At 54.7% G+C, this 57671-nt stretch carries 46 protein-coding genes and 2 pseudogenes (2 of these 48 running past the window's edge); 16 read left to right on the top strand and 32 right to left on the bottom strand.

The annotated features are described in order from the left end of the window. Together LH86_RS15815 and LH86_RS15810 are read right to left on the bottom strand one after the other, a co-directional pair. Positions 1-518, bottom strand: partial view of a carbohydrate porin gene (locus LH86_RS15815; RefSeq protein ID WP_039303215.1) — the beginning only. The gene continues 1000 nt to the left of window position 1, outside the view; 518 of the gene's 1518 nt are visible here — the first part of the coding sequence; its start codon is at positions 516-518; the stop codon falls past the left edge of the window. Between the two features lie 155 nt (positions 519-673). Further along, positions 674-1597 carry an aminoimidazole riboside kinase gene (locus tag LH86_RS15810; RefSeq protein ID WP_039303212.1) on the bottom strand — a complete coding sequence of 308 codons (924 nt, stop codon included), beginning with the start codon at positions 1595-1597 and terminating at the stop codon, positions 674-676. 221 nt (positions 1598-1818) lie between these two features. Here LH86_RS15810 and LH86_RS15805 point away from each other — a divergent pair, with 221 nt between their 5' ends. After that, the gene (locus LH86_RS15805; protein ID WP_039303209.1) at positions 1819-3516 is read left to right on the top strand and encodes an NAD-dependent malic enzyme; all 1698 of its coding nucleotides are present in this window, start codon (positions 1819-1821) and stop codon (positions 3514-3516) included. Between the two features lie 52 nt (positions 3517-3568). Here the strand turns inward: LH86_RS15805 and LH86_RS15800 are convergent. Beyond that, positions 3569-4457: pseudogene (locus tag LH86_RS15800) on the bottom strand (LysR family transcriptional regulator). 109 nt (positions 4458-4566) lie between these two features. On the opposite strand from LH86_RS15800, the gene LH86_RS15795 reads away from it, so the two are divergent. Then, the gene (locus LH86_RS15795) at positions 4567-5544 is read left to right on the top strand and encodes a saccharopine dehydrogenase NADP-binding domain-containing protein (RefSeq protein ID WP_039303206.1); all 978 of its coding nucleotides are present in this window, start codon (positions 4567-4569) and stop codon (positions 5542-5544) included. 51 nt (positions 5545-5595) lie between these two features. Here LH86_RS15795 and LH86_RS15790 read toward each other — a convergent pair whose 3' ends face one another. Then, the gene (locus tag LH86_RS15790) at positions 5596-6705 is read right to left on the bottom strand and encodes an ABC transporter substrate-binding protein (protein ID WP_039303203.1); all 1110 of its coding nucleotides are present in this window, start codon (positions 6703-6705) and stop codon (positions 5596-5598) included. Positions 6706-6951: 246 nt separating this feature from the next. Between LH86_RS15790 and tyrP the strand changes: the two genes are divergently transcribed. The 4 genes from tyrP (at position 6952) to LH86_RS21725 (ending at position 14878) form a co-directional block, all read left to right on the top strand. Then, positions 6952-8163, top strand: coding sequence for a tyrosine transporter TyrP (gene tyrP / locus LH86_RS15785; RefSeq protein ID WP_039303200.1), 1212 nt, complete (start codon positions 6952-6954; stop codon positions 8161-8163). A gap of 191 nt (positions 8164-8354) precedes the next feature. Next, positions 8355-10496, top strand: a complete 2142-nt coding sequence (locus LH86_RS15780) for a TonB-dependent siderophore receptor (RefSeq protein WP_039306255.1) — start codon at positions 8355-8357, stop codon at positions 10494-10496. A gap of 1 nt (position 10497) precedes the next feature. Then, positions 10498-11595, top strand: coding sequence for an ABC transporter substrate-binding protein (locus tag LH86_RS15775; protein WP_039303197.1), 1098 nt, complete (start codon positions 10498-10500; stop codon positions 11593-11595). A gap of 634 nt (positions 11596-12229) precedes the next feature. Further along, entirely contained in the window at positions 12230-14878 is a 2649-nt protein-coding gene (locus LH86_RS21725) for an inverse autotransporter beta domain-containing protein (protein WP_081943018.1), read from the top strand. A 49-nt stretch (positions 14879-14927) separates the two neighbouring features. On the opposite strand, the gene pptA is transcribed toward LH86_RS21725, so the two are convergent. From pptA to betI, 4 genes are all read right to left on the bottom strand, one after another. Beyond that, complete coding sequence (pptA, locus tag LH86_RS15765) at positions 14928-15158, bottom strand: tautomerase PptA (RefSeq protein WP_039293536.1); 231 nt, start codon at positions 15156-15158, stop codon at positions 14928-14930. Positions 15159-15259: 101 nt separating this feature from the next. After that, entirely contained in the window at positions 15260-16945 is a 1686-nt protein-coding gene (gene betA, locus LH86_RS15760) for a choline dehydrogenase (protein WP_039303195.1), read from the bottom strand. 19 nt (positions 16946-16964) lie between these two features. Continuing rightward, on the bottom strand, positions 16965-18437 hold the full coding sequence (gene betB, locus LH86_RS15755) for a betaine-aldehyde dehydrogenase (protein ID WP_039303192.1): 1473 nt from the start codon (positions 18435-18437) through the stop codon (positions 16965-16967). 17 nt (positions 18438-18454) lie between these two features. Continuing rightward, on the bottom strand, positions 18455-19051 hold the full coding sequence (betI, locus tag LH86_RS15750; RefSeq protein WP_039303189.1) for a transcriptional regulator BetI: 597 nt from the start codon (positions 19049-19051) through the stop codon (positions 18455-18457). 291 nt (positions 19052-19342) lie between these two features. Here betI and LH86_RS15745 point away from each other — a divergent pair, with 291 nt between their 5' ends. Beyond that, positions 19343-21385 (top strand): choline transporter, encoded by a 2043-nt coding sequence (locus LH86_RS15745; RefSeq protein WP_039303186.1) that lies wholly within the window; start codon positions 19343-19345, stop codon positions 21383-21385. Positions 21386-21387: 2 nt separating this feature from the next. Here the strand turns inward: LH86_RS15745 and LH86_RS15740 are convergent, their stop codons facing one another. After that, positions 21388-22341, bottom strand: a complete 954-nt coding sequence (locus tag LH86_RS15740) for a GlxA family transcriptional regulator (RefSeq protein WP_039303183.1) — start codon at positions 22339-22341, stop codon at positions 21388-21390. 113 nt (positions 22342-22454) lie between these two features. Between LH86_RS15740 and LH86_RS15735 the strand changes: the two genes are divergently transcribed. Then, on the top strand, positions 22455-23096 hold the full coding sequence (locus LH86_RS15735; RefSeq protein ID WP_039303180.1) for an HD domain-containing protein: 642 nt from the start codon (positions 22455-22457) through the stop codon (positions 23094-23096). Between the two features lie 415 nt (positions 23097-23511). Here the strand turns inward: LH86_RS15735 and LH86_RS15730 are convergent, their stop codons facing one another. Together LH86_RS15730 and LH86_RS15725 are read right to left on the bottom strand one after the other, a co-directional pair. Then, positions 23512-24324 (bottom strand): arylamine N-acetyltransferase family protein, encoded by an 813-nt coding sequence (locus LH86_RS15730; protein WP_039303177.1) that lies wholly within the window; start codon positions 24322-24324, stop codon positions 23512-23514. Positions 24325-24399: 75 nt separating this feature from the next. Next, entirely contained in the window at positions 24400-25017 is a 618-nt protein-coding gene (locus LH86_RS15725) for a glutathione S-transferase family protein (protein WP_039303175.1), read from the bottom strand. 70 nt (positions 25018-25087) lie between these two features. Between LH86_RS15725 and LH86_RS15720 the strand changes: the two genes are divergently transcribed. Both LH86_RS15720 and LH86_RS15715 read left to right on the top strand, forming a co-directional pair. After that, complete coding sequence (locus LH86_RS15720) at positions 25088-26167, top strand: LacI family DNA-binding transcriptional regulator (RefSeq protein ID WP_039303172.1); 1080 nt, start codon at positions 25088-25090, stop codon at positions 26165-26167. A 110-nt stretch (positions 26168-26277) separates the two neighbouring features. After that, entirely contained in the window at positions 26278-29349 is a 3072-nt protein-coding gene (locus LH86_RS15715) for a beta-galactosidase (protein ID WP_039303169.1), read from the top strand. Positions 29350-29384: 35 nt separating this feature from the next. Here LH86_RS15715 and kduD read toward each other — a convergent pair whose 3' ends face one another. The 4 genes from kduD to LH86_RS15695 all read right to left on the bottom strand — a co-directional run bounded on the left by kduD (position 29385) and on the right by LH86_RS15695 (position 33026). Then, positions 29385-30146, bottom strand: a complete 762-nt coding sequence (kduD, locus tag LH86_RS15710; protein ID WP_039303166.1) for a 2-dehydro-3-deoxy-D-gluconate 5-dehydrogenase KduD — start codon at positions 30144-30146, stop codon at positions 29385-29387. Between the two features lie 27 nt (positions 30147-30173). Next, a complete protein-coding gene (gene kduI, locus LH86_RS15705; RefSeq protein WP_039303163.1) occupies positions 30174-31010 on the bottom strand; it encodes a 5-dehydro-4-deoxy-D-glucuronate isomerase in 837 nt (278 codons plus the stop codon). A 113-nt stretch (positions 31011-31123) separates the two neighbouring features. Then, positions 31124-32116: a 2-keto-3-deoxygluconate transporter gene (gene kdgT / locus LH86_RS15700; RefSeq protein ID WP_039303160.1), complete on the bottom strand. Its 993-nt coding sequence runs from the start codon at positions 32114-32116 to the stop codon at positions 31124-31126. Positions 32117-32228: 112 nt separating this feature from the next. Beyond that, positions 32229-33026: an IclR family transcriptional regulator gene (locus tag LH86_RS15695; RefSeq protein ID WP_039303157.1), complete on the bottom strand. Its 798-nt coding sequence runs from the start codon at positions 33024-33026 to the stop codon at positions 32229-32231. Between the two features lie 308 nt (positions 33027-33334). Between LH86_RS15695 and LH86_RS15690 the strand changes: the two genes are divergently transcribed. Continuing rightward, the gene (locus LH86_RS15690) at positions 33335-33805 is read left to right on the top strand and encodes a YhcH/YjgK/YiaL family protein (RefSeq protein WP_039303154.1); all 471 of its coding nucleotides are present in this window, start codon (positions 33335-33337) and stop codon (positions 33803-33805) included. A 46-nt stretch (positions 33806-33851) separates the two neighbouring features. On the opposite strand, the gene LH86_RS15685 is transcribed toward LH86_RS15690, so the two are convergent. The 9 genes and pseudogenes from LH86_RS15685 to LH86_RS15645 all read right to left on the bottom strand — a co-directional run bounded on the left by LH86_RS15685 (position 33852) and on the right by LH86_RS15645 (position 46283). Next, positions 33852-34202, bottom strand: coding sequence for an MmcQ/YjbR family DNA-binding protein (locus LH86_RS15685; RefSeq protein ID WP_039303151.1), 351 nt, complete (start codon positions 34200-34202; stop codon positions 33852-33854). Between the two features lie 83 nt (positions 34203-34285). Further along, positions 34286-35187, bottom strand: a pseudogene (locus tag LH86_RS15680) (DMT family transporter). Between the two features lie 135 nt (positions 35188-35322). After that, positions 35323-36693 carry an efflux transporter outer membrane subunit gene (locus LH86_RS15675; RefSeq protein WP_039303149.1) on the bottom strand — a complete coding sequence of 457 codons (1371 nt, stop codon included), beginning with the start codon at positions 36691-36693 and terminating at the stop codon, positions 35323-35325. A gap of 3 nt (positions 36694-36696) precedes the next feature. After that, positions 36697-38637, bottom strand: coding sequence for a MacB family efflux pump subunit (locus tag LH86_RS15670; protein WP_039303148.1), 1941 nt, complete (start codon positions 38635-38637; stop codon positions 36697-36699). Next, the gene (locus LH86_RS15665; RefSeq protein WP_039303146.1) at positions 38634-39821 is read right to left on the bottom strand and encodes an efflux RND transporter periplasmic adaptor subunit; all 1188 of its coding nucleotides are present in this window, start codon (positions 39819-39821) and stop codon (positions 38634-38636) included. Before LH86_RS15665 ends, LH86_RS15670 begins: the two co-directional genes overlap by 4 nt. 192 nt (positions 39822-40013) lie before the next feature. Continuing rightward, positions 40014-41417 (bottom strand): heavy metal sensor histidine kinase, encoded by a 1404-nt coding sequence (locus tag LH86_RS15660; RefSeq protein WP_039303143.1) that lies wholly within the window; start codon positions 41415-41417, stop codon positions 40014-40016. Then, a complete protein-coding gene (locus LH86_RS15655) occupies positions 41414-42100 on the bottom strand; it encodes a heavy metal response regulator transcription factor (protein WP_008458831.1) in 687 nt (228 codons plus the stop codon). The genes LH86_RS15660 and LH86_RS15655 overlap by 4 nt, the downstream gene beginning before the upstream one ends. 2 nt (positions 42101-42102) lie before the next feature. Further along, positions 42103-45159 carry an efflux RND transporter permease subunit gene (locus tag LH86_RS15650; protein ID WP_039303140.1) on the bottom strand — a complete coding sequence of 1019 codons (3057 nt, stop codon included), beginning with the start codon at positions 45157-45159 and terminating at the stop codon, positions 42103-42105. Next, the gene (locus LH86_RS15645; protein WP_039303137.1) at positions 45156-46283 is read right to left on the bottom strand and encodes an efflux RND transporter periplasmic adaptor subunit; all 1128 of its coding nucleotides are present in this window, start codon (positions 46281-46283) and stop codon (positions 45156-45158) included. Before LH86_RS15645 ends, LH86_RS15650 begins: the two co-directional genes overlap by 4 nt. 210 nt (positions 46284-46493) lie before the next feature. On the opposite strand from LH86_RS15645, the gene ansP reads away from it, so the two are divergent. Further along, positions 46494-47942, top strand: a complete 1449-nt coding sequence (ansP, locus tag LH86_RS15640; RefSeq protein WP_039303133.1) for an L-asparagine permease — start codon at positions 46494-46496, stop codon at positions 47940-47942. Positions 47943-48645: 703 nt separating this feature from the next. On the opposite strand, the gene LH86_RS15635 is transcribed toward ansP, so the two are convergent. Genes LH86_RS15635 through LH86_RS15625 form a run of 3 tightly spaced genes read right to left on the bottom strand, consistent with a single transcriptional unit; the run spans position 48646 to position 50460 of the window. Then, positions 48646-49305, bottom strand: coding sequence for an anti-sigma factor (locus LH86_RS15635; protein ID WP_039303131.1), 660 nt, complete (start codon positions 49303-49305; stop codon positions 48646-48648). After that, positions 49302-49856: an RNA polymerase sigma factor gene (locus LH86_RS15630; protein ID WP_039303128.1), complete on the bottom strand. Its 555-nt coding sequence runs from the start codon at positions 49854-49856 to the stop codon at positions 49302-49304. Before LH86_RS15630 ends, LH86_RS15635 begins: the two co-directional genes overlap by 4 nt. 43 nt (positions 49857-49899) lie before the next feature. Next, complete coding sequence (locus LH86_RS15625; RefSeq protein ID WP_039303126.1) at positions 49900-50460, bottom strand: fasciclin domain-containing protein; 561 nt, start codon at positions 50458-50460, stop codon at positions 49900-49902. 226 nt (positions 50461-50686) lie between these two features. Here LH86_RS15625 and pqqU point away from each other — a divergent pair, with 226 nt between their 5' ends. Beyond that, positions 50687-52834: a TonB-dependent receptor PqqU gene (gene pqqU / locus LH86_RS15620; protein ID WP_039303124.1), complete on the top strand. Its 2148-nt coding sequence runs from the start codon at positions 50687-50689 to the stop codon at positions 52832-52834. A gap of 48 nt (positions 52835-52882) precedes the next feature. Further along, positions 52883-53338, top strand: a complete 456-nt coding sequence (locus tag LH86_RS15615) for a GNAT family N-acetyltransferase (RefSeq protein ID WP_039303120.1) — start codon at positions 52883-52885, stop codon at positions 53336-53338. Here LH86_RS15615 and LH86_RS15610 read toward each other — a convergent pair. Continuing rightward, entirely contained in the window at positions 53315-54214 is a 900-nt protein-coding gene (locus LH86_RS15610; protein WP_039303117.1) for a LysR family transcriptional regulator, read from the bottom strand. The genes LH86_RS15615 and LH86_RS15610 overlap by 24 nt on opposite strands. 114 nt (positions 54215-54328) lie before the next feature. Between LH86_RS15610 and LH86_RS15605 the strand changes: the two genes are divergently transcribed. After that, on the top strand, positions 54329-54841 hold the full coding sequence (locus tag LH86_RS15605; RefSeq protein ID WP_039303110.1) for a polyketide cyclase: 513 nt from the start codon (positions 54329-54331) through the stop codon (positions 54839-54841). A 3-nt stretch (positions 54842-54844) separates the two neighbouring features. On the opposite strand, the gene LH86_RS15600 is transcribed toward LH86_RS15605, so the two are convergent. The 3 genes from LH86_RS15600 to LH86_RS15590 all read right to left on the bottom strand — a co-directional run bounded on the left by LH86_RS15600 (position 54845) and on the right by LH86_RS15590 (position 56657). Further along, a complete protein-coding gene (locus LH86_RS15600; RefSeq protein WP_039303107.1) occupies positions 54845-55210 on the bottom strand; it encodes a DUF4186 domain-containing protein in 366 nt (121 codons plus the stop codon). A gap of 95 nt (positions 55211-55305) precedes the next feature. After that, positions 55306-55881, bottom strand: a complete 576-nt coding sequence (locus tag LH86_RS15595; protein WP_039303103.1) for a PadR family transcriptional regulator — start codon at positions 55879-55881, stop codon at positions 55306-55308. An 11-nt stretch (positions 55882-55892) separates the two neighbouring features. Beyond that, positions 55893-56657 carry a siderophore-interacting protein gene (locus LH86_RS15590; protein ID WP_039303100.1) on the bottom strand — a complete coding sequence of 255 codons (765 nt, stop codon included), beginning with the start codon at positions 56655-56657 and terminating at the stop codon, positions 55893-55895. Between the two features lie 261 nt (positions 56658-56918). Here LH86_RS15590 and LH86_RS15585 point away from each other — a divergent pair, with 261 nt between their 5' ends. Beyond that, complete coding sequence (locus LH86_RS15585) at positions 56919-57140, top strand: YdcH family protein (protein WP_008458803.1); 222 nt, start codon at positions 56919-56921, stop codon at positions 57138-57140. Positions 57141-57189: 49 nt separating this feature from the next. Here LH86_RS15585 and LH86_RS15580 read toward each other — a convergent pair whose 3' ends face one another. Beyond that, on the bottom strand, positions 57190-57671 hold the final stretch of the coding sequence (locus LH86_RS15580) for a hypothetical protein (RefSeq protein WP_039303097.1). It continues 907 nt past the right edge of the window; only the last 482 of its 1389 coding nucleotides appear in the window; its start codon lies beyond the right edge, outside the window; the stop codon is at positions 57190-57192.

Here is a 57671-nt window from a genome sequence, read left to right as displayed (position 1 = left end):
CAGTCGTTGTAGGTCTTTTGCCCGTCCGCGAGCATGGCTTTGAAGCGAGTCGTGGTGCCGTTATCCAGCGTCTGGCGGTGTTCCAGATTCAGCTCAACGTAGGTGTCTGCTTCGTTACCCAGTCGGCCTACTGCGCCCCCTGTTTCCCCGGCAGGCGTTAAATAAGGGCCGCTTTTACTGCTGGAGGCGGAATCATTCATTAACAGGCCGGATCGCGCGTAGCCGTGGAACTCAAAGCCAGTTTGCTTATCTGCTTTTGATTCCAGTCGGGTAGTCCGGTCTGCAACCGCCTGCGCAGTTGCCTGAGTTTGCTGTTGTTGAGTGGCGAGCAATTGCGCTTTGCTTTCGGCGGCGCTGGCGCGTTGTTCTGCGGCCTTCGCTCTGCTTTCTGCATCCTGCAAGCGCAGCTCCATCGCGGCAAGGCGTGATTCTATGCTGCTCAAATCCGTAGCGGCGTGCGCGGACGCCGAGCCGATCAGCAAGGCTATCATCACCGCCAGTTTGTTTTTCTTATACATGTTCGTCGTGTCCCTGAGAGGCTAATGTCATTTGTTTAGCTAAACCGGTTTAGTTGAAAAAGGGTAACCAGGGTGAAATGCCCATGGCAACGAATTTGGCTAAACCGATTTAGTAAATGTGACAGGCACGACAATCAGAATATATTTTTACCGTTCTACAGCGATTGCTCGACCTCTTCCCGGTGAGGTAGCGCGGTCATCGCGCCTTTAGCCGTCGTGGCCAGTGCCCCGCAAAGCTGTGCCTGCGCAACAATCCCGGCCAGTTCTTCTTCGCTGTCGGGTAAACCCTGGGTAGCAAGGCCACTGAGCAGTCCGGCAACAAAAGCATCGCCTGCCCCGGTGGTATCCACGCAGACCACCGGCCTGGCATCAAAGTGGTAGATCTGGCCGTGGTAATACACCAGTACCCCTTCCTTGCCCTGAGTGACCAGCAAAAGTCGCATATCAAAGCGGCTGACCAGCTTTTTAATGCCCTCGTGGAGATGGGTTTTTCCGCTGATAAAAATCAGCTCTTCGACGGAAAGTTTGACGACATCAGCCAGCAGAAGCGCCCTCGTCAGGCAAGCCTGCAGCTCTGCGACGTCATGCCAAAGGTCGTGGCGGATATTAGGGTCAAAGCTGACCTGGCCGCCGGCTTTTTTTATCTGCTCCATGGCGGAAAACGTGGTGCTCCGGCTGGGCTCCGCGCTTAAGGCTATCGAGCAGACATGCAGCCACTGATTGTGGTTGAAGGAGGGAATATCATCGTATTGCAGAAATAAATCTGCACTGGGGCGAACCATAAAGGTGAATGTGCGTTCGCCGTGTTCGTCCAGGTCTACCACCACTGTCGAAGTTCTCTGGTCGGCATCCAGACGCATAAAATCAATGTTCACCTTTTCTTGATGCAGCGTTTGTCGCATAAAGCGCCCAAACGGGTCGTCCCCCACGCGGCCAATGAATCCGCTGCTGCCGCCAAGACGGGCAATCCCGACGGCAACATTGGCCGGTGCCCCGCCAGGGCATTGCAGTAACCGACCATTGCCGTCCGGAAGCAGATCGACGACGGCATCGCCCAGGACCCAAACTTGTACGTTCATGGTGTCTCCATTCTTAAGCTAAATATTGCTAAACTGATTTAGCTATTTAAACACACTCACGGAACGCGCTGAAACAAAATTCCTGCTGATTTGAGGACTTGTGTAACCAAAGTTCTTGGCCTGGCTGTGTCAGATGCCAAATCGCTGTGCCATAATATCGCGCGAAAACTTACCGAATGAGCCTTACTGGCAAGACGTTACGTCGAAAAAAGAGTATGCACATGGACATCAAACCAAAAAAACATCGCTCGCTTTACATCCCTTACGCCGGACCCGTTTTACTTGAATTCCCCCTGTTAAATAAAGGCAGCGCTTTCAGCATCGAAGAGCGCCGCAATTTCAACCTGCTCGGCCTGCTGCCGGAAGTGGTTGAAACCATCGAAGAGCAGGCGGAACGCGCCTGGATTCAGTACCAGGGCTTTAAAACCGAAATCGATAAGCACATCTACCTGCGCAACATCCAGGATACCAACGAAACGCTGTTCTACCGCCTGGTTGAAAATCATCTGGAAGAGATGATGCCGGTGATTTACACCCCAACCGTGGGGGCCGCCTGTGAACGCTTCTCAGAAATCTATCGCCGCTCTCGCGGGGTGTTCATCAACTACGAAAATCGTCACCACATGGACGATATTCTGCAGAACGTGCCGAACCACAACATCAAAGTGATCGTGGTGACCGACGGCGAACGTATTCTCGGCCTGGGCGACCAGGGCATCGGCGGGATGGGCATTCCTATCGGTAAGCTGTCGCTGTACACCGCCTGTGGCGGCATCAGCCCGGCTTACACCCTGCCGGTGGTGCTGGACGTCGGCACCAACAACCAGCAGCTGCTGAACGACCCGCTGTATATGGGCTCTCGCCATCCGCGTATTACCGGTGACGACTACTACGAGTTCGTGGATGAGTTCATTCAGGCTGTTCGCCACCGCTGGCCGGACGTACTGCTGCAGTTCGAAGACTTTGCGCAGAAAAACGCCATGCCGCTGCTGACCCGTTACCGCGACGAGATCTGCTCGTTTAACGATGACATTCAGGGTACCGCCGCCGTGACCGTTGGGACGCTGATCGCCGCCAGCCGCGCGGCAGGCAGCCAGCTCAACCAGCAGAAAATCGTCTTCCTGGGCGCTGGATCCGCGGGCTGCGGCATCGCCGAGCAAATCATTGCCCAGATGCAGCGCGAAGGGCTGAGTGAAGAAGCCGCCCGTGGCAACGTGTTCATGGTTGACCGTTTTGGCCTGCTCACCGACAACATGCCTAACCTGCTCTCCTTCCAGACCAAACTGGTGCAAAGCCGCGAAAGCCTGTCTGAGTGGGATCTGGAAAACGAAGCGATTTCCCTGCTGGATGTGGTACGCAACGCGAAGCCAAATATTCTTATCGGCGTGTCTGGTCAGACTGGCCTGTTCACCGAAGAGATCATTCGTGAAATGCACAAGCACTGTGCGCGTCCGATCGTGATGCCGCTGTCTAACCCGACTTCCCGCGTGGAAGCGACGCCGCAGGACATCATCACCTGGACCGATGGTGCCGCGCTGGTAGCCACCGGCAGCCCGTTCGATCCGGTGACCTGGAAAGATAAAACGTACCCTATCGCTCAGTGCAACAACGCCTATATCTTCCCAGGCATTGGCCTCGGGGTGATTGCCTCCGGCGCGTCGCGCATTACCGATGAGATGCTGATGGCGGCGAGCGAGTCGCTGGCACAGCACTCGCCGTTGCTGAACGACGGTGAAGGCATGGTGCTGCCAGAACTGAAGGACATTCAGAAAGTGTCCCGCGCTATCGCCTTTGCCGTAGCGAAAATCGCCCAACAGCAAGGCGTGGCGGTGGTCACCTCCGCTGAAGCCCTGAAGCAGGCCATCGACGACAACTTCTGGCTGCCGGAATACCGCGACTACCGCCGGACTTCCATCTAACGAAGCCCTCGTTATACGTGTTCAAACCCGCCTTTCGGCGGGTTTTTTATTTTCAGTTTCGCGCCTTAAGAAAGTCCAGAAAAGCGCGGAAAGCCGCGGATGGATGCTTACGATTCGGGAAATAGAGGTGAAAACCTGGCAGCTCCGGCAGCCAGTCTTCCAGGACGGAAATCAACTTCCTGCTTTTAAGATACGGCTCGGCCATCTCCTGCAGCACGTAGGCCAGCCCCACGTCGTTAAGCGCCATGTCGAGAGCAATATCCAGGTCGTCCACCACCACCGGTCCATTGACGATAACTTCTTCACGCTGCTCAGCCCGTTCAAAATACCAGCCAAAAGCTTTCCCGCTGGGGTAACGGAACTGAACGCATTGGTGTTCAGTTAACGCTTGTGGCTCAGTCGGGCTCCCATGACGAGCAAAATACGCTGGCGTGGCGACAACCGCATAGCGTACCGGCGGGCCTAAAGGGATCGCCTTCATGTCTTTCTCAATGACCCGGTTTAGCCTCACGCCAGCATCAAGCTGCGCCTTAACGATATCGACCAACCGGTCATCCATTTGTACCTCAACCTGAATGTCGGGGTACTGACGGGTAAAGTCGGCAATCAGCGGCGCAAGCTGAAGCCTGCCGCCCTGGCGCACAACATTGAGCCGAATAATACCCATCGGCGTATCGCGATAAAGGTTGAGTTTCGTCGAGCGTGAGGCTGATGTCGTCAAAAGCCGGAGCAACCTTCTCATACAGTTTTCTTCCCGCCTCGGTGAGCGACACGCTGCGCGTCGTCCGGTTGAACAGCCTGACTTTAAGCCGCTCCTCCAGTTGGCGAATGGAATGGCTAACGGCCGAGGGCGTTAACCCGACCTCTTCCGCCGCCTTACGAAAACTGCGGTACTTCGCCACGATCACGAAATAGCTGAAATCCACCAGCTTGATGCTCATTAGTGAATATTCCTCACTTCCCCAAGAAAATTCATGATATTTATTACACACCAGACGCGAGATAAAGTCTCGCCATCGCATTATTTATCCCCGATGACGAGGTTTTAAGATGAAAAACATTAAGTTAGAAAAAGTCTTTATCGCCGGTGGCTACGGCATGATTGGGTCAGCTATCGCCGGCCAGATTCGTGAGCATTTTCCTGCCGTTGAACTGGTGATTGCCGGGCGCAATCCGGCCAAAGGCGCGAAGCTTATCGAGCAACAGGGATTAGCGAGCCTGGCGTGTATTGATCTTACTGGAACGGAGGTACCTGAGCAGGCCGCTACCGCGCAGCTGATTATTGCCGCCGTGCCAGATCCTAAGAACCTGCTGGCGGAGTTTGCTATCAAAAATAATATCGCTTTCATCAATATTACCCAGGCAACGGGTGACGCTATTTTGCCGCTGCTGAATTTAACTCAGCGCTATCAGCCAACTCAGCCCGTTGTGCCGCTGGGCTATTACGAGGCGGGCCTGTTTTTACCGTTGGTGAGCCTGCTTGCCGCTGATTTTAGCGTGATTGATAGCGTGCAGCTTTCCGCCCTTCATGACCCAGCCGATCCCCTGGGAGAACTTTCCAGCAGTGAATTAGGCAACGAGCTAGCTCCCGCGCTGATTCGGGATTCAGGCAGCTGGACATATTCATCCATTCCCCGGGATATCACTCTCCAGAATGGCGAAGTGATTCAGGGTGTGCCGTTCAGCATTCTGGATGTTACTGCGGTGGCGGCCATGACTCACGCGAGTTCTGTCAGGCTGGATATCGCGGCGGGCACTTCAATGGGTATGCACCAGTGCGGCAAGCCGTCTATTGATCTGTACGTTGATATTATCGGCACGGATTGCGCTGGTGAGCATGTCAGTAAGCGCGTGATTGCCTCTGACCCACGCGGACAGGCGCATATGACCGCCTTTGGCGTACTGACGGTGATTAAAGCGATGCTGAAAAGTGAAAAAGATGGCCTGCTTGCCGCCGAGACGCTGCTGGACATGGCCGAGGCGCTACTGCAAATGAAAGGCGCGGGCATCGGCGTTTTCCGAGACTGATAAAGTAAAACCCGCCATTTGGCGGGTTTAGTTATTGCAGTGTTCTTTAAATCACGGCTTTTTGTAGGCGTAGCTCAGCAGAATAGGATCGTCAGGGATCTGCGTGAACTGCGTGATTATCTGGTGATAGTCCGCCGTTGGGTCAAGATCCTGCAGTTTTTGCGGGTACAGGTCTTTGGCTAAAATTTCCATCCCGATGATGTTGTACGGGTGATTATAGAAGTGGTGATACACGCCATACACCTTGCCTTCTTTTACCGGCTCGATGTTCTGGAACGTGTTGCGAGCCAGCAGTTTACTGAAGGTCGCGTTCACTTCCTGCGGCGTGCCACCATAGCCAAACGGCAATACGCTCGGGTTCGGGCGCTTAGAGCCGGACATGATATAGACGTCTGGTTTCATGGCAATGATCTGCTCCATAGACACAAACCCGGCACTGCCAGGCAACAGCTTAGAACCGATGTTCTTGCCGCCTACCGCTTCCACCAGTGCGCCCCAGCCGTTATGCCCGTGAGTAAAGCAGCAGTTCTCGGTGTTACCGGCGATCGGCTCAATAAACACCGTAGGCTTGTTTTTCACCCCGTCAGCAACTTGCTTAATGCGGGCCAGGTGCTGTTGGTAATAGTCAGTGTATTCTTTGGCGCGTTGTTCCTGATTAAGCACGGTGCCCAGCAGCTTCACGCTGTTGGCAGTGTTCTCTACCGGGTGCAGTTCATAGTCAACAAATACGACCGGGATATTGAGCTTTTTAAGTGACTTAATAACGCCGGTTTGCTCCAGCGCAGGCTTGGCACGCAGTTGCGCAATCATGATATCCGGCTGCTGCGCCAGCACGCTCTCAAGGTTTACCTCGCCCTGATCGCTAAAGCCCATATCAATAATTTTGGTGGCCTCAGGCCATTTGCGCTTCAGCACATCCCAGGTTTGGGTGTCCTGTTTTTTCGGCAGGTTATTCCAGGCCACAACGCGTTTGAACGGATCTTCACGGTCAAGCAGGGCCAGAGACAAAATGTCGCGCCCGTCCTGCAGGATCACATGCTGAGGTTCTTTCTGGATGGTAATACGCTGGTTATCCATATCGGTAACCGTGATGGGATAAGTGGTGGCGCCGCAGCCCGCCGAAGCGAGCAGTAACCCTGTCAGGACCAAATTTGCTTTCATTGATTGATGCTCTCCATGAGAAAGAGATTAGTTATTATTACTATTTATATTAATAAAGCCTTAATTTCCCACGACATGGCAAGCACTGATTGGTTTAATTTTATTACGTGACAACGTCACACAAACTTAAACAAAATCGTAAACATATCAATACACCACCCGTAACCCTCATTTGACGCACCCACGCTTTTCCCTTACCCTGCGCGGCATAATGACATACAGCTCTTCGTAAAATCAGAGGAAAGCGTGAAGAACAGGACTCTTGGCAGTGTTTTTATCGTGGCGGGAACCACAATTGGCGCAGGAATGCTGGCGATGCCGCTGGCGTCTGCTGGCGTAGGGTTTAGCGTCACGTTGTTGATGTTGATCGGCCTTTGGGCATTAATGTGCTACACCGCGCTGCTGCTGGTTGAGGTGTATCAGCACGTTTCGGCGGACACCGGCCTTGGCACCCTCGCCCGGCGCTACCTTGGCCGCCCCGGCCAGTGGCTAACGGGGTTCAGTATGCTGTTTCTGATGTATGCCCTGACGGCGGCCTACATCAGCGGCGCGGGAGAACTGCTGGCGGCAAGCCTCAGCCAGTGGCTGTCCACCTCGATCTCTGCCACCTCCGGCGTACTGCTCTTTACCGTAGTAGCGGGCGGGATTGTCTGTATCGGCACCCATATGGTCGATATGTTTAACCGCGTACTGTTCAGCGCCAAAATCATCCTGCTGGTGGTGATGCTCGCTCTGATGATGCCGCATATCCACCACACCAACCTGCTTACGCTGCCGATTGAGAAAGGCCTGGCGCTTTCCGCCATCCCGGTCATCTTTACCTCGTTTGGTTTCCACGGCAGCGTGCCGAGCATTGTCAGCTACATGAACGGCAATATTCGCAAGCTGCGCTGGGTATTTATCGTCGGCAGCGCCATTCCACTGGTGGCCTATATCTTCTGGCAGCTCGCCACCCTGGGCGCCATTGACTCACCTACTTTCACTGGGCTGATGGCGGAACATTCCGGTCTGAACGGCTTCCTGCAGGTTGTTCGTCAGGTGGTGGCCACCCCTCACGTTGAGCTGGCGATTCATCTGTTCGCCGACTTCGCGCTGGCAACCTCGTTCCTCGGGGTTTCCCTCGGCTTATTCGACTACCTGAGCGATCTCTTTGCCCGCAACCGGAAAGCTTCTGGTCGCCTGCAAACCGGGCTGATGACCTTCCTGCCGCCGCTGGTTTTTGCGCTGTTCTACCCGCAGGGATTCGTGATGGCGCTGGGCTATGCAGGCGTTGCGCTGGCGGTACTTGCCCTGCTGGTGCCGTCGATGCTGGTGTGGCAAAGCCGTAAACAGCATACGGAGGCGACATGGCGCGTGGCGGGCGGTAAACCGCTGCTGGCATTGGTCTTTGCCTGCGGGATCGCCGTGATTGTGATTCAGTTCTTGATTACCGTCGGCCTGCTGCCGGAAGTCGGTTAACGTTCTTCATCTTCATGCGGGGTATTCGCCCCGCATTCTTCATTTTTTCTGCTAATTCCCCGCTAAATTCTCAGGATTTTGGATATAAAACCAGTAATTATGTAAGCAGAGTTAATATTGTAAATGCTAATTATTGTTATTATCATCTCAATTCCCATTATAAAATCGTTTCAGTTCAGATAAACAACATCATGAATCGCATTCCTTTTGGTTCCACTTTTGTTCGCCAGGCTCTTGTTAATTCAAAATTATTAATCATTTCAACCTTCATCGTTGGTGCTCCGGCTTTCGCCGCCGACAAACCGAAGGAAGACACCTTAACCGTGGTCGCTACCGCTAATCCGGACGGCTCACCAACCAGCTATACCCAGGATGACTCCTCCATCGCCTCCCGCAGCAAAACGCCGCGTAGCGAAATCCCACAGTCCGTTAGCGTGGTGACGCCGCAGGTGATTGACGACTACGCGGTGACCTCGGTCAATGACGCGATGAAGTTCGTCAGCGGCGTCACGCAGAGTAATACTCTCGGCGGCATCGAGGACGGGTTTGTCAAACGCGGGTTCGGCTCGAACAGCGACGGCTCCGTGTTTATTGACGGGGTGCGCAGCAACCAGGGCCTGGCGATGGATTCCAGCATCGACCATGTTGAGGTGCTGAAAGGCTCGGCCTCCCTGCTCTACGGCATCCTGAACCCCGGCGGCGTGATTAACCTCGTCAGCAAGAAACCGCAGTATACCTGGAACACCCACGTTAGCGGCACCAGCAGCAGCAACGGCGGTGGCTCCGGCATGGTTGACGTCACCGGCCCGCTCGGCAACGGCTTCGCCTTCCGCCTGGTCGCCGAGCGCCAGCATGAAGATTACTGGCGTAATTTCGGCACCGACGAACACACGCTGATTGCCCCGTCGCTCAGCTGGTACGGCGACAAAGCCTCTTTCAATATCAGCTACGTGGAATATAAGTTCGACATTCCGTATGACCGCGGCACGGCGTTTATCAACGGCAAACCGCTGGATATCCCTTACAACCGCCGCATTGACGATTACGCCAACCACGCCTGGGGTAAAAACAAACGCCTGACGACCAACTACTCGTACAAGCTGGATGACACCTGGGAAACGAACCTGAACTACGCCTGGATGCAGCGCCGCTACGACAGTAACGAAGTGCGCGCCACGGCGGTCGATCCTAACAGCGGCCTGGTTTCACGTCGTGCAGATGCTAACCGTGGCTTCAACCACCAGACGGATTATGCGTCCTGGGACATCAGCGGCAGCCCTGAACTGCTGGGCATGACCCACGACATCACGCTGGGCGCGGATTACGAGCAAAACGAAACCTACAAGAAGTATTCGTACCGTGGGAAGGTGACGAAAACCTTCAATATGTATAACCCGGTGTACGGCGTCTCGCCGGTCACCAACAGCAGCACCTATAGCGATTCCAACAGCAACCTGCGCACTAATCTCTACAGCCGCTCCGTGTTTGCGAAAGACAGCATTCATCTGACTGACCAGTGGATTGCCGTGCTGGGTGGCCGCCTGCAGCGCTATACGCAGACCTCCAGCGCCGGTTGGGTAAATCCGCAAACCACGCTGGAAGACAGAGGCAACGCCTTCCTGCCGCAGCTGGGCCTGGTGTACAAAATCGTGCCTGACGTTTCCCTGTACGGCAGCTATAGCAAGTCGTTCACTCCTTCCACGCAAACGGACGACAACGGCAACGTCGCGTCCACGGAAAAAGGCACCACCTGGGAAGTGGGCGCGAAATGGCAGATGGCCCCTCGCCTGACCAGCAGCCTGGCGCTCTACCGCATTGATGAAAAAGACATGTCGGTCTTTATCAACGGCGTGACCCGCAATATACCGAAAGCGCGCTCTACCGGCGCAGAACTGGAGCTTAACGGCGACATTGCCCAGGACTGGAACCTGACGGCGAACTACAGCTATGACAAAACTGAGATCGTGGAAGATAACGTCAATCCGGTGAACGTCGGCAACCGCCTGGTGAACGCCCCGACGACGATGGGCGGGCTTTACCTCAGCCACACCCTGCGTTTCTCCTGGCTGCCGGGTGAATTACGCCTGGGCGGCGGCGGACGCTATGTCGGCAGCCGCGCGGGTGACCCGGAAAACAGTTTCACCATGCCGGCTTACACCGTGGCGGATGCGTTTGTGGCCTGGGACAGCAAGTTGCTGGGCAAAAATACCGAGCTGAAGCTGAACGTCAAAAACCTGTTTGACCGCGAGTACTATGAATCCAGCGCCGGTAACCTGCGCGTGATCGAAGGCGAACCGCGCACCGCTTATCTCTCCGCCAGCGTGGACTTCTGAGATGAAAAAGTCGCTGTTACTCGCGGCTCTGCTGGCGCTAAGCGCCGGCAGTCAGGCCAAAACGATTACCGATATTCTGCAGCGGAAAGTTGAGGTGCCGGATAACCCACAGCGGGTGATCGTCGGCGAAAGCCGGATGATTTATACCCTCGCTCTGGTGGAAGACGGCAATCCTGCGAAGCGCGTTGTCGGCTGGCCTGCGGATCTGCAACGCCTGGATCCGCAGACCTGGAACCGCTACACCGCGGCGTTCCCGGCTATCAAAGACATCCCGATTATCGGCAACAATAACTTCTCGCAGATAAGCGTGGAGAAGGTCATTGCCCTGCATCCGGACCTGGTGATTCTGCCGATCTACGCCAAAAAAGAGAGCAATCACGACAGCTTTCTTACCCAGCTCACGCAGGCGCATATTCCGGTGATTTACGTTGATTTTCGCGTCGATCAGCTGAATAACACCGTCCCCAGCCTGCGTATTCTTGGCGAAGCGCTAAACGACCAGCCGAAAACGGAAAAATTTATCGCCTTCTATCAGCAGCACATGGCGAAAATTGCCCAACGCCTGGCTGAGGCTAAACCCGCGAAGCCTACGGTAATGCTTCAACTGCATTTAGGGGATAAAAGCGACTGCTGCACCACCGTCGGGCGAGGCAACCTGGCGGATCTGCTGGCCTTTGCCGGTGGGGATAACATTGCCGTGAGCCGCTTCCCCGGCGTGTACGGCAAGATTTCCCCGGAAGCGCTGCTGACGGTGAACCCGGATATTTACATTGCCACCGGCAGCGCCGGGCCGGAACAAACAGGCCGCTTGAAATTGGGGTCGGAAGTCACAGCCGCTCAGGCGCAGCAAAGCTTTACGCAGGTGCTTAGCCAGCAGAAAGTGATTTCGAACCTGAACGCTATCCAGAATGGCAAAGCCTGGGCAGTCTGGCATAACTTCTACCTCTCGCCGTGGCATTTGCTTGACGTTGAATTCTTTGCCAAAACCTTCCATCCACAGCTGTTCGCGGATATGGACCCGCAGCAAACGCTGGATGAGATGAACCAGCAGTTCCTGGCCGTGAAGGAAACTGGCACTTACTGGACGAAACTGAAGTAGCCTGTGTGCGGGTCAGGCGCTCTGACCCGCCAATTTTACTAGTTGTATCTTTAATCAGATGATAGCGCGGCTGCCGAGCCAGGAAGTTGTATATCTCTATTTCTTCTTAGATATACCTATTTTCTGAATGAATAAAGATATGTCTCCACCTTCTTATAAAAATATATTTTTCACATAATTAAAACTTCTGAATAACAAAAAACAATTCACACCAACAAACTCGAAGAAAAATTAAAATAAAAAAAGACATGACATAGTTTTATTTCTCATAAATGACATATTAAATGCATGTTTTTGTTCTAAGCTGAATTACTTCTACTGTTACACTCCACAGAACCCGGCGTTATGGATTTTTCATCCCTGGCTCCAACTTATTAAATTTATAGGATTTTTCTTACCATTGTTGCATTGATAATCGTCAATGACTATTGGTGTCACAGATTTAATAGCCAACACCTCACTTTATTTAACACCACTCAGTTTTATCGAACAATCAGAACAATATATCCGAATCAAAAAAACAGAGATTAGATGGTTAAGTACTCTGCGCTGTACGTTGGGCAACTAACAGGCAGTATAAAAATATAAAAGCGAAAAAATTTAAAATAAAACTTTAATTAGAGAGAGTCATGGAATGAAATCGCTCGCTTCCCTTTGCACAGCTAAAGCTATTGCAACGCTTATAATTATTCATTTTCTCGCCCCGGCAACAGCTATATTTACATCAACTTCGGTATATGCAAGTAATGATAGCCGCCTGTTGATACCCCCTGCAACCAACCCAATGATACAAGCCCAGGTCCATACGCCAAACTCTGATGACATAAGAAAGCCACCTACAGGTGATGAAATTGATGTGCCCACGTCATCGCTGTGGGATAGCTCTAAAAATCAATCAGAGTCGTTATATAAAGCGGAGTCTGAAGAAAAGCAGGCCCAAAAGATAGCCAATATAGCCTCAGTTTCTGGAGCGGCGCTTGGTAATCTAAAGAGTGGTACTTTGGTGCCCCTCACTAAAGGGATGGCGGCAAATGCCGCCGGAAGTGAAATTCAAAGCTGGCTCAATCAATTTGGTACAAGCCGTGTAAAACTGGATGCTGATAAGAATCTTTCTTTGAAAAATTCTCAGGTAGACTTACTTGTTTCTCTATACGAACAAGCGAGCGGCATTCTTTTTTCACAGGGAAGCATTCATCGTTCAGATGACCGTAGCCAGGCTAATCTGGGCGTAGGCTATCGCAGGTTTAAAGATGGCTTTATGTTGGGCGGAAATACATTCTTTGATTATGATTTATCCCGTAATCATGCTCGCATGGGCGTTGGCCTGGAGTACTGGAAGGATTATCTTAAGTTTGGCATAAATAGCTATCATCGATTAACAAACTGGAAACACTCTCCGGATATTATAAATTATGAAGAACGCCCTGCGAATGGATGGGATATTCGGGCGCAGGCCTGGTTTCCTAAATTACCTCAATTAGGTGGGACACTCACCTACGAGCAGTATTACGGGGATGAAGTAAGCCTGTTTGGAAAAGGTCGACGTCAAAACAACCCCTTTGTCATTAAAGCAGGAATAAATTACACACCTGTGCCTTTGCTAACGTTTAATGTTGAACAACGGCAAGGGAAATCTGGCGACAATGATACCCGGATTGGGGTTGATTTTAGATATCAACTGGGCGCTCCGTGGCATTGGCAAGTAAACCCTAATGAAGTCAATGCATTACGCAGCATTCCGGGAAGCCGATATGATTTAGTTGAACGTAATAACAACATCGTTCTGGAATACAGAAAGAAAGAAACTATTTTTCTCAAGGTTGTTGAGTCAGTGTCTGGCTATGCCGGTGAACAGAAACCCCTGGGCGTATCCGTGACAAGTCAGTATGGATTAGTTGGTATCGACTGGGTAGCACCTTCCCTCATTTCTGCAGGTGGCAGTATAGTGAAGAATGGCGCTGATTACGTAGTCGAACTGCCCGCGTGGATTGCCGGTAACGAAACAAACAATACTTATCTTGTTTATGGTGTAGCCGTTGATAAAAAAGGGAATATATCAAACCAAACAGAAACCAAGGTTACGGTACAAGCCCCTGATGTCAGCATGGAACAGAGTACTTTTAATCCGGTCGAAACGGAACTTCCAGCCGATGGTAAAAGCACACAAACGCTGGTACTGTCGATCAGAGACAGCCTCAACCAGGCTATTGATGTGCCTGAATCAGAGATCGCCATTACCACACAGAAAACAAAAAGTGCTGTCATTTCAGATTTAATTAAAAAAAACGCAGGCGTTTATGAAATCAACGTCACTGCCGGCACTGACGTTGAAACTATTTCAATAACACCCAATGTTAAAGGTAAAAGATTATCCACAGCAACGGTTAACATTATAAAAACGTCCCCATCACAGACCACGTCCGAAATAAAAACGGACAAGCAGAGTTATTTTGTTGGCGATAATATTGCAGTCACCGTAACATTGAAGGATGCTGTCAACAATCCTGTTGCTGGTCTCGCTGCTGCGCTTTCGGATAAAACAGTTCAGGTTCCCAACGCCAGATTACAGACAGGCGGCAACTGGAGGGACAATGGCGACGGTACCTACTCTGCTTTTTATACGGCCATGACTACGGGAATAAACTTGACAGCAAAGGTAATGCTAACAGGATGGGATTCAAATATTGAGTCCGCAACCTATTCTATAAATGAAGATATAAAAATAATCAGGCTCTTTTCTAACGGATTCGTTTCTCATGCTGTGGATGCAGGCTTTCCTTCCATAGGTTTCAAAGGCGCAAAATTCCGAATTTTCCTGAGTGTGAGTGGTAAGGCACCTGATTTTAACTGGACATCCGATGCGCCATCATGGGTAGCGGTGAACAATGATGGCGAAGTCACCTTCACTGGCGCAGGCACCAAAGACAAAGTCACTATCACGGCCAAACCTAAAGACGGTAACGGTTCGACTATCACTTACAGCTTTGCACTTAAAAGCTGGATCACCGATGGCGGATCCGGGAACTGGTTTGTTGCAAACAGCTCTTGCAATAAAATAGGTTCTGGTCTGCCAACGATAGAACAGCTTAATGGAAAGCCTAGTCTCTTGAGTGAATGGGGAAATATATTCCAATATTCTGGTGCAATTTCCAGAGGTACAGTCTGGACATCAGAAGAATTTGATAGAGATAATCACTATATCGTAAGCCTGTCCGCTTACGGGTCAGTGGGGCATTACGAGAACCTATTCGGAACAGGCTACATTTGTATTAAATCATTATAAAACTTTAACGCCCTCTGTATTCGAGGGCGTTCTAACCCACTAAAATTATTTAAAGGCTGTAACCCGGCTTTTTCAGCAGCGAATCCATCTCGGGCGCAATCTGCGTATCCCACACTTCGGCTTTCCAGTTCGCCTGATCGATCATTTTCAGCGCCACGGACAGCGATTCGTCCTTCGAGCCGAAGTGCTTTTTCAGCACATCACACATTTCGCTGGCAACAGCTTGTTTTTGCTCTTCAGTCAGCTCACGAGGGAAACATTTGATTTCGATATGCGGCACGGTGATTCTCCTTTTTTTGTTGAACAGTAGTTTTACTGCTTCACAGGGGGATCGGGCAAGCGGCGGGGAGAAGAAAGGCCAGTTTTGCTGGCCTTTAAGAGTTACTGGATTTTTCGCACCGGCGCTTTCCTGACCGGCGACAGTTCCGCTTTGTAATAGCTGGCAGTACTGCGCGGCAGCGGCGCTTTGCCGCGAATCGCATCGGCAATTTTTTCGCCGATCATAATGGTAGTGGCGTTCAGGTTGCCGGTAATAATCTGCGGCATGATGGAAGCATCCACCACGCGTAGCCCCTGCAGGCCGTGAACCCGGCCCTGCTCATCCACCACGGCCATTTCATCGTGCCCCATTTTACAGCTGCCGCACGGGTGAAAAGCGGTTTCCGCATGATTACGCACAAACTCATCCAGCTGTTCGTCCGTCTGGCAGTCAACGCCTGGGCTGATTTCACGGCCACGGTATTTATCCAGGGCGGGCTGCTGCATGATCTCACGAGTAATACGAATCGCGTCGCGGAACTCCTGCCAGTCCTGTTCGTGGGACATATAGTTGAACAGAATACTCGGGTGTACGTTCGGGTCGCGTGATTTCAGCTTCACGCGGCCCCGGCTTGGGGAACGCATAGAGCCGACGTGGCACTGGAAACCGTGCTCTTTCACCGCGTTTGAGCCGTTGTAGTTAATCGCCACCGGCAGGAAGTGATACTGAATGTTCGGCCAGCTAAATTCTTCGCGGCTGCGGATAAAGCCCCCCGCTTCAAACTGGTTGCTCGCGCCCACGCCGGTGCCGTTGAACAGCCACTCTGCACCGATTTTTGGCTGGTTGTACCATTGCAGCGCCGGGTAAAGCGATACCGGCTCTTTGCATTCGTACTGCAGGTACATTTCAAGGTGATCCTGCAGGTTCTCGCCCACGCCCGGCAGGTCGTGAACAACAGGGATTTCAAGGCTCGCCAGTAATTCTGCATCGCCCACCCCAGAGCGCTGCAGAATTTGCGGCGAAGCAATCGCCCCAGCGCTCAGCAGAACTTCTTTGCGCGCTTTGGCCACGGAATGCACCGTGCTGTCGTTCACCAGGTATTCCACACCGACGGCACGCAAATTATCAAAGATAATGCGGTCAGTGGTTGCATGGGTCACTATAGTCAGGTTTTCACGCCGCTTTGCTTCATCGAGATAACCGCGAGCGGTGCTGGCACGACGGCCTTTTGGCGTCACGGTGCGGTCCATCGGCCCAAAACCTTCCTGCTGATAGCCGTTCAGATCGTCGGTACGCGGATACCCTGCTTCTACGCCCGCTTCGATCATCGCGTGAAACAGCGGATTATTGCCCTGCTTCGGCGTGGTGACGGACACCGGGCCTTCGCCGCCGTGGTAATCATTCGGGCCGATATCGCGGGTTTCCGCTTTGCGGTAGTACGGCAGGCAATCCAGATAGCTCCAGCTCTCCAGGCCCGGCATCGACGCCCAGTTGTCGAGATCCATCGCGTTCCCACGGATGTAGCACATGCCGTTAATCAGGGATGAGCCGCCCAGCCCTTTGCCTCGCCCGCACTCCATACGGCGGTGATTCATAAACGGCTCGGGGTCGGTTTCATAGGCCCAGTTGTAGCGCTTGCCCTGCAGCGGGAATGCCAGCGCCGCGGGCATTTGGGTGCGAAAATCAAAGCGGTAGTCCGGGCCGCCCGCTTCAAGCAGCAAGACGGTTGTATCGGGATCTTCCGTTAAACGTGCAGCTAAAACATTACCTGCGGAACCTGCTCCAATAATGATGTAATCAAATTCCATTCATCCTCCTCAGGTGGGATTAAAAGATTGAGTGATAAGTGCCCATCTCCAGTTGGATTGACTTAACTTGCGTATAGCTTTGCAGCGTCATCAGGCCGTTTTCGCGGCCAATGCCGGAATGCTTGTAGCCGCCGACCGGCATTTCTGCCGCAGATTCGCCCCACGAATTGATCCAGCAAATACCTGCTTCAAGCTGATGGATAACGCGGTGCGCACGAGTGAGGTCGTTGGTGACCACGCCAGCCGCCAGGCCGTAATCCGTGTCGTTGGCGCGGCGAATCACTTCCTCTTCTGATTCGTAGCTCAGGATCGACATCACCGGCCCGAAGATCTCTTCGCGAACGATTTTCATCTCATCGCGGCAGTCGGTGAATACCGTAGGCGCAACCCAGGCGCCGTGATCAAACCCTTCTCCACGCAGTTTGTCGCCACCGCACAGCAGCGTTGCGCCCTCTTCTCGGCCGGACTCGATATAGCGCAGAACGTTTTCACGGTGCGGGAAGCTGACCAGCGGGCCAAAGTTGGTTTGCGGATCCATCACGTTGCCTGCGCGAATGCGGCCCACGCGCGCCACAATTTTCTGTTCAAATTCAGCTTTCAGCGCCGCAGGAATAAATACGCGCGTGCCATTGGTGCAGACCTGGCCGGAGCTGTAGAAGTTGGCCATCATCGCGATATCCGCCGCCAGGTTGAGATCGGCGTCGTCGAAGATAATCAGCGGTGATTTGCCGCCCAGCTCCATCGTGACCTGTTTCAGCGTGGAGCCTGCGGCATTCGCCATCACTTTCTTACCGCTGGCGACGCCGCCGGTGAAGGAAACTTTGGCGATGCCAGGGTGTTCCGTCAGCAGTTGGCCGGTTTCTGCGCCAACGCCTGGCAGCACACTAAAGACGCCGTCCGGCAGTCCGGCTTCGGTGTAGATTTCGGCGAGCTTAAGCGCGGTAAGCGGCGTGACTTCGCTCGGTTTAAAGATCATCGCATTGCCCGCCGCCAGCGCAGGGGCAGATTTCCAAAGCGCAATCTGAATCGGGTAATTCCACGCGCCGATCCCGGCCACAACGCCCAACGGCTCCAGGCGGGTGTATACGAATGAGGTATCACGTAGCGGGATCTGCTGGCCTTCCAGGGTAGTTGTCAGCCCGGCGTAATATTCCAGCACGTCCGCGCCGGTGGCGATGTCCACGCTGGAGGTTTCGCTGAAGGCTTTGCCGGTATCGAGCGTTTCCAGCTCGGCCAGTTCATCGTTACGCTCGCGCAGAATATCGACCGCGCGGCGCAAAATGCGTGCACGCTCAACGGGCGTTTTTGCTGCCCATATTTTCTGCCCTTTCTTCGCTGCTGCCACGGCGCGGTCAACGTCTTGCTGGCCTGCGGCATGAACGACCGCCAGCACTTCGCCGTTAGCCGGGTTGATGGTTTCGAACGTTTTACCGCTGAGCGCATTCACGTAAGCGCCGTCGATATAGAGCTTTTGTTCACCAAATCGGGACATATTTTCTCCTCGCTAAATTAGGTTTTCACCGCAGCAACCAGGTGCTGGTTGATAAATTGCGTGGTCAGCACGCTCGCCGCTTTGCGGTCAAACGGCTTACCGCTCAAGGCCGCTCGCAGCCAAAGGCCGTCTATCAGCGCGGCAAGCCCATAACCCGCCAGCCTGGCTTCCTCCTGCGGCAGCTCTCGCCTGAACTCGGCGGTGAGCGTGGACAACAGACGGCGGCTGCTGACCTGCTGTAATCGGTAGAGCATCGGCTGATGCATGCTGCTGGCCCAGAATGCCAGCCAGGCTTTCATCGCTGCGCTGTGCGTTTGCGTCTCGTCAAAATTCCCATCCACGATGGCGCACAGTCGTTTCTCGGCAGAAGCCCCCGGCAAAGCTTTCAGTCGCCCCACCACCGCATCGCGGAGCTGGGCGGTGACGTCCCGCATGGTGGCCTCCAGCAGGCCATTTTTATCCTGAAAGTAGTGGCTGATGATGCCGGTCGAGACCCCGGCCCGGCGGGCAATTTGCGCCACCGTGGCATCATGCATGCCGACCTCATTTATGGCGTTTAACGTGGCGTCGATCAGCTGTCGCCGCCGTATCGGCTGCATACCTTTTTTCGGCATCGCCCTGCTCCATTCATCAATAATTGTTATCTATTTAAGCGTTTATTGATTGAACGTTCAATATAAAATGTGTATTAATTGTTACGCAAAGGCAATAAAGCCGCGAGTTACTCACGTTATAAATAATAAAAATGAGGATTTTATTTGAATAAATTCAATGAATTGATTTTATATCACAATTTAAGACCATAAATTGATTATGGAATTGTTAAAAAACAATCTCACCTGCATTCACAAGAAAAACTTAACTGCTCATCTGAGTAGTCACCGTTACTTAACCTGAGGTAATCGATGACGAATCCCGTTACTGCTTCTGCTACCAGTGAAAAAGACAAAATCAACCCGGTGGTGTTCTACACGTCCGCCGGGCTGATTTTGTGCTTTTCCCTGATGACCATCTTCTACAGTGATTTCTCCGCGAATCTGATTAGCCACACCCTGAGCTGGGTCTCCTCCCGCTTCGGCTGGTACTACCTGCTTGCCGCCACACTCTACATCGTGTTCGTGGTGTTTATTGCCTGCTCGCGCTTCGGCTCTATAAAGCTCGGTCCGGAACAGTCCAAGCCCGAATTCAGCGTGCTGAGCTGGGCGGCGATGCTGTTTGCCGCCGGGATAGGCATCGACCTGATGTTCTTCTCCGTGGCCGAACCGGTGACGCAATATATGCAGCCGCCGGAAGGTGCCGGGCAAACCATTGAAGCGGCGCGCCAGGCGATGGTCTGGACGCTGTTCCACTACGGCCTGACCGGCTGGTCGATGTATGCACTAATGGGTATCGCGCTGGGCTATTTCAGCTACCGCTATAATCTGCCGCTGACGATTCGCTCGGCGCTGTACCCTATTTTTGGCAAAAAAATCAATGGCCCGATTGGCCACACGGTGGATATCGCGGCGGTGATCGGCACCATTTTCGGCATCGCCACGACGCTGGGGATCGGCGTTGTACAGCTGAACTACGGGCTGAGCGTGCTGTTTGATATCCCGGACAGCCTGGGGGCCAAAGCGGCGCTGATCGTCCTGTCGGTGATTATCGCCACTATTTCGGTCACCTCCGGCGTGGATAAAGGTATTCGGGTGCTTTCCGAACTGAACGTGGCGCTGGCGCTGGGCCTGATCCTGTTCGTGCTGTTTATGGGCAATACCGAATTCCTGCTGAACGCGCTGGTGCTGAACGTGGGCGATTACATCAATCGCTTTATGGGCATGACGCTAAACAGCTTCGCGTTCGACCGCCCGGTGGAATGGATGAACAACTGGACCCTGTTCTTCTGGGCCTGGTGGGTGGCGTGGTCGCCGTTTGTCGGCCTGTTCCTGGCGCGTATTTCCCGTGGCCGTACCATTCGTGAGTTTGTGCTGGGGACGCTAATTATTCCGTTTACCTTTACCCTGCTGTGGCTTTCGGTGTTCGGCAACAGCGCGCTGTACGAGATCATTCACGGCGACGGCACCTTTGCCCAAGAAGCCATGGCGCACCCGGAACGCGGCTTTTACAGTCTGCTGGCGCAGTATCCCGGCTTTACCTTCAGCGCTTCGGTGGCGACGATCACCGGCCTGCTGTTCTACGTCACGTCCGCGGATTCCGGCGCGCTGGTGCTGGGGAATTTCACCTCTAAGCTGAAGGACATCAACAGCGATGCGCCCAACTGGTTGCGTATTTTCTGGTCCATTGCGATCGGCCTGCTGACCATGGGGATGCTGATGACCAACGGCATTTCCGCGCTGCAGAACATGACGGTGATTATGGGGCTGCCGTTCAGCTTCGTGATTTTCTTTGTGATGGCTGGGCTGTATAAATCGCTGAAAATAGAAGATTACCGCCGCGTCAGCGCCAGTCGCGATACCGCGCCTTACATGATGACCGCGCAGGATCGTCTTGGCTGGAAAAAACGTCTGTCGCGCCTGATGAACTACCCAGGCACGCGCTACACGCAGAAGATGATGGACACCGTTTGCTACCCGGCAATGGAAGAGGTTTCTCAGGAGCTGGAACTGCGCGGCGCGAAGGTGGAGCTTACCGTTGAGCCGCCGCTCCCGGAGGAGAAGCTGGGGCACCTGGAGCTGCGGGTGCATATGGGCGACGAACAGAACTTTGTCTACCAGATCTGGCCGCAGAAGTATTCGGTGCCGGGCTTTACCTACCGCGCCCGCAGCGGTAAATCCACCTATTATCGGCTGGAAACCTTCCTGCTCGAAGGCAGCCAGGGCAACGATTTGATGGACTACAGCAAAGAACAGGTGATTATCGACATTCTCGATCAGTACGAACGCCACCTGAACTTTATTCACCTGCACCGCGAAGCGCCGGGCAACAGCATTACGTTCCCGAACGTGTAGCGTTAGCACATCTTCTTATACGCGGCGGGCGTGATGCCCATTCGGCGCACGAAGGCCCGCCGCAGCGTGTCCACTCCGGAAAACCCGCTGACGGCGGGTATCGCCTTCACCGGCAGCTCGCCGGACTCCAGCAACTGTCTCGCCTTCGCCACCTTTTCTGCTTCCAGCCAGTCGCCCGGCGTGATCTGCATTTCCTGATGAAACAGGCGGGTTAAATGCCGCACGCTGAGGTGAATGTGGGCCGCCATTTGCTGCACCGTGGTCACTTCAGCAATGTTGGCGATGGTCCAGCGCTGGAGATCCTGTAGCGCGCTGCGGCCGCTGAGTGAGGTTTTCTGCTCACGGATGAAATGGTTCTGGTTCACTGGACGCTTGAAGAACATCACCAGATTAGACGCGACGTCCTGCGCGACTTCCCGGCCCAGATCCTCTTCCACCAGCCTGAGGGCGAGATCCAGCCCGGAAGTCACGCCTGCCGCCGTGCGTAATGCCCCGTCCATGACATACAGCGCATCGGCGGTCACTTCCGTGTCGGGGTAACGGGCAGCTAAAAGCGATGCAGCTGACCAGTGCGTAGTCACTTTTCTGCCTTGCAATAAGCCGGTTTGTGCCAGCAAAAGCGCGCCGGTACAGACGGAGCCAAAGCGGCGGCCTTGAGCACAAAGCGTGGTCATTTTTTCGCACTGTTCAGGGCTAAGCGTTCTGTCTGCTGCATCCGGCGCACCGGCAATCAGAAAGGTGGTTTCACGCCCGCTAACTGCCGTTTCAAGCACATCGTCAGCCAGCATTTTCACACCGGAAGAAGCGACAATCGTCGGGGCTTCCAGCGCAATAATCCGAGGCTGATAAACTTCGCGATGCAGTACGCGATTTGCTTCCGCAAAAACGTCCAGCGGCCCGGAAACATCCAGCAGCTGAACGCCCGGCACCGCCAGGATCAGGATTTGATGCGCCATTCTTTTCTCCACGTCGCGAAGTGCGGCATAAGTCCTAAATCGTCGTTATGCGACCATTTAAGACATTTCAAGTGCGGCTTATGCTACTCCAACCCCAACGTGAGGAGAAAGAGATGAGCTTAAAAATTAACGGCATTGCCATTCCAGACACCAAAATGGCGCGTGAAGCTACCCAACTGGTACGCGACACGGAATCAGATTTACTGTTTCACCACTCCAGCCGGGTTTACTACTGGGCGGCGCTGGCCGGGCAGCGGCGTGAACTGAAGGTTGACCAGGAGCTGTTGTACATCGGCTGTATGTTCCACGATATGGGGCTGACCCATGAACACTGCAGCTGCGACAAGCGTTTTGAAGTGGACGGCGCGTTTGTCGCGCAGGATTTTATGCGCCAGTACGGCGTCAACCAGGCCGATATCGACAAAGTGTGGACGGCGATTGCCCTGCATACCACGCCTGGCATCCCTGAGTTTATGGCGCCGGAAATTGCGCTGGTGACGGCAGGCGTAGAAATGGATGTGCTGGGGATTGATTACGATAAATTCAGCGACGACCAGCGTGAGCAGGTGGTGAAACTGCACCCTCGCCCGGCGGCATTTAAGGAAGAGATTATTCAGGCATTTTACGACGGGATTAAAAACAAACCGGCCACCACGTTTGGCAACGTGAAGGCCGATGTCATTCAGGATAAAGAACCTGGGTTCGAACCGCTGAACTTCTGCAGCATTATTCGTGCCTCCCGCTGGGCGGGCTAAGCAACGTCAGGCGGGTGGCTTAACTGTCACCTGCCCTGAACAGCGGCGAGTGTATCAAGCCCGGTACCCGGCTGCGGATCGTGAGCAAAAGCGCCAATAACCATAAGAGAAAGGATAATTGCCAGAAAGATGTTTTTCATAACCTGTGTTAACCGCTGTGCCGCCTGATGAGAACCGCCGTTATGCTAAAAGAAAAAGGCTCAAATTGATAAAGGAAATTTTCAAAGTAACGTCAATTTTTGAATATTCCTCATATTATTCGGCCTTTTACCCTTGCATTGGTTTTGAAACAAGATATATCCACTATCTACGCGCGTACCGTTGCTATTTTATTTTGAGTTTTTGGATGTGATTTTGCGATCGAGGCGGATCGCCGCAGAGTGCTGGCACGAACTGCGGCGTTTCAGGGGAGATATCAGGCTGGTTTGATCACGCCAATCCGTATCAGCATCACTGAAAACTCTTCGAGGCTGATGCCGTGGCGCGGATGGTCGAAGCGCAAGTTGAAGTTTTTCTGCAGCAGGTCATAAACCTCTTGTGCATGGGTAAAGACTGGTGCGTTTTCCCCGGCGCTATAGAGCGTATTCTTTTCGCCGTTGGCTTTGTACAAACTCAGCGTCAGGCAGTGGCGGAAGTGCGAGTGTGGCCACGTTGCCACGTAGTGGTTCCCGGCTTCGTAATCAGAGTCGTACTGCGGTTCGAGGCTGAAGCGATAAAGGTTAATCACCTTGTCAGCATCATGGAATTTCAGCAACCAGTCGTGCTCAACGCGTTCGAAACTGTACACGCCATGCGTCGTCTGCTGCATCTCACCCTCTACCAGGCGAACCGGTTCGGGCAGCGTTTTCCCCCCGAAACCAACGTCAGCAATCCAGTCCTGGCCGTCGACGGTAACCTTCGTGAGGCGGTGCGTCCTGGCAGGCATCTGCGGCGGGTTGGCCAGCAGCACGCGCGCCGCTAAGTTTTCCACCTCAAACCCAAGCCCGGCGAGAACGTTGCGGAACAGGCCGTTTTGCTCAAAACACCAGCCGCCGCGCCCGGCCACGACCAGCTTTTCAAAAACGCTCTCGTCATCGACATGGAGTGTTCTGCCGAGCAAAACGTCCAGATTCTCAAACGGAATAGCGCAGGCGTGCGCCAGATGCAGCGCACGTAACGTTTCTACGGTGGCGCTGCGTGGCCCGTGATAGTTAATACGGTCGAAATAAAGCCCAAGATCTAATGCCATTTTGCTGATTCCCTGCTGCGAATGAATGGCCTCACTATAAATGCGGAGCCCCGCAGGCAGATGATCGTTAGTGCTTTAGAGCATGCCGTTTCTGCCCAACACTTTATTGAGCTGCGGCAGCGCGCGAACCTGATTAGCCACGGCGGCAAGCTTCGGCGTGTGTTGGTCAAACCAGGCCTGCCGGGGCCGCCAGCGGGTCATCGCCGGCAGATACAAATCCAGCAGCGTTAGCTGTTCGCCAAAAATATAGGGGCCAGCACTGAGCTGCGTTTCAAACCACAGCCACAGCGATTCACGGTAGCGATAAAGGTTTTCGGTGAGGACCGTGGCCTCTTCTTCTACCCAACGTTCGCCGTAATCGCCGTAGGTAAAGGTGGGGTAAACGTTGGCCACAATCCAGATAAGCAAGCGATAAAACTGTTGCCGCTCCGGTGTGCCAATGGGCGGGGCATACTGCGGATGGCGATCGAGGATCCAGAGCGCGATGGCCGCGCTTTCGGTCAGTACTTCCCCGTTGTCCAGCACAAGGGTTGGCACCTGCGCCAGCGGGTTAATCACCAGCAGCCGATCCCGCATTGGCCCTGCGGTATCAAACCCGTCAACGTCGATGAATTTGTAAGGTTCCTCAACCAGCGTTAGCATCAATTCAGTAATGGCCGACCCAAAACTCGACACGCCATACAGTTTGTACATAAGTTTCTCCCGGCTTTCGCGTTATGTGTAGAATAGCCGCCCTACCAGCGTCTGCGAGAAGGAGCCTGCAATGAAAGCGAAATCTGTGACCCTGTACGATGTTGCCGAGTCGGCGGGCGTGTCTTATCAGACCGTTTCGCGCGTGATCAACCAGGCTTCGCATGTTTCAGCGAAAACGCGGCAAAAAGTTGAAGCCGCAATGAAAGCGCTGAACTATGTGCCGAATCGCGTGGCGCAGCAGCTGGCGGGGAAACTCAGCCAGACGCTTGGCCTGGCGACCACCACCCTTTCCCTGCATGCCCCTTCGCAGATCGCGGCGGCAATAAAATCCAAAGCCGGTGAGCTGCAGTTCAACGTGATGATTTCGATGGTTGAACAACCCGGTGTGGATGCAGCCTGCGCCGCCGTGAATAGCCTGCTTGCCCAGCGCGTTGATGGGGTAATTGTGAACATTCCGCTGGAAGAGGTGGAGGTGGAAACCGTGCAGGCAGCCTGCGGTGATATTCCCGTGTTGTTCCTGGATGTCTCCCCGGGAGTGAAGGCTAATCGCATCGTGACTGACGCCGCGTCAGGCGCGGGCCTTGCGGTGGAACATCTTGTCGCGCTTGGGCATCGTCATATTGCGCTGCTCTCCGGGCCAGAAAACTCGGTTTCCGCCCGGCTGCGGCTTGAGGGCTGGCAGCGCTCTCTGGCACAGCACCAACTTGCGCCGGTGGCGTTTATGCGTGGGGACTGGAGTTCCCTTTCTGGCTACCAGCAGGTTAGCCAGCTTTTGCGCGACGGGCAGAAGCCGACGGCGATCCTTGTGGCTAACGATCAGATGGCGCTTGGCGCGCTGCGTGCCATTCACGAAGCCGGGTTAGCGGTGCCGCAGGACATATCCGTTATTGGCTTTGATGACACCGAAGATAGCGCCTGTTTTCTTCCCCCGCTGACGACTATCCGCCAGGACTTCCGGCAGCTAGGCGAAGCCAGCGTGAACGGCATGGTGGCGCTAATTCATCGGGGAGGCGACTTAGCGGCGCTGCAGCCTGTCAGCCTCGTAGAACGCAAAACGACCGCCGCACCGGGGAGCCTGATGCAGCCCACAGCGGCACAGCTGGCCGACGAACTTTCCCGCCTCGCGCAGCAGATTTCGCGCCTGAAATAAAACCGGGTTTCTTTGTGAGGCCCATCACCGAATACGGCGTGATGGCTTTACTCCTGAACAACTGACGCTAAATTGTGAGCGAATAACAAATCACTCGCAGGCGCATCACTATGACCCACTTGTCACCTTCCCTCCATGCCACACTGGCCCGCCGCGACTGGGAATCCCCCGGCGTGACCCAGCTTAACTCGCTGGCGGCTCATCCGCCTTTTGCAAGCTGGCGTTCGCTGGAAGATGCCAGGGATGATAAGCGCTCACCGTCGCGGCAATCTCTTAACGGTGAATGGGCGTTTAGCTATTATCCTTGCCCTGAAGCGGTGCCGGAGAGCTGGCTCGGCGAGGATCTTCCAGAGGTTGACGCTATTCTCGTCCCGTCCAACTGGCAAATGCTGGGCTATGATGCGCCCATTTATACCAACATTACTTACCCGATTACGGTCAATCCGCCTTTTGTGCCGCAGGAAAACCCCACCGGTTGTTACTCGCTCACATTTGAGGTCGATAAAAGCTGGCTGACGAGCGGGCAAACGCGGATTATTTTTGATGGCGTAAACTCCGCCTTCCATCTGTGGTGCAACGGCATCTGGATCGGCTACGCCCAGGACAGCCGCCTGCCCTCCGAATTTGACCTGAGCGCAGTCCTGAAAGCCGGTAGCAACCGTATTGCGGTGATGGTGCTTCGCTGGAGCGACGGCACTTATCTGGAAGATCAGGATATGTGGCGCATGAGCGGCATTTTCCGCGATGTTTCGCTGCTGCATAAGCCGGACACACGCCTTGCCGACGTGCAGTTGCAGACCGATCTTAACGACGATTTTTCACGCGGCGAGCTGCGGGCGTTAGTCAAACTGGAAGGCCAGAACATTAGCGCCTGCGAAGTGCTGGTGCAGCTCTGGCACGGTGAGACATTGCTGGCGGCAAAACAGCAGGCTATCGGTAGCGGAATTATTGACGAACGCGGGGCTTATCACGACCGCACTACCCTGCATCTGCCGGTTGAACAGCCGCAGTTGTGGAGCGCCGAAGTGCCGAATCTCTATCGGGCCGTGGTTGTCCTGCTGCAAGGGAATGCGCTTATCGAAGCCGAAAGCTATGACGTTGGCTTCCGTAAAGTGGAGATTACCGGCGGGCTGCTGAAGCTCAACGGCAAACCGCTGCTTTTGCGTGGCACCAACCGGCACGAGCACCACCCGGTCAACGGCCAGGTGATGGATGAAGACACCATGCGGCGCGATATCCTGCTGATGAAGCAGAATAACTTCAACGCCGTGCGCTGTTCCCATTATCCCAATCATCCGCTGTGGTACAGGCTGTGCGATTTTTACGGTCTCTATGTGGTTGATGAAGCCAATATCGAAACCCACGGTATGGTGCCGATGAATCGCCTGAGCGACGATCCGACCTGGCTTCCGGCCATGGCGGAACGCGTCACCCGCATGGTACAACGCGATCGCAACCATCCGTCCATTATCATCTGGTCTCTGGGCAACGAGTCCGGGCACGGCAGCAATCACGATGCCCTCTACCGCTGGATAAAATCCAACGATCCCACCCGGCCAGTGCAGTATGAAGGCGGTGGCGCGAACACGGCGGCCACCGATATTATCTGCCCGATGTACGCCCGGGTGGATCAGGATCAGCCCTTCCCGCAGGTGCCGAAGTGGTCGATAAAGAAATGGCCGGGGCTGCCCGAAGAACACCGCCCGCTGATTCTGTGCGAATACGCCCATGCGATGGGTAACAGCCTGGGCGGTTTCAGCAAGTACTGGGAGGCATTTCGCCAGCACCCGCGGCTGCAGGGCGGTTTTGTCTGGGACTGGGTCGACCAGTCGCTGGTGAAACATGATGAAAACAGCCAGCCCTGGGCCGCCTACGGCGGTGATTTTGGCGACAAGCCAAACGATCGGCAGTTCTGCATGAACGGCCTGGTTTTCGCCGACCGCACCCCGCATCCAGCGTTACATGAAGCGAAACATGCGCAGCAGTTCTTCCAGTTTCGCCTTTTGCCGGACAACAGGCTGGAGGTCACCAGCGAGTACCTCTTCCGCCCCAGCGACAACGAACTGCTGGTCTGGACGCTGAAACACGAGGGCGAAATGCTGGCCAGCGGTGAACTGGCGCTGGACCTGGCACCAGAACAAACCTGCGTGCTTCAGCTTCCGCTGCCGGAGATTACGCGCTCCAGTGCTGTCTGGCTCAATGTCGAAGTCCGACAGGTACAAGCCACCTCATGGAGCGAAGCCGGGCATTGTTGCGCTCAGGCGCAGTGGCAGTTGCCGTCAGCGTTAGCGCAGCCCACGACCATTCCCGCCGGTTCTGCTCCGTTGCTGCAAATGGACGACAGGCACGTTGATGTGTTCCACGGCGATCAGCACTGGCGTTTTGAGCGTAGAAGCGGCCTGCTCAGCCAGTGGTTTAGCCATCAACGCCCTGCGCTGCTCACGCCGCTACAGGATAACTTCACTCGTGCGCCGCTGGATAATGACATCGGCATTAGCGAAGCCGCACACATTGATCCTAATGCCTGGGTGGAACGCTGGAAGGCCGCAGGCATGTACGACCTGACGCCGGAATTGTTGAGTTTCGACGTGGACGCCTTGAGCAACGCGGTGCTGGTTCGCACCATCCACAGCTGGCAAGGCAGTGGTAAAACGCTGTTTATCAGCTGCAAAAATTATCTTATCGACAGCGAGGGTGAGCTGCATATTACGGTGGATGTGGACATTGCTTTTGGCACGCCAGCGCCCGCGCGGATTGGTCTTTGCTGTCAGCTTGCGGATAGTGAATCTGAGGTAAGCTGGTTTGGACGCGGTCCGCACGAGAACTATCCCGACCGCAAAAGCTCAGCGCTGTTTGACCAATGGACGCTGCCGCTGGCCGACATGTACACGCCTTACGTTTTCCCGAGTGAAAATGGCCTGCGCTGCGACACCTCGTGGCTTGAATACGGCAGCCACCGCTGGCGTGGGGCGTTTCACTTCAATCTCAGCCGCTACGGCCAGAAACAGCTGCGGGAAGCCACGCACCGGCATTTGTTAAAAGAAGAGGAAGGCTGCTGGCTGAATATCGACGGCTATCATATGGGCGTGGGTGGAGACGATTCCTGGAGCCCGAGCGTCTCGCCGGAGTTTTTGCTCTCCGGGCCGCATTATCACTACGCTGTTAGCTGGCAGAAAAAGTAAGCGAAAAGGCCGCCGGTTACCTGGCGGCCTCTGTTTTAGCGAGCCAGCCAGCCGCCGTCGACGGCAACGGTGTAGCCGTTCACATAGTCCGATGCCGGTGACGCCAGGAACACAACCGGCCCCATCAGATCCGATGGAAGCCCCCAGCGCCCGGCCGGGATGCGATCCAGGATCTCACTGCTGCGATCCGCGTCCGCTCTTAACTGCGCGGTGTTGTTGGTGGACATATAGCCCGGCGCAATCGCATTGACGTTGATATTGTGTTTCGCCCATTCGTTCGCCATCAGGCGGGTAACGCCCATGACGCCACTTTTAGACGCGGTGTAAGAAGGCACGCGGATCCCGCCCTGGAAAGAGAGCATCGACGCGATATTGATGATTTTCCCCCCGCTTTTCTGCTTAATAAACTGCTTCGCCACCGCCTGAGAAAGGAAGAAAACCGTTTTGAGGTTCACGTTCATCACGTCGTCCCAGTCCTGCTCCGAAAACTCAAGGGCATCCTGACGGCGAATGATCCCGGCGTTGTTCACCAGAATATCTATGCGCCCAAAAACGGCGGCAGCTTCGTCGGCCACGTTTTGCAAATTCTCATAGCGGCTCAGGTCGGCGGCGATATTCACAAAACGTCGCCCCAGCGCTTCAATTTGCTGGCGGGTTTCCAGCGGTTCAGCAATGTTTACGCCAATAATGTCGCAGCCCGCCTGCGCCAGCCCAACCGCCATGCCCTGCCCCAGCCCGGTATTACAGCCGGTCACCAGCGCCACTTTTCCTGTTAAAGCAAACTGATCTAAAACCATGGTGTTCTCCTTGCGTGCGTTAGTGATTTAGCGAATATCTTTCATGGCGATGTGGTCCATGTCGTCGAACGTTAAGTTTTCGCCGATCATGCCCCAAATGAAGGTGTAGCGTTTGGTCCCGACGCCCGAGTGAATGGACCAGCTCGGCGAGATAACCGCCTGTTCGTTGTGCATGACAACGTGGCGCGTTTCCTGCGGTTTGCCCATCATGTGGAAGACAATGGTGTCTTCATCCATGTCGAAGTAGAAATAAACTTCCATACGGCGCTCATGGGTGTGGCTGGGCATCGAATTCCAGTTGCTGCCCTCCTCAAGTCTGGTCATGCCCATGCTGAGCTGGCAGGTGTCGAGTACCTCCGGCACCAGATACTTGCGAATGGTGCGCTTATTGCAGCTTTCCAGGCTGCCTAACGGCGCGGCCACCGTATCTGCACCGGTGATGGTCCTCGTCGGATACGCGTGGTGGGCAGGCGCGCTGTTGTAATAGAGTTTAGCGGGTGTTGCATTATCCACGCTTGTGAACGTCACATGCTTAGCGCCTTTGCCGATATACATCGCCTCTTCTTTTTCTACGCGATATTCGGTGCCATCGACGGTAATGACGGCTGCACCACCGATATTAATCAACCCCAGTTCGCGGCGTTCGAGGAAATAGTTCACGCCGAATTGCTTACCCACTTCTTCGCCAATTGAAACGCTTTTATTTACCGGCATAATGCCGCCAATCACGATGCGATCAATATGGCTGTATACCATCGTGTATTTATCGGCTTCGAAAATCTTTTCAACTAAAAACTCTTTTCTAATCCCGGCGGTGTCGAGCGTTTTAGCATGATCGCTGTGAATACTTTGTCTGATATCCATACATGACTCCTTAGTCGGTATTTAATTTAATGCGAGCAAGTCCCTGGCGGGTATATGCCATAAAAGGAATAAGTTATTTACTCTGAACGTCAGGTATATATTTAGGTAAACAATTATGGTGCGGGTTGTTTAGCGACAACAATCTCCTGGCCGATCTTGCTTTTTTTAACCTGCTTTGCCCAGAGCGCGGTAAGAATTGGAACCAGGAGAGAGGTAACGATCACGCTGGTGGCCACCAGGGCGGTAGCTGCCGGTGCCGCTGGTGCAAATTCTGGCACCATCTGAGCAATTAATACCGGCGTAGCCACCGCGGCACCGGCCGTGCTTGAGGCGGCTATGCCCGCCGTGCCGTCGCCGCCGCCGAGGAATTTATCCGCAAGAATCAGTGGAATGCCGGTGATCACAATCACCGCGAGACCCAGCAGGATCCCGGCCAGACCGGTTTCGAAAATGACCTGCAGCTTAATGGTATTGCCGAGCGCAAAGGCGAAGAACGGGATCAGCGTTTGCACCGCGCCACCGAACATTTTCCGCAAGTCGGGATCCAGGTTACCCAGCACAAATCCAACCAGGAAAGGCAGCACGGCCCCGACAAACAGCTGCGGCTCGAAGGAAGCAATCCCGGCGGTGCCCAGTATCACCATCGTCATCAGCGGCCCGGACTCCAGCGACATCAGGACAAAGGCACCGGCTTCTTCTTTGGAGCCATACTGATTCATCAGCGCGGCATAGAGACCGCCGTTGGTCATGTCCATGGCAGCCACCAGCGCCAGGGTGGAGATGCCTGCAAAAAGACCGGCTTCAACGCCGCTCAGCGGCAGAAACGACCCGACGGCCATGGCGACAACCCACGCGGTAGCAATTTTGGTGACCACCAGTACGCCGGATTTTTTCAGCATCGTCCCTGTGGCTTTTAGTTCAATCGACGCCCCCATACAAAAGAACCAAACGGCAAGGATCGGCACCGTGCCGGTAATCAACCCGTTGGTAAATGAACCAAGGTATTTGCCGGTGCCGGGAGCAAAGGTGTTACACAGGGCGCCTAAAAATAACGGCACCAGCATTAATCCCCCAGGGATTTTATCTATTGCCTTCTTAATTTGCATATCTGTTTCCTCAATGAAATAGTTAATAAATAGATTTTTTATTGCAGAACCCCAAGCGTAAACCTCCGAGAATAATCCTCGGATAATTTACGACTGGGTTAATACAGGTTTACTATTTAGCTATGGGTCTGGACTTGAGGCCAAAATTTAATGCATTTGATATTCTCTCAGTGGTTGCCAGTAAATGACTTAAATACTCTTCTTTTTTACCATTGGTGAATTGTGAAACCATGCCCGTTAGCCCGATGGCGCAAAGCACATTGCCCTGGACGTCAAAAACCGGAGCGGAAATACAGCGAATTTCATTGATATTTTCGCCATCGTCGTAGGCCCAGCCCTGCTGTTTCACCAGGGCGAGATGCTCTATAAAGCGCTGCTTGTCGGTGATGGTAGACTCCGTTTTCTTCACGAAAGTGGCCTTCGCCAGAATCTCTTCAACCTGCTCGATAGGCCGCCAGGCCAGCAGAATTTTCCCCAATGAGGTGCTGTGCAGCCGAATGCGCTTTCCTTCCCAGGAGGTTAATATAATCGCCTGCGGCGACTGAATTTTACTGAGGAAAAAGGCTTCATCACCTTCCATAATGCCCTGGTGGCAGGTCAGCCCGGTCAGTTCGACCAGCTCGTGCAGGTAAGGAATTGCCTCGAGGCGGATGTCCAGCCCGCTCGCTGCCAGGCCTCCCAGCTCAAACAGATGCAGCCCGAGAGCGTAACGCCCATCAACGCGCAGGCGGAGCATTTGCGTGGCGGACAGCACCTCCAGCAAATGGTGAGTGCTGCTTTTCGGGATAGCCAACTGGGTACTGATTTCGCTAAAACTGGCGCTGCCTTTTTCCGCAATAAAATCAAGAATAGCCACCAGTCTGACGGCTGCCGGCGCTTTACTCTCTTTTAAATTCTCGGGAATATGCATATTTATTTCCATTTAGAGACTCGTTTTATATATAGAACGCTTTTTGTTTTATATATCGAACCTATTTCACGACTTACTTTATGTTGTTTTTGTTTCATATATAGAACCTTAAAACTCATATGTGAAACAATATACAGAAATTAGCCTAAAAAACGTTAGGTGATGCAACTTATCATTCATGTCAGAAATTTATAATTTAAATGCGTGAAGCAGATCACACTTCGTTATTTTACTGATATCTTTGTTTTTCGAGGGTGGTTATTTAATTAAAAAAGACGTTCCCTTTCGAATTGAATAAAGGATGTTATATGATTGTTGGAAATATTAATGAATTAGGTTTAAATCCGTGGCTGTCGCCGAAAATAACAGAGGCGCTGGATTATGTTTTGAAGAACATCAACGCTGACTCTCCGGCAGGGAAATACGATATTGTGGGAGAAAATGTGTGGGTGATGGTCATTGAAGGAAATACCCGGTTAGCCGCTGAAGCTCTCCCTGAGTATCATGAGAAATACCTTGATATACAAATTGTTTTGGCCGGACAGGAAGGCATGGCGTTTAGCCTGAAGCCACCGCATACGGAAGTCATTGAAGATAAACTGGCAGGAAGTGATATTGCTTTTATTAAAACGCCGGATGATGAAACCATGATAACTATGAATGCCGCGGATTTTATTATTTTCTATCCCGGCGAAGTTCACAAGCCACTCTGCGTGCTTAATGGCAATGTCACTTCAGTCAAAAAAGCGGTCATTAAAATAGCGAAGGATTATTTGTAATACCCCCCGGACATTCTGTTCCAGGCTATGTCCGGGGTGAATAAAATTAACGCGTCAGGCTAAAGCTTTCGTCGATAAGCCCCAGGATTAATTCATCCGGTACCTTGTCAATTAATACCGTGACCCAATGCTCTTTATTCATATGATAAGCTGGTAAAATCCCCGGCTGCATTCTCAGCGAGCCAACGGCGCCAGGCATCACTTTGACGTTGAGAATATCGACGACTTCATCGCTTTCCAGTCCGAGTTTTGCGGCGGAAATACTCAGCACCACGCCAAACCATTTGCGCTTGTAGCGATGGCGCAGCACGGCGTAGTCCTTAAATTTATCCCACGGGTAGTCCGGCTCGACCTGATATCTGTCAAATACCGCCGCGAACAGCGCTTCTCGTTTCATCGTTTTTCCTTCACCGCGTGCCCCGGAAACTTATCCGGGCTCGCGGCTAGTATAACCTCAATTATTTGAAGTCGGTGCCTGGGTTAACTTTTTACGGTAAGCATTTTCTTGTCCGGGCTTATCACCAGCCAGACGGAGAAACAGACAATAACCGCGCCGATAATAAATACTTCGCTAATGGTTTCGTGCAAAATGAGGTAGCCCACAGCACGCCAAACGGCGGAATTAAAAAGGTCACCGTGAGGCTGCGTAATGGCCCGATGTCGGCGATTAAACGGAAGTAAAAAATATAGGCCACGGCGGTACAAAGGATCCCCAGACCCAACACGCTGAACCAGACATTGCCTTGTAACCAGTTTATGGAAGGACCGGTCGCCACGCTCCAGGCAAAGAACGGCAGCAGGAAAAGCACGGCACCAATTTGGCTGCCAAATGCGACGATTTTAGGGTCAAGCCCGCCCTTGTTGGAGATCCAGCGACGGGTTAAAAAGCCCGCCACGCCGTAGCAGCTCGTGGCGACCAAACAGGCAATAATCCCGGCGATTTTATCCTCGTTTGATTGTGCGTCACCGACCGAGGTAATCACCATAATCCCCACCAGGCCCAGCACTACCCCCAGCCATTTTCGCGCCGTTAATTTTTCACCAAAAAAAGAAAAACCAATAATGGCGCCCATTAGCGGCGTGGTCGCGTTTAAAATAGCGGAGTATCCGGCCGGTAGCCATTTTGCGGCCAGACAATACATAAAGAAAGGCAGCCCGGAGTTAATCGCGCCTAAAATAAGCGCCGAGCGGAATTTTCCCTCAAAGTGAAAGGATGATCTCAGAGTGAAAAGAATCACCGCCAGCCCGACAAAACCAAAAAACACCCTCAAAAAGGCTGTGTTTACCGCCCCAAACTCGGGCGTGGCTATTTTCATAAAAAGGAAGCTGGCTCCCCATACTGCGGCAAGAAATAACAGCCTGATATAATCTGACACACGCATGCCTTCACCCTTCCCCATAAAATAAGCGTTCGTTTATCATTTTGTTCGCTTAAACACGCTAAACCAGCAAGACTTTAAACGAGCGCCGGAGAAAGAAAAACCGTTTTCTGTTTGAGGAGAATTAGTTAGCAAGATTTAGGGGAAAGTAGACGACCCGCCAAACTCGAGATAAATTTTTGCCAGATTCTGGAACTGATTAAAGCGGTTTTCATCCAGCAACAGTTCTGCCTGGCGGCGTTTTTCCTGGGCATCGAGCCAGAATGAAATACGTGCCGCGCCTTGACGGTAGCGCACTTCATTTAAGCGCTCTGACTTACGCGCAAGCTCAAGCCCCTCCCGGAGCCTTATTTCCTGCTCCAGCAATTGACTGCGCAGGGAGAGTTCGTCTTCAATGCTGCTCATGGCTTTATAAAGCGACTGTTTAAACTCGAGCACTCGCTGCTCGTAATCGTTGCGGGCAATTTTTACCTCCACGCCCCGCTGCCGCCAGTCCAGGAACGGCAACGTCAGGCTAGCCCCAACGGAAGCAATCGGGTTATGCAGCACCGTGAGAAGCGAGCTGCTGCCGGTGCCGAGAGAGCCTGTCAGGCTTAAGGCGGGATAGTATTCAGTGCGCCGGATGTCAACGGTGGCCAGAGCTTCACGAACCCGCCACTCTTTAGCGCTGATATCGGGCCGGTGCATCAGCACACTGGCAGGGATATTCGCATTAACCTGCGGCATCCTGCCTGTGGGTAACGCAGTAGGTTCAACTCTCGGACTGCCCGGCGCGGTCCCCAGCAATACGGCCTGCTGGTTCAGCACCTGCAGGCGATCTCGCTGCAGCCCGGTAAGTCGGTTTTCCTGCGCGAGCAAACTTTGCTGCGCGTCCACAACATCCAGCGCGGAAGCACCGCCTGCACGATAGCGAGACTCGGCCAGACGCAGCGTCTCTTTTGAATAGCCGATGCTCTGCTGGAGGACGGCAATCTGCTGGTTCACAAAGCCAATACGCCAGTAATTATTACTGGCTTCGGAAAGCAGCGTCAGTTTTGCGGAGCGCAAATCCTCTTCGCTGGCATGGCTCGCCCACTCCGCCGCATCGCGCTGGCGAGCAATTTTGCCCCAGAGATCCAGCTCATAGCTGGTGCTAAGACTGGCGCTACTGCCTTTTGTCCAGCCGGACGAGTTATTGAGCTGATTTTTCCCGTCTACGGCCAGCGAGCCTTTTAGCCCAGGATCGTTAATGATGCCGACTCGTTCCGCGTCAAGTCTCGCCCGGTACAGGCGCAGCACGGCGAGAGCCACATCGTTGTTGCTTGCCATGACCTGACGCAGCCAGTTATCAAGATGGGGATCGTTAAACGCTTGCCAGTCAAACGGGGCAAGATCGCGGGTAGCATCGCTCTTGTCCCAACTGGCGGGATAGCGTACTTCCGGCGCGTGATAGTCGCTTTTAAGCGTATTTGCACAGCCTGCGCTCAGCGCGGCAGCCAGGCACAAAGCCAAAGGTGATAAAATTTTCATAGGTTACTCGCTGGCCAGTGAAACGACCGGGTCCATCCTTGCCGCCTTGCGGGCGGGGAGATAACCGAAGATCATGCCGATTAATGTTGAACAGAAAAACGCGGCGGCGGCGGCCTGCCACGAATAAATCGCCGTGAACATCCCGCCGGCCAGGGCGGTAAATAGCGCACCAGCGGCATACGACAGCGCAATACCTAACGCGCCGCCAATCAGGCAGACCAATACGGCCTCAATCATAAACTGCTGCATGATGTCGCTCCGCCGAGCGCCTACCGCCATACGTACGCCGATTTCATGGGTTCGTTCGGTGACCGACACCAGCATGATGTTCATCACGCCGATACTGCCGATCATCAGCGAGATGCAGGCAACCATCAGAATTAAAATGCTGAAGGTCATCGAGGTACGCTCGATAGATTTTCTGATCTGTTCGAAGTTATAGAGCTGGAAGTCTTTCACGCCGTGGCGCTGAGTAAGTAGCTGGGAGATAGCGCTCACCGCCGCTTCGTTTGCCACATTGTCTTTTAGCCGGACGCTGATGCTGGTCAGCACCGGTTTGCCTACCATGCGGTACATCACCGTGCTGTAGGGCATCCACACGGTAATGCGGTTTGGCGCGTAGCTCCGGTTATTGCTTTGGGCAATGCCCACCACCCGTGCCGGCACGGAACCAAGAAAAACAATTTGCCCCAGCGCCTGTAATCCGGCGGAGTCGAACAGCGCTTTGCGGGCATTCTCATCAATAATGACCTCCTGCAGGGCGGTACGGTCGTCCCTGAAGGTGGTTCCCTCTAAAAGTTGAATCCCATTCACGCGGAAATGGTCGCGCCCGACGCCATTGATAGACGCGGTGGCAGACTTACCCAGAAAACGAATGTTGTCTGAGGCGCTAACCTCCGGGCTGACGCTGTCGACGAATCCCTGCTTTGCCAGAGCCTCCGCGTCAGCCGGCACCAGAGTACGAATGCCCTCAATACTGTCATCAAAGAAATCTCGTCCAGGATAGATACTCACCACGTTGGTGCCCAGATCTTTAATATTCTCCAGCGTCTTTTGCTTCGCCCCCTCACCCAATGCCACGACGGTCACAACGGCGGCAATACCGAAAATGATCCCGGTCATGGTGAGCGTGGTGCGTAAACGGTGCGCGTTCATCGCTTTGAGCGCCATTTGCAGCGATTCCCGTGTACGATCGAGCAAACTTTGCCAACGGCTTTGCCGGGTGCGGTTAGGCGGCGGCAACGTCTGTGTGGCGGTGACCCGACTGCCGCTATCGGCGATAATTTCGCCATCCCGCAGTTCGATAATGCGCTGAGCGTGCTGGGCCACCTTCATGTCGTGGGTCACCATCACGACCGTATGGCCGCGCTGGTTAAGTTCACTCAGGATGGCTAGCACCTCCTGGCCTGACTGAGAATCCAGCGCGCCGGTCGGCTCGTCGGCCAGAATAATCTCCCCGCCGTTGATCAACGACCGGGCAATACTGACGCGCTGCTGCTGGCCGCCAGAAAGCTCGCCGGGCTTATGGTGCTCGCGCCCTTCCAGGCCCAACCTGCCAAGCAGTGCGGCGGCTCGCAGTAGGCGCTTGTCACGCTCGCTGTTGGCGTAAATAGCCGGGATCTCAACGTTGCCCAGCGCGCTAAGGTCGGGCATCAAGTGGTAGCGCTGGAAGATAAAGCCGATATGCTCCCGCCGCACCCGGGCCAGTTCATCCGGAGAAAGCTGGGCGGCATTTTGCCCACCAATGTAGTAGTCACCGCTGTCGGGCACGTCGAGACAGCCCATGATATTCATCAGGGTCGACTTACCCGATCCTGATGCACCGATGATCGCCACCATTTCTCCGGCTGCGATGGTCAGATCGATATTTTTCAGCACGGTCAGCGCCTGGCCACCGTTACCGTAGGTCCGGCTAATGCCCTTCAGCTCGATGATGTTACTCACAGAACAAACCCTTCCCCAGGCGCTTTCTCACCCGGCTGTGACAGCACGACATTTTCCCCGACGTTTAGTCCTTCGAGGATCTGAATATCCACGCTGTTGGTGATCCCGGTTTTCACCTCTCGGGCCTCCAGCTTGCCGTCAGCCCGCAGCACCTGCACTTCCTGCTTGTTTCCTTCGGCTTTATGCACGGCCTGAATCGGTACCAGCAGCGTGTCTTTGGCCTCACCAGCCAGCAGCGTGACCTGCGCCGTCATCGCAATACGGAGGCGATTTTCTGGATTTGGCACGTCAAGCAGAGCGTTGTAGTAAACGGAAGCATTTGAGGTGCCAGACCCTGATGCCGAACTGCTCCCGGCAAGAGAGTCATCTTTCATTACCGACTCCGGCGCCAGTTCAACGGTGCGCAACGTCGCGTCGTAATGTTTGTCAGGCTCAGAGAAAATAGTGAAACGGGCTTTTTGTCCTGCGGAAATGCGGGTGATATCGGCTTCAGAGATCTGAGCCTTGATGGTCATGACGTCGAGACGAGCCAGCTTGATGATGGTCGGCGCACTTTGGCTGGAGTTCACGGTCTGCCCTTGCTGCGTGACAACGGCGATAACAATCCCGTCCATCGGTGCCACGACTCGCGTATAGCCAAGATCGACTTTTTTCTTATCCACTTCAATCTGCGCCTGAACAAGTTTGGCATTCAGAGAGAGTAATTCTGCCCGCGTAGTGGCAAGCGTGGCTTCTGCAGACTCAAAATCTTCGCGCGAGCTGGCATCTTCGCTCAGCATCTGGCGCTGGCGTTTGAACCGTAGCTCAGATTGTTTCAGGAGCGCTTGCTTAGCCTGCAGATCGGCTTTGACTACATTGAGCGCGGCTTCGGCGTTACGCAGTTCGTTACGCTGTGGCACATCATCAATGTCGGCGATGGACTGCCCTTTGGTGACATGGTCTCCCAGCTTCACTTTGAGCGACTTGACCTGGCCTGAAACCTGCGCCCCGACGTTAACGCGCTCAATAGCATCGATTCGCCCGGTAGCCAGGACAGAGTTTTCGATATCGCCCTTGCGTACAGGAGCAGTCACATAATCAGGTGTATCCGGGCTTCTGAGGAAGAAGAACAGAGCGATAGTCAGGAGGATGATCAGCGCCACGGTCAGGGCAATGGCACGGCGAGAAAAGTGTTTCAATAGCATTGGGCAGGTTTTCCATAACAATAAAAGCGATGATCCCAGAAACTCATAGTGAACGCCCCAGTCTCTACTGGAGCTAAACACGTTTCATCTGTTTGGATTTTATTCAGGTCGGCACAAAAGGCTACCTGTTTACCTCACTGAGACTCATTCCGCTTAGTATTGTTCCTGCGAACAGAGATTATTCTGCGGTATTTAAACCGTTTCATGCCGTGGCAAAGATAATGTGAAGGTACTACCTCGCCCCGGCTCGCTGACCACGCTGATTTTCCCGCCGTGCAGTTCCGCAATGGTTTTCACAATCGCCAGCCCCAGCCCGGTGTTCTCCGTGGCGCTGCGGGACGCTTCTCCGCGGAAAAAACGATCAAAAATCAGCGGCAAATGTTCAGGCCGGATACCTTCGCCATTATCACTCACGCTCAATACCACCTGTTCATTAGTAAGCTTCGCGCTGAGCGTAATATGCCCCTTTTCCGGCGTGTGGCGCAGGGCATTGGAGAGCAAATTAGAGAGTGCACGCTGGATAAGCTGCGGGTCCGCATAGAATGAAACGTCGCCACGGCTTTCGAGAGTAATCTCTTTTTCTTCTGCAAGAATGTCGTAGAAACCAATCAGTTTGCCGAACTCATGCGAGCTATCGAGCCATTCGGCATTCAACACTTCGCGGCTGTTATCTGCCCTGGCAAGAAACAGCATGGAGGAGATCATCCGCGATAACCGCTCGCCCTCCTCCACAATAGCGGCCAGCGTTTCCTGGTACTCTTCGGCGCTGCGATCTTTGGTCTGAATGACGCTGGCGGCAGAGATCAGGTTGTTGATCGGCCCGCGCAGCTCGTGGGCGATGTCCGAGGAAAAGCGATTTAGCTGATGGAACGAGGCCTCAAGGCGCATCATCATGCGGTCAAACGACGCCGCCAGGGCGTTCAGCTCCGGTGGCCAGCGCTGGTCCAGGATCCTGGTATGCAGATCGTTGGCGTGAATTTTCTCAATTTCGGTGGTGATCGTACGCAGCGGCGCTAATCCCCGGCGGGCAAGCCACCAGCCAAAGGCAGCAAACAGCAGGATCGCCAGCGCGGCAAAAAACTGCATTCGTTTGTAATAGGTGTTGATGATTTCATTGTTGCCGGAGACGTTGAGCGCCGCCTGCACCAGCCATTTCTGGTTATTTTTCAGGGTGAACAGCGTGGAGGTAATTAAGTATTTTTGCCGGATATTCTCCGCGCGATAATGCCATTCCCGGTAGCTAAAACCGGGGCCTGGCAACGGAAAATCCTGCTCCGGGATAACCATGTTGTTGGATTGCGCGTACACCTTGCCTTCCGGGCTGAAGATACGCAGCGACAGCCGCTCCTGGCGCACCACGGACTCCAGCAGTTCGGTTTGCCACTCCTCCCCGTTGTCCTGACGCTCGCCGATGGCGGTGGCAATTTCCTGTTGGAACTGGATAGAACTTTGTAACTCCAGCTCGTCTTTATGATTGAGCTGCTGGCGCATAGTCGAATAAAGCACGCCGGACACGCTGTAAAGCACAATGGCCATCGTGACGGAGAAGTAGAGCGTCAGGCGCGCGGTGATCGACAAATGCGACAGTTTTATCATCCGCGTAATTCCAGCACATACCCCGCGCCGCGCAGGGTATGGAGTAATTTATCCTCAAAGCCGTCGTCAATTTTGTTGCGCAAGCGGCGGATGGCGACGTCTATCACGTTAGTTTCCGGATCAAAATTCATGTCCCACACCTGCTCGGCAATCACGGTGCGGGAGAGCACTTCCCCCGAGCGGCGCATTAGCAGGCTAAGCAGCAGAAATTCTTTTTGCGTCAGCTCAATACGAACCCCGGCGCGGGACACCTTGTGGCGCAGAAAGTCGAGCTTCAAATCGCCCACCTGCAGCAAATTTTCCTCAAGAATCGCGGTCGGCGGCGCAGAACGGCGCAGAATCACCCTCGCCCGCGCCAGCAGCTCGCTAAAGGAAAAAGGCTTGATCAGATAATCTTCCGCGCCCAGCTCGAGGCCGTGAACTCTGTCTTCTACGTCATCCCGCGCGGTAAGAAACATGATGGGCGTCTGTTTTCCGGCCTGACGCGCCATTTCGATTATCTTCCAGCCGTCAATACCGGGCAGCATCACGTCGAGGATCGCCAGGTCATAGTCCGTGGTCAGGAGGTAATGCAGGCCGTCGATACCGTTCCCGGCGACGTCGACCACGAAATCATTCTCGCGCAGCCCTTTGGCAATGTACTCCGAGGCCATTTTCTGATCTTCCACCAGCAGAATTTTCATCGTCACTCCTTCGTTCCTTGTGGGTTGCCGTCAAACAGCAGGAACAGTACCGGCGTAATAAACAAAGTGATCAGCTGCGAGAACAGCAGTCCCCCGACAATCGCCACGCCCATCGGCTGGCGCAACTCGGCCCCGGCCCCCAGGCCCAACGCAATGGGGATCGCCCCCATAATGGCGCAAAGCGTAGTCATCATAATCGGTCGGAACCGCTGCAAACAGGCCTGCATAATCGCATCATGCGGCGTCATGCCGTGTTCCCGCTGCGCCACTAACGCGAAATCTATCATCATGATAGCGTTCTTTTTGACAATACCTATCAGCAGCAGAATACCAATCATCGCGATAAACGTAAGATCGAGATTAAACAGCCTCAGCGCCAGCAGCGCACCTACCGCCGCCGAAGGTAGGCCAAGCAGAATGGTCAGCGGGTGGATCCAGCTTTCATACAGCACGCCGAGAATCACGTAAATCACCGCCAGCGCCAGCACAATCAGCCAGATCTGGCTGCTCTGGGACTGCTGGAACAGCGCCGCCTGCCCGGCGTAGGTACCAAACACCGAAGACGGCAGATGAATCGCCTGCTGGGCCTGAGCAATGGCCGCCGTCGCATCTGACAGCGATTTCCCCGGCGCAAGGTCGAACGAAAGCGTAATCGCCGGCAGCTGCCCCTGGTGGTTTACCGCCGTCACGCCCTGGGTGCGAGAAATCGTCGTAAAGGTGGTGATCGGCAGCAGCGCCCCACTTGATGACCGGACATAGATTTTCGACAGGTCACTTTCGTCCTGCCGGAACGGTTCCTGAACTTCCATGATCACTTCATAGCTGTCTTCCGGGGCATAAATCGTCGACACCTGGTATGTGCCGAACGCGTCATACAGCGTGTCGCGAATCTGCTGGATATCCACGCCCATCAGCGAGGCTTTGTTTCTGTCGATAACTAATTGCGCCTGCAGCCCGTTAAGCTGCGCGTCGGTATTCAGCCCGACAAAGACCCCGCTTTTTTGCATTTCCGCCATCAGCCGGTTGGCCCAGTCGTTGAGGCTGGTATCACCGCTGCTGACCGCCTGCAGCGTGTACTGGTAGGTACTTTTCGCACTGCGGCCGCCTACTCGCAGGTTTTGCACCGGGCTGAAGTAAACTTTAATGCCCGGTAAATACCCTGTTTCCGAACGCAGCTGTTTCAGCACTGCGTCCAGCGGCGGGCGCTGACTTTGGTCTTTTAGCGTCAGGCTTAACTGCGTGGTGTCGTGGTCAACGCGGGTCAGTACGTCGCTGACGGCAGGATCTTTCATCAGCGTTTTACCCAACTGCTGCGCCACGCCCAGTCGCCCGAGATAGGACATATCCTGCGGCGCATCAATGCTGGCGGTTACCTGCCCGATATCTTCCTGCGGGAAGAAGCCCTTCGGTGAAAACCAGTACAGGCCGATGGTCAGCGCAATCGTGCTGAGCGCGACGCCGATCATAATCACGCGATGAGAAACCGCCCATTCCAGCCCGTTCCCGTACTGGCGGCGCAGCGCTTCGAACCCGCGCTCAAAGACCTGGCTCCAGCGCGGTTCAGGTTTGTCTTCCGGCGTGTGCTCGCGGATAAGTTTAGGGACCAGCAAAGGAATTATGGTCAACGATGCAGCTGCCGAAACCAGAATCGTCAGCGACACCACATAGGCAAACTCGTGGAACAGCAGGCCAATCGTGCCCGGCATAAAGAAGATCGGAATAAACACCGCCACCAGGGAAAGCGAAATGGAGATAACGGTGAACGCCACCTCTTTCACCCCTTTCAGCGCCGCGCGGTACGGCGTTTCCCCCTCTTCCATGTAGCGCATGATGTTCTCCAGCACCACAATCGCATCGTCCACCACCAGGCCGACGGCGATGGTCAGCCCCATCAGCGAGATATTGTCGAGGCTCAGACCAAAGGCGTACATCAGGCCGAAGGCGCCGAGCAGAGAAATCGGCAGGCTGAGCGCAGGAATGATCGTCGCCCGAATATGACGCAGGAACATCAGGATCACCATCACCACCAGGGCAATGGTCAACAGCAGCGTCAGCGTTACGTCATGAATCGCCGCACGGATCGACAGCGAGCGGTCGTTGAGAAACTTCACGCTAACCGACGACGGCATCTGTGCCTGCAGTTTTGGCATCAACTGGCGAATGGCGTCGATGGTGGAAACAATGTTTGCACCTGGCTGACGCTGCACGCTGAGTACAATCGCACGGTTACCGTTCACGGCGCTGTAGCTCAGCGTATTTTCAATGCTGTCCTGCACGGTGGCCACATCTGAAAGCCGGACCGGCTGGCCGTTACGGGTGGCGACAATGACTTTGGCGAAGTCCGCTGCGTTGCGCAAATCGCCGCTGGTTTGCAGCATCACCATCTGGCGTTTGCCGTCCAGTTCGCCGATCGGTGAGTTGTCGTTGGCGGCCGCGAGCGCGGTATGTACATCTTCCAGCGTCAGATTGGTGGCCGCCAGCTTGTCCGGGTTCACCTCCACGCGCACCGCGTAGCGTTTCTGCCCCAGCACCGTCACCTGCGCCACGCCGTTCAGGGTGGAAAGCGCCGGTGAGATCAGGTCATCCGAGAAGCGGTTCAGGTCAGACAGCGCCATCGACGGTGAGTCGATACCAATTTGAATGATCGGCGCATCCGCTGGGTTAATTTTGCGGAATGACGGCGGCGTGGTCATCTGCGATGGCAGCTGTTTTAACGCCTGGTACAGCGCGGACTGCACGTCCACCGCCGCCGAATCAATATCCCGCGACGGGTCAAACTCAATGACGATAGTTGTGGCACCCTCGAGGCTGTTGGAGGTCATGTTCACTACGCCAGGAATGGTCGACAACTTTTTCTCCAGCGGCGTCGCCACCGACGAAGCCATGGTTTCGGGACTGGCACCAGAAAGCGAAGCGCTGACCTGGATCGTCGGCGTGTCGTAGTTGGGCAGCGCGGCGATGGGCAGTTTAAACCAGCACACTGCGCCGGCGACCATTACCGCCAGCCACAGCAGCATCACGGCAATCGGCCGTTTCAGGCATTGTTCGGCAAATGTCATGATGCAGACCCCACAGGCGCGTTAACCACCTTCACGGTCATGCCCGGACGCAGGGCATTAGCTCCCTCCAGCACCACTTTCATACCGGGTTGAATGCCGCTCACCACCGCCATTTGCTGCTGGATGCGCAACAGCGTGACCGGTTGCGTTGTGGCGTGCATTTGGGCGTCGATAACGTAGACAAAATGCCCGTCGGGGCCGTCCTGCACGGCCTGAGGCGGTAACACAACAACATTCGGCGTACTGCCCGCGCTGACCGTAATATTCTGATAAGCACCCGGCCAGAGCTGGTTTTCACCGTTGGCAAAGCGGGCTTTAAAGTTCACCGTGCCGCTGTCCTGGCTGACGGTGTTATCAATAAAGCTGAGCGTACCTGTTACCGGTTTTCCGCTGGCGTCTGTCACCTGCACTTCTACCGGCCCCTGATGCTGCGCGGCAACCACCGCGTTGAGATCCTGCTCCGGCAGGGTAAATTCTGCGCCAATCGGATCAAACTGATTAATACTGACCATCGGTAACGTGCTGCCCGGCTGCGCAAGGCTGCCGATATGCACGTTCAATGCGCCTGTTTTACCGCTAACAGGCGCGTAAATGCGGGTGTAGGCAAGCTGCGCCTGGGCGGTATGAATATCATCCTGGGCAGATTTGTACTGTGCCGCTGCCTGCTGTTGCGCACTAACCAGCGCATCCCAGTCTGAAGACGAAATGTAGTGGGTTTTCAGCAGCGGCTGTCCACGGCTGAGGTCGCGATCGGCTTTATCCAACTCGGCTTTGATGACCCCAAGCTGGGCCTGGGCGTGACCCAGAGCGGCCTGCTCTTCGGCATCATCCAGCACAAACAACAGCTGACCTTGCTTAACAAAATCCCCTTCGTGGAAGGCAACCTGGCTCACCGGGCTGGTGATTTGCGCGCGAATGTCCACCTCATTGAGCGACACAAGATGACCCTGGGTGGAGAATGTCAGCGGCAACGTTTGGCTGGTCGCGGCGACCAGGCTAACTTTCGGCAGCGCCGTTTTCTTTTGCGTTGCCGGAGATGAGGCCTGGGAGTACAGCCATAGCCCCGCCGCCCCCGCCAGTACGCAGGCCATCGCCAGCCCTTTTTTTGACCATTTTATGTTCATGATGCAGCGCTTCTCTGAGTCCTGGTATAGCAGGAATGTTACGCCCGTCACACCAACAGAACGCCGCCACTAAAATGACAAGTTTGTAATTTTGCTTCTCATTCAATTTTCTGCCAGGATTCCTCGCCCTCTTTTTCACGGCCTCCGCAGCCAGAATTAACGGGCGGAAAAGGACGGCGCTTTTTAACTCAAAGGCAGACAGGAATCTCAATGAAAACAAAGACTGAAGCGGAACACCGCGCCGCCAAACGGCGCTGGCTGAATTCCCAGGACTCGGGGTATCACCAGGCAATGAGCAATCGCCACGTGCAGATGATTGCCATCGGCGGCGCCATCGGTACCGGCCTGTTTCTCGGCGCAGGTGCGCGCCTGCAGGCGGCAGGGCCGGCGCTGGCATTAATCTATCTGGTTTGCGGCATTTTCTCTTTCTTCATCCTCCGCGCTTTGGGCGAGCTGGTTATCCATCGCCCGTCCAGCGGCAGTTTCGTCTCCTACACCCGTGAATTCCTCGGTGAAAAAGCCGCCTACGTTTGCGGCTGGATGTATTTCGTCAACTGGGCGATGACCGGCATCGTGGACATCACCGCCGTAGCGCTCTACATGCACTACTGGGGCGCGTTTGGCGATGTACCGCAGTGGGTGTTCGCCCTCGGCGCGCTGGCCGTGGTCGCGGCGATGAACATGATTGGCGTGAAATGGTTTGCCGAGATGGAATTCTGGTTTGCACTGGTCAAAGTGTTGGCTATCGTCGCCTTCCTGATCGTCGGCACCATTTTCCTCGGCACCGGGAAACCGATTGACGGCAACAGCACCGGCTTCCACCTGATAACCGATAACGGCGGCCTCTTCCCTCACGGCCTGCTGCCTGCGCTGGTGTTGATTCAGGGCGTAGTGTTCGCCTTTGCCTCCATCGAATTAGTGGGCACCGCCGCCGGGGAATGTAAAGACCCGAAAACCATGGTGCCGAAGGCCATTAACAGCGTGATCTGGCGTATTGGCCTGTTCTATGTTGGCTCCGTGGTGCTGCTGGTTCTGCTGCTGCCGTGGAATGCCTATCAGGCGGGGCAAAGCCCGTTCGTGACCTTCTTCTCGAAGCTCGGCGTACCTTACATCGGCGACGTGATGAATATCGTGGTGTTAACCGCGGCGCTCTCCAGCCTGAACTCCGGCCTGTACTGCACCGGGCGTATTCTGCGCTCGATGTCGATGGGCGGTTCCGCCCCTCAGTTCATGTCGAAAATGAGCAAGAATCAGGTGCCTTATGCGGGGATTCTGGTCACCAGCGGCGTGTACGTGCTTGGCGTGTTCCTGAACTATCTGGTGCCTTCGCAGGTGTTTGAGATCGTGCTGAATATGGCGTCACTGGGCATCATCACCTCCTGGGCGTTTATCGTGCTGTGTCAGATTCGCCTGCGCAAGGCGATTAAAGAAGGGAAAGCGGACGACGTGAGCTTCAAGCTGCCGGGCGCGCCGTTTACCTCCTGGCTGACGCTGCTGTTCCTGCTTGGCGTGCTGGTATTGATGGCGATGGACTACCCGAACGGGACGTTCACCATTGCTTCCATTCCAGTGCTGGCAATTCTGCTGACGCTGGGCTGGTTTGGCGCTCGTAAGCGCGTGCATGAAGTGGCTCAGCAGGTTCACGATCACCACGAGTAGTGCCCCTCACCCTGACCCTCTCCCCACCGGGGAGAGGGGATCAAACCCCGATGGAATTGTGTTACTTTACAGGGTTCCGTTCACCTATAACCTGGATTATCTCTGTAACAATCTTGCACGGTGAACGTGTCAGGTGGCATTACGCCATGCCCCCTGACAACCCCCGGCGCCCGGCGAGCTCATCGCCGCTGAAGCGGTAAACCCACCGGCTATCACCCAAACATTCGGGGTCGTTCGCGATTCGTTCCCGACGATCGCTCTCTTTCGCTATTCCCGACAGCTCAACCCCGCCTGAGTTGGGTCATACCCGGGGGCGATGAGAGCCGGAAACAAGAGCGTGGCTGTGAGACTTGCAGCGACTGTGACGCTCTGTGTAGCTGTGGGTTTGAAGCGAGGCACGGTTCCGGCTTAAATCGCCTCTGTTTTCTCTCCGACTGGCCAGGGTCCGGCCGTCGGGAACGGCCGGAGGTTGAGAGCGTCGGGAACGCATCTCAGCCGACCCAGGACTGGGAGATAAAACGGAGGTTTGCCGCTTCAGCGGTCGATTTATTTCGCCGGGAGTCCGGGGCCTCGGGGGAGTGACGGTGACTCCCCCGAGCCGTTCACAGATACGGTGGCTGCATATACAACAGGGCTGGAAGTGAACGGAACTTCATCGAGGTAAGATGCGGCGGCTATGAACAAAAAACTCACCTAAGCCTTCCTACAACACCCCGCTATACACCACCGGCCCCGTTGGCTGCCCGGTCGGCGAACCGCCCTGCGGCTCCAGGCTGATGGCGATCGTCACGCCTCGTGACAACGTCACATTTCCATTACTAACCTGAGTCACTGCTTTACTGTCCAAAAGCCCCAGAGAAACAGGCTTCGCGCCAATCGGGATAGCCCACAGCTGCAGGCTGTTGCTGGCGGAGACAGAGGCCATCTGCAGCGGCGTCAGGCGCAGCGTTTTCCGGTCACTGTCTGCGCTCACCAGCCACTGTCCCTGCTGACTGGCGCCATTAAGCACCATAAGCGGCGCCAGATCCGGTGCTCTGCTACTGAAATATGGCACCAGCGCAACCGCAGCAAGCCCGGCGGCCAGCGCCCAGCCAAGGTAATTCCAGTTCCAGCGCGAGCGCATGACGACATTACGCTCCGGCGGCAGGCTAAGCTGAATTTTCTTCCACACGGTTTCCGGCGGATGTTGGGATTGGAGTTGACTATCCAGCCCACCAAGCAGGGTTTGCCAGCGGCCCACGAGCGCGGCGAGATCCGGCTCGAGCTGGAGACGTTTTTCGAAGCGCAACCGGGCGCTGCCGCGCAGCGTGCCCAGCGCGTATTCAGAGGCCAGGGCGTTATCTCTTTGTTGGTTGCTGTTCATAGTCCGACGCAATCCTTAAGGTGATCCAGCGCCCGGCGGATCCAACTTTTCACCGTGCCGAGCGGCTGCTGCAGCCAGTCGGCGATATCGCCGTGGGACATGCCCTGATAGTAGGCCAGCACCACGCTCTGCCTCTGCTCGCTGGTCAAATTGTCAAGGCATCCGCGCAGGCGGCCTGCCTGCTGTTCATCGCACCAGCCGTTGTCCCCTTCACTTTCAATATCCGCCGCGTTGTCGCTGAGTTCGTCTTCCTGATTTGCCGCGCGGGATTGGCCGCTGCGCAGCCAGTCGATACAGCGGTTGCGGACAATGTGGGTCAGCCAGGTCACGGGGGCGCTTATGGCCGGATCGTAGCCTGACGCTTTATTCCAAACAGTAAGAAAAGCATCGTGCAGAATCTCTTCGGCCCACGCCCGGCGCTGAACGGTACGCAGCGCCACCGCAAACAAATGGGGGGACGTCAGGCGATAGAGTTGTTCAAATGCGCGGCGGTCGCCTTCAGCAACCGCCCGCATCAGTTTTACCTGCTGTTCTACCAGAGTTTTATCCATAGTTTTCTCGACCAGGCGACGAGCCTGGATCGAGTATAGACACTCACTTCGGCATCAGGACGGTATCAATCACGTCTATCACACCATTTTTCTGGTTTACGTCATAAGTGCTGATATTGGCGATGTTGCCTTTCCCGTCTTTGAGCTGAATATTGTGTGGGCCGTTATTCATGATCCACAGCGGCTGGCCGTTCACCGTTTTTAATTCTGCGCTGCCGCCACCCTGCTGGATTTTTTTCTCCAGCGCTTTCATGTCGTATTTTCCTGCCACCACATGATAGGTCAGGATGCTGGTCAACGTGGCTTTGTTTTCCGGTTTAACCAGATTGCTGACCGTGCCCGCCGGCAGTTTGGCAAACGCGGCATCGGTTGGGGCAAAGACGGTAAATGGCCCTTTGCTCTCCAGCGTATCGACTAAACCGGCGGCTTTCACCGCCGCAACCAGCGTGGTGTGATCTTTAGAATTCACGGCGTTCTCAACAATATTTTTTGACGGGTACATCGCAGCCCCGCCGACCATCACGGAATCGTTCGTCATTGAGGCAATGCTCAGCGTACTGAAAAAGGCAGAGGCGCACACGGCGGAGGCAAAATACTTGTTCATGTTGAATTCCTCAATTGTAGGGAGCAAGAGAGTTGCTCACATTCTGATATACGGTTGAGGGTGTGCCGCTGGATGCAGTAAAAATAAAAAAAATTTCGCCGTTAATTTCATCAGTCATAACTTATTGTTAACGTTACGTGCGCTAATAATTTTCAAAACTTAAACACAGGAACTAACATATACAGTTCACAATCCTGACAACTGCGCATGCCGTAAACACCGCCTGATGAAGACACCCCAGAAAAAAACGCTCCAGACTCATAAGACCGCCCTTTCCCTTCTCCTGATCCCGGCTTTCACTCCCGGTTTTACGCAAGCCGCTGAAACACAGTCCAAAGATGAATCCACGCTGCTGGTCACCGCTAAGCCGACAACCGTTTCTGAGCTCGATACGCCAGCCGCGGTCAGCGTGGTGTATGGCGATGATTTGCGCCAGGCTGCCCCCCGGATAAACCTGTCGGAAAATCTAGGCGCTGTGCCGGGGCTGCAAATTCAGAACCGCCAAAACTATGCTCAGGATTTGCAGCTTTCCGTGCGCGGCTTTGGTTCACGCTCGATGTACGGCGTACGCGGCGTGCGCATGTATGTGGACGGCATTCCGGCCACCATGCCCGATGGCCAGGGGCAAACGTCCAATATCGATTTGAACAGCGTGGACAGCGTGGAAGTGCTTCGCGGGCCGTTTTCTGCGCTCTACGGGAACTCGTCCGGCGGCGTGGTTAACGTCAAAACGGAAACAGGCCGCCAGCCGCCGACAATCGAGGCCAGCAGCTATTACGGCAGTTTTGGCAGCTGGCGCAACAGTGTTAAAGCCACCGGCTCAACCGGCGACGGCACGCAGGCCGGGGATGTGGACTATGCGATTTCCGCCTCGCGCTTTACCACGCAGGGCTATCGCGACCACAGCAGCGCACAGAAAAACCTCGGCAATGCGAAGCTTGGCGTTCGCCTCAATGACGTCAGCAAGCTGACCTTGTTGTTCAACAGCGTGGATATTGACGCCAACGATCCCGGCGGTCTGACCGAGCAGGAGTGGCACGATAACCCAACGCAGGCACCCCGCGCCGATCAGTACAATACGCGAAAAACAACGAAGCAAACCCAGGGTGGCCTGCGCTATGACCGGCAGCTCAGCGAGCACGATGATTTAAGCGTGATGATGTACGCGGGCGTGCGTGAAACCACGCAGTTTCAGTCCATTCCCGCATCGGCACAGAAAAACCCAACTCATCCTGGCGGCGTGATCCAACTGGCAAGGCATTACCAGGGCATTGATACCCGCTGGACGCACAACGGCGAGCTCGGCAGCGTGCCGGTCAGCTTCACCACCGGGCTGGACTACGAGACGATGACCGAGAAGCGCAAAGGCTACGAGAACTTTGTCACGGTAAACGGCGCTACGGTACTGGGCGAGCAAGGCAACCTGCGCCGCAACGAACGTAATCTGATGTGGAACCTCGACCCGTACCTGCAAAGCACATGGCAACTGACTGACAAACTCAGCCTCGATGCAGGCGTGCGCTTCAGCTCGGTCTATTTTGATTCCAACGACTATTACATCGTCGGGAAAAACGGTGACGACAGCGGCAGCGCCAGCTATCACAAGTGGTTGCCTGCGGCCTCGCTGAAATATGCCGTCAATGACGGCTGGAATATTTACACCTCCGCAGGGCGCGGGTTTGAAACGCCGACCATCAACGAACTCTCTTACCGCAATAACAATGAGTCAGGGCTTAACTTTGCCCTGCAGCCGTCGACCAACACAACGGTAGAAGTGGGCAGTAAAAACCGCATTGGCAACGGCCTGTTCACCGCCGCCCTGTTCCAGACCGACACCGATAACGAGATCGTGGTTGATCAAAGCAGCGGCGGACGCACCACCTATAAAAATGCCGGTGAAACTCGCCGCCGTGGGCTTGAGCTTTCGCTCGATCAGCAGTTTGCCGCCGACTGGCGACTGAAAATGGCCTGGACGTACCTGGAGGCGACCTACCGTACTAACGTATGCGGGGCAAATAACTGCAACGGCAACCGAATGCCGGGGATCGCCCGCAATATGGGGTATGCGTCGTTGGGTTACGTGCCTGAAGACGGCTGGTATGCTGGCGCAGATGTTCGCTACATGAGTGATATCCAGGCGGACGATCAGAACGACGCCAAAGCCCCGACCTACACCACCGTGGGATTGAATACCGGCTACAAGCTTCACGTCCGGCAAAACTGGCTGCTGGACATCTGGGGACGAGTTGATAATCTGTTCGACCGCGATTATGTCGGCTCGGTGATTGTCAATGAAGGCAATGGCCGCTATTTCGAGCCAGCGCCAGGGCGTAACTATGGCGTGGGCGTCAACGTCAGCTACAGCTTCCAGTAAGCTTTTTCCCTCCGGCTTTTGTCGGGGGAAGATTAAAAAAGGATTTTTATGTCACCCAACCTCACCCTTCGGGATGCCACCCAGGCAGACATCGAGACTATTTTCTCCATCCGAACCAGCGTCAAAGAGAATCATCTATCGCGCGAAGAAATGGCTGAAATGGGCATCACGCCGCAGACTATTGCCGGGATAATTGCTGAATCGCCGTGCATCTGGCTGGCAGACGTGGACGGTGAACCTGCGGGGTTTGCCATGGCGATTGCCGAAGAAGCCTGCCTGTTTGCCATGTTCGTTCAGCCACAGTTTGAAGGCCAGGGTGTCGGGAAATTGTTGCTGGAAAAAGCCGAGGCGTTCCTGTTTGCCCAACAGCCCATGATTTGGCTTGAAACGGCGGCAGGCAGCCGCGCCGCCGCGTTCTATCAGCGCCACGGCTGGCAGCCTGTGGGGGAACAAGACGGCGAAGATATTCGCTTCGAAAAATCACGCCCCGCAGCTGCGAAATAACAACTCCCTTACCCATCGGTGCGCGCTGTCGTGATGCGTGCGCTCATGCCAGGCGGCGACTTTGGTAAAACCGGGGATCGCCAGCGGCGGCTGATGACTGACGATATCCGCCTTGCCGGCAATAAGCCGGGCGGGTACCACGGCCATCAGGTCGCTGGTTTTTAAAATCTCATTTAAAAATAAGAAGCTCTGCACCGAGAGGCTAACCCGCCGCGAGCGCTTTATTTTCTGCAAAGCGCTGTCGGTCACGCCGCTAAACTCCCCGCCGCTCCATGAAACCAGCGCATGATCGCAGGCGCAAAACTGATCCAGGGTGATCCGCGGCTGCCTCGCCAGACTATGCTGCTGCCCCATCGCACAAACGTACTGCTCCTCGTACAGCGTATGAACGTGGAGGTCAGCCGGCAGCGAAAAAGTCGTCATGATGGAGAGATCAAGCTCACCGCTTTCCAGCATCGGCTGAAGCTGGCCATCAACCGGCGGGCGCACCGAGACGCGCATATTGGGCGCTTCACGCCGTAGCGCATTAATAAAAGGCAGCACAATGGCCTGCAGCGCGTAGTCCGTGGCCGCGAGGGTAAACGTCAGCGTAGAAGTTTTAGGGTCGAACTCAGCCGGGCGCAGCAGCAATTCAACTTCGTGCAGGATGCGCTTCACCGGCTGCTCGAGCTGTAACGCCCGCGCCGTAGGAACAATGCCCCGCTGGCTGCGGATAAACAGCGGATCGTCGAAGCTTTCGCGCAACCGCGTCAGCATCCCACTGACGGCAGGCTGCGTCAGAGACAGGCGCGAGGCGGCCCGCGTCACGCTGCGTTCCTGCAGCAGGGCATCGAAGGTTTTCAGTAAGTTAAGATCCAGACTGCGTAAATCGCGCATCGCTTGCCTCCAGATATAAACTCATATTATATCTGAGATTAAATTTGACGATTGGTTTTATATCCTGCGTATCGATATTCTCGCCTCACAGCAACGAAACGTGAGGAATCCAACATGCATTCAATCCATTGGCCGCAGGGCTTTATCCCCGGTTTTAGCGACAACTTCGCCTCAAACGAAATCATTATTCCCGGGCTGGACGCCAGCGAAGTCTGGCGCTGGCTGACGCAAACCTCGGCCTGGGAACGCTATTACAGCAACGTGTCCGATATTGTGTTTCATGATGCCAGCGGGCCAACGTTAACGGCAGGTTCGCGCTTCAGCTTTACGACCTTTAGTTTCCCGGTAGAAGCCGAAGTGGTGGAGTTTGTCGCCCCGCGGGGGGAAATCCCGGGCCGTCTCGCCTGGCACGGCTGGGTTGGCAGCGAAGCGTCCCCCGAGCTGGACGTGCACCACGCCTGGCTGATTGAAAATCTGCCTTCTGGCCGGGTGCGTATTTTGACTCAGGAAACGCAAAACGGGCAGCCCGCGCGTGACCTGGCGGGCACGTTACCGAACCCGATGCTGAACGCGCATCAGGAGTGGATTTGCGGCCTGGCAAATTATGCTCTGAGCCAGAAGAAATAGCGTTTAAGGTTTTTGCCCCGTCATTTGTGCCGTCAGCCAGCGGTATAAAATACCCACCACATAGCGCTGTTCCTCATCGGTCAGCGCTCGTCCTGCCGGTATCGCGTGCCATTTAGCCAGGCAACCTCTGCAGCAGGTCGCCGTGGCGTGCTGGGCAATAAAGACCGGGTGGCCGCGCATGGGCGTCTGTTTGCCGTCATTTTTTGGCTCGGCAGGCGCCAGCCGGAGGGCAATAAACTCTTCGGCGTGGCGGGTGACGGTTTCCGGGCCTTTGTCGAGGCAGTACTGGCGCTCTTTGGCCCCAAGCTGGAAGCGCTGGCGAAACGGGGAGCGCGTCAGGCGTTGAAAAACGCTATCAGGATTATTCACTGCGGGAGATCTGTGCTGACTTCAAAAAGGGTATGGTACGCCGCAGGGATCAAATAGCAAGCCAGGGCGCTGAAAGCTCAACGCCCTGGTGCGCGCTAGCTGCGTTCTATGTCTTTTGCCGCCTGATCCAGCGTGTCGATAATTTTATACAGCGTCTCTTTCGACAGCTCGGTGCTGCCCAGTTTGGCATGCAGCGCCGTTTTAAAATTATGAATAGCCCGCTGCACTTCGGGTAAACGGCGGTTGTCGCCGAGAACACCGAGGGTGGCGAGACGGTTGGTCACCGCTTCCAGTTCGGGCTGCTGCTGCTCGAGCGAGGTTTGTCCTTCCTCCGTCAGCGTGAAGGATTTTTTCCCGCTTTGCCCTTCTCCCACCGTGATAAAGCCCATCTCCTCCATCAGCGTCAGGTTGGGGTAAATAATACCGGGGCTCGGCACATATTCTCCCTTCGCCATCCCTTCGATGGATTTGATCAGCTCGTAGCCGTGGGCCGGGCCGCTTGCCAGCAAATGCAGGATCAGCAGGCGGATGTCGTTGGCGTCAAACAGGCGTTCGCGACGATGTCGGGCGCGCCCCTCAGGGTGGCTTTGCTCATGCCGGCCATGACCGCCCCGGCCATGATGGTGTTCGTGGCGTTCGCATTTGTGCTGTCTCAGATGATGAATGCGCATAGGTTGCCCCCTTATTTTTCATGCCAGTAGGCGACGGCGCGCACAAGGTCTGCGTCCAGACCACGGACTTCCAGCAGGTAATCCCCAAGCGCTTTCGCCTGTTTGCCTTCACCCACAATCCAGATGTAATAGTCGTCGGCAGGGATCTCGGCCTGTTTCAGGTATCCGGCGATCTCCTCGTGAGTTAACGCCTGTACTTTTACCGCAGGGAATTCGCTCAGATAGCCCAGGCTGTCGGAATGGTGGCAGTTAACCAGGACTTCAACCTGAACATCCTGCCCCAGCGCCTGCAGACGGCGGCGCACCGCAGGCAGCCCGCTTTCATCGGTCACGTACAGCTGCCAGCGATAGTCCGTTGGAGTGACCAGAGAACCCCGCGGGCCACCGATGAACAGCTTGTCGCCAGGTTGCGCGTCTTTCGCCCAGCTGCTGGCCACGCCGCCGTCGTGCAAATAGAAATCCAGGGTTAATTCGCAGCGTTCGGCGTTGAAATCCAGCGGCGTATAGTCACGCGACTGTGGACGAGCGCCCTCTCCCCAGACAATGCCCTCGCTGGTGACCTGCGGCGGAGTGAATTCGCCATTTTCAGCCGGGAAGAAGACTTTGATATGGTCGTCAAATCCCCGGGAAGAGAAATCCGCCAGCTGTGGGCTGGTGAAAACCAGGCGGTAAAACGTATTGGCAATCAGCGTTTTCGTTTTAACCGTTAATTCACGAAACTTCAGTTCGTTACGAACCCGAACCGGCACTTTTTTAGCGTTATTTTGCGTTGTCATAGCGTACCTTTTAGGTGTATAAGATATATCATAGACATATCTTAGTGCACGACACTGCGGCTGTCTTTATCATTTTGCGGCGTTATTACCAGGTTTAAACAATGAGCATGACACCCATTCCGGCAAGGTGCTGCCGGGATCGCAAATTGACAAAACGATGCTTTTTTGTACTTTCCCTTATCCTAAATCCAGTTCTACACTGAGGTTGGCATCAGCCAGTTGTTAATCCACTCACCAACCTACTGACCAGGGAGGCCTGACATGTTTCCTGAGTACCGTGATTTGATTACCCACCTGAAGTCCGAAAACCCCCGCTTTCTCAGCCTGTTTAACAAACACAACCGTCTTGATAGCGAGATTTTGCGCAAGGAGGGGCCGCAAGGGACGGGATACAACGATGAAGTTGTGCAGATGAAGAAAGAAAAACTGAGGGTAAAACAAGAGCTTTACCAGATGTTGAAACAGGCGAGCCAGCCGGCCTGATAGCATTGAACCGGGGAAGGGATTACCCTTCCCTTGTTATCTCCGGAGGTTACAGCCCCACGCCCAGCGCCCGCAGTACGTCAATCATTTTCCCAGCCCCCAAATAATTCAGATGGTCGCCGTCGCGGAAATCTTCACGTGCAAAGACCGGATGTTCTGAGAGATCGATAAAACGCGAATGCGCCCCTTCAATGTCAGCAAAATATTGGCGATGCGTCTGTTTCATCTCAGCATCAAGATTGTCCACGTAGGCTGCCGGGAAAGACGGCGTTAGCCAGATAACCTTTTTGCCTTTGGTCGCCAACTGAACGCTCATCTCAGCCACGAACTGTTTATTCTCTGCAAGCGTTGCCCGGTGCTTCACAGATTTCGAGTGCGAAATCCCCCGCTTTTGGGCTTCCTCTTGCTGCTGTATGGCAGAAAGCGAGTCGCTGCGGGCAAAGATAAGGCGTGCGGATTCGCAAATTTGTGCCCTGACATGACTGTCTTCGAGCCCATTTATCGTTTGCCCTTGCACCGGCGTCGGCATCA

Origin of the sequence: Cedecea neteri (genome assembly GCF_000758325.1) — a bacterium.
GTDB classification, from domain to species: Bacteria; Pseudomonadota; Gammaproteobacteria; order Enterobacterales; family Enterobacteriaceae; genus Cedecea; species Cedecea neteri_B.
The sequence above is the reverse complement of the archived record's forward strand: the minus strand, read 5'-3'. Positions and strand labels throughout refer to the sequence as shown.

Coding starts and splice junctions, on each gene's coding strand:
- LH86_RS15630 (WP_039303128.1), bottom strand. CDS start 49,856: ATGGATAAAACTCTGGTAGAACAGCAGGTAAAACTGATGCGGGCGGTT.
- LH86_RS15730 (WP_039303177.1), bottom strand. CDS start 24,324: ATGGCATTAGATCTTGGGCTTTATTTCGACCGTATTAACTATCACGGG.
- LH86_RS15695 (WP_039303157.1), bottom strand. CDS start 33,026: ATGCATATTCCCGAGAATTTAAAAGAGAGTAAAGCGCCGGCAGCCGTC.
- LH86_RS15585 (WP_008458803.1), top strand. CDS start 56,919: ATGTTTCCTGAGTACCGTGATTTGATTACCCACCTGAAGTCCGAAAAC.
- LH86_RS15795 (WP_039303206.1), top strand. CDS start 4,567: ATGAAAAACATTAAGTTAGAAAAAGTCTTTATCGCCGGTGGCTACGGC.
- LH86_RS15745 (WP_039303186.1), top strand. CDS start 19,343: ATGACGAATCCCGTTACTGCTTCTGCTACCAGTGAAAAAGACAAAATC.
- LH86_RS15595 (WP_039303103.1), bottom strand. CDS start 55,881: ATGCGCATTCATCATCTGAGACAGCACAAATGCGAACGCCACGAACAC.
- LH86_RS15615 (WP_039303120.1), top strand. CDS start 52,883: ATGTCACCCAACCTCACCCTTCGGGATGCCACCCAGGCAGACATCGAG.
- LH86_RS15655 (WP_008458831.1), bottom strand. CDS start 42,100: ATGAAAATTCTGCTGGTGGAAGATCAGAAAATGGCCTCGGAGTACATT.
- LH86_RS15665 (WP_039303146.1), bottom strand. CDS start 39,821: ATGCTATTGAAACACTTTTCTCGCCGTGCCATTGCCCTGACCGTGGCG.
- betI (WP_039303189.1), bottom strand. CDS start 19,051: ATGCCGAAAAAAGGTATGCAGCCGATACGGCGGCGACAGCTGATCGAC.
- kdgT (WP_039303160.1), bottom strand. CDS start 32,116: ATGCAAATTAAGAAGGCAATAGATAAAATCCCTGGGGGATTAATGCTG.
- LH86_RS15605 (WP_039303110.1), top strand. CDS start 54,329: ATGCATTCAATCCATTGGCCGCAGGGCTTTATCCCCGGTTTTAGCGAC.
- LH86_RS15625 (WP_039303126.1), bottom strand. CDS start 50,460: ATGAACAAGTATTTTGCCTCCGCCGTGTGCGCCTCTGCCTTTTTCAGT.
- pqqU (WP_039303124.1), top strand. CDS start 50,687: ATGAAGACACCCCAGAAAAAAACGCTCCAGACTCATAAGACCGCCCTT.
- LH86_RS15720 (WP_039303172.1), top strand. CDS start 25,088: ATGAAAGCGAAATCTGTGACCCTGTACGATGTTGCCGAGTCGGCGGGC.
- LH86_RS15610 (WP_039303117.1), bottom strand. CDS start 54,214: ATGCGCGATTTACGCAGTCTGGATCTTAACTTACTGAAAACCTTCGAT.
- LH86_RS15660 (WP_039303143.1), bottom strand. CDS start 41,417: ATGATAAAACTGTCGCATTTGTCGATCACCGCGCGCCTGACGCTCTAC.
- LH86_RS15650 (WP_039303140.1), bottom strand. CDS start 45,159: ATGACATTTGCCGAACAATGCCTGAAACGGCCGATTGCCGTGATGCTG.
- LH86_RS15740 (WP_039303183.1), bottom strand. CDS start 22,341: ATGGCGCATCAAATCCTGATCCTGGCGGTGCCGGGCGTTCAGCTGCTG.
- LH86_RS15725 (WP_039303175.1), bottom strand. CDS start 25,017: ATGTACAAACTGTATGGCGTGTCGAGTTTTGGGTCGGCCATTACTGAA.
- LH86_RS15690 (WP_039303154.1), top strand. CDS start 33,335: ATGATTGTTGGAAATATTAATGAATTAGGTTTAAATCCGTGGCTGTCG.
- LH86_RS15645 (WP_039303137.1), bottom strand. CDS start 46,283: ATGAACATAAAATGGTCAAAAAAAGGGCTGGCGATGGCCTGCGTACTG.
- LH86_RS15715 (WP_039303169.1), top strand. CDS start 26,278: ATGACCCACTTGTCACCTTCCCTCCATGCCACACTGGCCCGCCGCGAC.
- LH86_RS15805 (WP_039303209.1), top strand. CDS start 1,819: ATGGACATCAAACCAAAAAAACATCGCTCGCTTTACATCCCTTACGCC.
- LH86_RS15780 (WP_039306255.1), top strand. CDS start 8,355: ATGAATCGCATTCCTTTTGGTTCCACTTTTGTTCGCCAGGCTCTTGTT.
- betA (WP_039303195.1), bottom strand. CDS start 16,945: ATGGAATTTGATTACATCATTATTGGAGCAGGTTCCGCAGGTAATGTT.
- LH86_RS15810 (WP_039303212.1), bottom strand. CDS start 1,597: ATGAACGTACAAGTTTGGGTCCTGGGCGATGCCGTCGTCGATCTGCTT.
- LH86_RS15735 (WP_039303180.1), top strand. CDS start 22,455: ATGAGCTTAAAAATTAACGGCATTGCCATTCCAGACACCAAAATGGCG.
- LH86_RS21725 (WP_081943018.1), top strand. CDS start 12,230: ATGAAATCGCTCGCTTCCCTTTGCACAGCTAAAGCTATTGCAACGCTT.
- LH86_RS15775 (WP_039303197.1), top strand. CDS start 10,498: ATGAAAAAGTCGCTGTTACTCGCGGCTCTGCTGGCGCTAAGCGCCGGC.
- LH86_RS15790 (WP_039303203.1), bottom strand. CDS start 6,705: ATGAAAGCAAATTTGGTCCTGACAGGGTTACTGCTCGCTTCGGCGGGC.
- LH86_RS15590 (WP_039303100.1), bottom strand. CDS start 56,657: ATGACAACGCAAAATAACGCTAAAAAAGTGCCGGTTCGGGTTCGTAAC.
- LH86_RS15675 (WP_039303149.1), bottom strand. CDS start 36,693: ATGAAAATTTTATCACCTTTGGCTTTGTGCCTGGCTGCCGCGCTGAGC.
- betB (WP_039303192.1), bottom strand. CDS start 18,437: ATGTCCCGATTTGGTGAACAAAAGCTCTATATCGACGGCGCTTACGTG.
- LH86_RS15685 (WP_039303151.1), bottom strand. CDS start 34,202: ATGAAACGAGAAGCGCTGTTCGCGGCGGTATTTGACAGATATCAGGTC.
- kduD (WP_039303166.1), bottom strand. CDS start 30,146: ATGGTTTTAGATCAGTTTGCTTTAACAGGAAAAGTGGCGCTGGTGACC.
- ansP (WP_039303133.1), top strand. CDS start 46,494: ATGAAAACAAAGACTGAAGCGGAACACCGCGCCGCCAAACGGCGCTGG.
- kduI (WP_039303163.1), bottom strand. CDS start 31,010: ATGGATATCAGACAAAGTATTCACAGCGATCATGCTAAAACGCTCGAC.
- LH86_RS15635 (WP_039303131.1), bottom strand. CDS start 49,305: ATGAACAGCAACCAACAAAGAGATAACGCCCTGGCCTCTGAATACGCG.